This window comes from Paraburkholderia solisilvae, assembly GCF_902859875.1.
GTDB classification, from domain to species: Bacteria; Pseudomonadota; Gammaproteobacteria; order Burkholderiales; family Burkholderiaceae; genus Paraburkholderia; species Paraburkholderia solisilvae.
This window is the reverse complement of sequence record NZ_CADIKF010000017.1, coordinates 1-56407: the sequence shown is the minus strand read 5'-3', so window position 1 is coordinate 56407 and position 56407 is coordinate 1. Positions and strand designations below refer to the sequence as shown.

General features: G+C 64.6%; 55 protein-coding genes (1 of these 55 cut by a window edge). 35 read left to right on the top strand and 20 right to left on the bottom strand.

Annotated features, from left to right (window positions below; genetic code table 11):
- The 10 genes in view from HV675_RS12750 to HV675_RS12705 are tightly spaced (at most 9 nt apart) and all read left to right on the top strand, a layout consistent with a single transcriptional unit that may run on beyond the window.
- A protein-coding gene (locus tag HV675_RS12750; protein ID WP_175111276.1) for a hypothetical protein crosses the window boundary here: on the top strand, window positions 1-267 show its end. Its footprint begins 315 nt before the window's first position; the window shows 267 of its 582 coding nt (coding positions 316-582); the start codon falls outside the window, past its left edge; its stop codon occupies window positions 265-267.
- The gene (locus HV675_RS12745) at window positions 261-1028 is read left to right on the top strand and encodes a FliH/SctL family protein (protein ID WP_175111275.1); all 768 of its coding nucleotides are present in this window, start codon (window positions 261-263) and stop codon (window positions 1026-1028) included. Before HV675_RS12750 ends, HV675_RS12745 begins: the two co-directional genes overlap by 7 nt.
- Window positions 1025-2008: a FliM/FliN family flagellar motor switch protein gene (locus HV675_RS12740; protein ID WP_246270220.1), complete on the top strand. Its 984-nt coding sequence runs from the start codon at window positions 1025-1027 to the stop codon at window positions 2006-2008. The genes HV675_RS12745 and HV675_RS12740 overlap by 4 nt, the downstream gene beginning before the upstream one ends.
- A complete protein-coding gene (gene sctR, locus HV675_RS12735; protein WP_175111274.1) occupies window positions 2005-2652 on the top strand; it encodes a type III secretion system export apparatus subunit SctR in 648 nt (215 codons plus the stop codon). The genes HV675_RS12740 and sctR overlap by 4 nt, the downstream gene beginning before the upstream one ends.
- Complete coding sequence (gene sctS, locus HV675_RS12730; protein ID WP_175111273.1) at window positions 2649-2924, top strand: type III secretion system export apparatus subunit SctS; 276 nt, start codon at window positions 2649-2651, stop codon at window positions 2922-2924. The genes sctR and sctS overlap by 4 nt, the downstream gene beginning before the upstream one ends.
- Before the next feature lie 2 nt (window positions 2925-2926).
- Complete coding sequence (locus HV675_RS12725; RefSeq protein ID WP_175111272.1) at window positions 2927-3649, top strand: EscT/YscT/HrcT family type III secretion system export apparatus protein; 723 nt, start codon at window positions 2927-2929, stop codon at window positions 3647-3649.
- Complete coding sequence (locus HV675_RS12720; protein ID WP_175111271.1) at window positions 3646-4386, top strand: EscU/YscU/HrcU family type III secretion system export apparatus switch protein; 741 nt, start codon at window positions 3646-3648, stop codon at window positions 4384-4386. The genes HV675_RS12725 and HV675_RS12720 overlap by 4 nt, the downstream gene beginning before the upstream one ends.
- Window position 4387: 1 nt before the next feature.
- The gene (locus tag HV675_RS12715; protein WP_246270218.1) at window positions 4388-6478 is read left to right on the top strand and encodes a flagellar biosynthesis protein FlhA; all 2091 of its coding nucleotides are present in this window, start codon (window positions 4388-4390) and stop codon (window positions 6476-6478) included.
- Window positions 6479-6487: 9 nt separating this feature from the next.
- Window positions 6488-7804 (top strand): FliI/YscN family ATPase, encoded by a 1317-nt coding sequence (locus tag HV675_RS12710; RefSeq protein ID WP_175111270.1) that lies wholly within the window; start codon window positions 6488-6490, stop codon window positions 7802-7804.
- Complete coding sequence (locus HV675_RS12705; protein WP_175111269.1) at window positions 7801-8220, top strand: hypothetical protein; 420 nt, start codon at window positions 7801-7803, stop codon at window positions 8218-8220. The genes HV675_RS12710 and HV675_RS12705 overlap by 4 nt, the downstream gene beginning before the upstream one ends.
- A 244-nt stretch (window positions 8221-8464) precedes the next feature.
- On the opposite strand, the gene HV675_RS12700 is transcribed toward HV675_RS12705, so the two are convergent.
- The 6 genes from HV675_RS12700 to argS form a co-directional block, all read right to left on the bottom strand.
- A complete protein-coding gene (locus HV675_RS12700) occupies window positions 8465-9436 on the bottom strand; it encodes a hypothetical protein (RefSeq protein ID WP_175111268.1) in 972 nt (323 codons plus the stop codon).
- 235 nt (window positions 9437-9671) lie between these two features.
- The gene (locus HV675_RS12695; RefSeq protein WP_175111267.1) at window positions 9672-11270 is read right to left on the bottom strand and encodes an ABC transporter substrate-binding protein; all 1599 of its coding nucleotides are present in this window, start codon (window positions 11268-11270) and stop codon (window positions 9672-9674) included.
- A 216-nt stretch (window positions 11271-11486) separates the two neighbouring features.
- Complete coding sequence (locus tag HV675_RS12690) at window positions 11487-12260, bottom strand: SDR family oxidoreductase (protein WP_175111266.1); 774 nt, start codon at window positions 12258-12260, stop codon at window positions 11487-11489.
- Between the two features lie 24 nt (window positions 12261-12284).
- Entirely contained in the window at window positions 12285-12923 is a 639-nt protein-coding gene (locus HV675_RS12685; RefSeq protein ID WP_175111265.1) for a thiol:disulfide interchange protein DsbA/DsbL, read from the bottom strand.
- A 160-nt stretch (window positions 12924-13083) separates the two neighbouring features.
- Complete coding sequence (locus HV675_RS12680; protein WP_246270216.1) at window positions 13084-13836, bottom strand: SPOR domain-containing protein; 753 nt, start codon at window positions 13834-13836, stop codon at window positions 13084-13086.
- A gap of 140 nt (window positions 13837-13976) precedes the next feature.
- Entirely contained in the window at window positions 13977-15761 is a 1785-nt protein-coding gene (gene argS / locus HV675_RS12675) for an arginine--tRNA ligase (protein ID WP_175111263.1), read from the bottom strand.
- A 350-nt stretch (window positions 15762-16111) separates the two neighbouring features.
- Between argS and HV675_RS12670 the strand changes: the two genes are divergently transcribed.
- Window positions 16112-16438 (top strand): DUF1840 domain-containing protein, encoded by a 327-nt coding sequence (locus tag HV675_RS12670; protein WP_175111262.1) that lies wholly within the window; start codon window positions 16112-16114, stop codon window positions 16436-16438.
- Between the two features lie 108 nt (window positions 16439-16546).
- On the opposite strand, the gene HV675_RS12665 is transcribed toward HV675_RS12670, so the two are convergent.
- From HV675_RS12665 to HV675_RS12635, 7 genes are all read right to left on the bottom strand, one after another.
- The gene (locus HV675_RS12665) at window positions 16547-16747 is read right to left on the bottom strand and encodes an acid-shock protein (RefSeq protein ID WP_175111261.1); all 201 of its coding nucleotides are present in this window, start codon (window positions 16745-16747) and stop codon (window positions 16547-16549) included.
- A 215-nt stretch (window positions 16748-16962) separates the two neighbouring features.
- On the bottom strand, window positions 16963-19680 hold the full coding sequence (metH, locus tag HV675_RS12660) for a methionine synthase (protein WP_175111260.1): 2718 nt from the start codon (window positions 19678-19680) through the stop codon (window positions 16963-16965).
- A 98-nt stretch (window positions 19681-19778) separates the two neighbouring features.
- Window positions 19779-20846, bottom strand: a complete 1068-nt coding sequence (locus tag HV675_RS12655) for a homocysteine S-methyltransferase family protein (protein ID WP_175111259.1) — start codon at window positions 20844-20846, stop codon at window positions 19779-19781.
- 248 nt (window positions 20847-21094) lie between these two features.
- Entirely contained in the window at window positions 21095-21352 is a 258-nt protein-coding gene (locus HV675_RS12650; RefSeq protein ID WP_175111258.1) for a BTH_I0359 family protein, read from the bottom strand.
- A gap of 117 nt (window positions 21353-21469) precedes the next feature.
- Window positions 21470-22258 carry an alpha/beta fold hydrolase gene (locus HV675_RS12645; RefSeq protein ID WP_175111257.1) on the bottom strand — a complete coding sequence of 263 codons (789 nt, stop codon included), beginning with the start codon at window positions 22256-22258 and terminating at the stop codon, window positions 21470-21472.
- A gap of 154 nt (window positions 22259-22412) precedes the next feature.
- Window positions 22413-23693, bottom strand: a complete 1281-nt coding sequence (locus HV675_RS12640; protein WP_417629473.1) for a DUF3108 domain-containing protein — start codon at window positions 23691-23693, stop codon at window positions 22413-22415.
- 381 nt (window positions 23694-24074) lie between these two features.
- Window positions 24075-24974 (bottom strand): IclR family transcriptional regulator, encoded by a 900-nt coding sequence (locus HV675_RS12635; RefSeq protein ID WP_175111255.1) that lies wholly within the window; start codon window positions 24972-24974, stop codon window positions 24075-24077.
- Between the two features lie 145 nt (window positions 24975-25119).
- On the opposite strand from HV675_RS12635, the gene HV675_RS12630 reads away from it, so the two are divergent.
- The 5 genes from HV675_RS12630 (at window position 25120) to rfaE2 (ending at window position 30340) form a co-directional block, all read left to right on the top strand.
- Window positions 25120-26136 (top strand): fumarylacetoacetate hydrolase family protein, encoded by a 1017-nt coding sequence (locus HV675_RS12630; protein WP_175111254.1) that lies wholly within the window; start codon window positions 25120-25122, stop codon window positions 26134-26136.
- Between the two features lie 115 nt (window positions 26137-26251).
- On the top strand, window positions 26252-27094 hold the full coding sequence (locus HV675_RS12625; protein ID WP_175111253.1) for an enoyl-CoA hydratase/isomerase family protein: 843 nt from the start codon (window positions 26252-26254) through the stop codon (window positions 27092-27094).
- A 180-nt stretch (window positions 27095-27274) separates the two neighbouring features.
- Window positions 27275-28069 (top strand): PhaM family polyhydroxyalkanoate granule multifunctional regulatory protein, encoded by a 795-nt coding sequence (locus tag HV675_RS12620; RefSeq protein WP_175111252.1) that lies wholly within the window; start codon window positions 27275-27277, stop codon window positions 28067-28069.
- Between the two features lie 671 nt (window positions 28070-28740).
- Window positions 28741-29622 carry a ferritin family protein gene (locus HV675_RS12615; RefSeq protein WP_175111251.1) on the top strand — a complete coding sequence of 294 codons (882 nt, stop codon included), beginning with the start codon at window positions 28741-28743 and terminating at the stop codon, window positions 29620-29622.
- 232 nt (window positions 29623-29854) lie between these two features.
- On the top strand, window positions 29855-30340 hold the full coding sequence (gene rfaE2 / locus HV675_RS12610) for a D-glycero-beta-D-manno-heptose 1-phosphate adenylyltransferase (RefSeq protein ID WP_175111250.1): 486 nt from the start codon (window positions 29855-29857) through the stop codon (window positions 30338-30340).
- 66 nt (window positions 30341-30406) lie between these two features.
- Here the strand turns inward: rfaE2 and HV675_RS12605 are convergent, their stop codons facing one another.
- From HV675_RS12605 to HV675_RS12595, 3 genes are read right to left on the bottom strand one after another with little or no spacing between them, the layout of a single operon-like run.
- Window positions 30407-30646, bottom strand: coding sequence for a hypothetical protein (locus HV675_RS12605; protein WP_175111249.1), 240 nt, complete (start codon window positions 30644-30646; stop codon window positions 30407-30409).
- Between the two features lie 58 nt (window positions 30647-30704).
- Entirely contained in the window at window positions 30705-31571 is an 867-nt protein-coding gene (locus HV675_RS12600; RefSeq protein ID WP_175111248.1) for a type III pantothenate kinase, read from the bottom strand.
- A complete protein-coding gene (locus HV675_RS12595) occupies window positions 31568-32473 on the bottom strand; it encodes a biotin--[acetyl-CoA-carboxylase] ligase (RefSeq protein WP_175111247.1) in 906 nt (301 codons plus the stop codon). Before HV675_RS12595 ends, HV675_RS12600 begins: the two co-directional genes overlap by 4 nt.
- Before the next feature lie 134 nt (window positions 32474-32607).
- Between HV675_RS12595 and HV675_RS12590 the strand changes: the two genes are divergently transcribed.
- The 9 genes from HV675_RS12590 (at window position 32608) to HV675_RS12550 (ending at window position 40949) form a co-directional block, all read left to right on the top strand.
- A complete protein-coding gene (locus HV675_RS12590; RefSeq protein WP_175111246.1) occupies window positions 32608-33744 on the top strand; it encodes an MlaE family ABC transporter permease in 1137 nt (378 codons plus the stop codon).
- Entirely contained in the window at window positions 33741-34631 is an 891-nt protein-coding gene (locus tag HV675_RS12585; protein ID WP_175111245.1) for an ABC transporter ATP-binding protein, read from the top strand. Before HV675_RS12590 ends, HV675_RS12585 begins: the two co-directional genes overlap by 4 nt.
- Window positions 34632-34655: 24 nt before the next feature.
- Window positions 34656-35627: an MlaD family protein gene (locus HV675_RS12580; RefSeq protein WP_175111244.1), complete on the top strand. Its 972-nt coding sequence runs from the start codon at window positions 34656-34658 to the stop codon at window positions 35625-35627.
- Window positions 35628-35644: 17 nt separating this feature from the next.
- A complete protein-coding gene (locus HV675_RS12575; protein WP_175111243.1) occupies window positions 35645-36283 on the top strand; it encodes an ABC-type transport auxiliary lipoprotein family protein in 639 nt (212 codons plus the stop codon).
- Window positions 36284-36314: 31 nt separating this feature from the next.
- A complete protein-coding gene (locus tag HV675_RS12570; protein WP_175111242.1) occupies window positions 36315-37484 on the top strand; it encodes a VanZ family protein in 1170 nt (389 codons plus the stop codon).
- Window positions 37485-37694: 210 nt separating this feature from the next.
- On the top strand, window positions 37695-38018 hold the full coding sequence (locus HV675_RS12565; protein WP_175111241.1) for a (2Fe-2S) ferredoxin domain-containing protein: 324 nt from the start codon (window positions 37695-37697) through the stop codon (window positions 38016-38018).
- A 112-nt stretch (window positions 38019-38130) separates the two neighbouring features.
- A complete protein-coding gene (locus HV675_RS12560) occupies window positions 38131-38757 on the top strand; it encodes an alpha/beta hydrolase (protein WP_175111240.1) in 627 nt (208 codons plus the stop codon).
- Between the two features lie 499 nt (window positions 38758-39256).
- Complete coding sequence (locus tag HV675_RS12555; protein WP_175111239.1) at window positions 39257-40477, top strand: D-alanyl-D-alanine carboxypeptidase family protein; 1221 nt, start codon at window positions 39257-39259, stop codon at window positions 40475-40477.
- Window positions 40478-40679: 202 nt separating this feature from the next.
- Window positions 40680-40949 (top strand): DUF493 family protein, encoded by a 270-nt coding sequence (locus HV675_RS12550; protein ID WP_175111238.1) that lies wholly within the window; start codon window positions 40680-40682, stop codon window positions 40947-40949.
- Here HV675_RS12550 and HV675_RS12545 read toward each other — a convergent pair.
- Entirely contained in the window at window positions 40915-41943 is a 1029-nt protein-coding gene (locus HV675_RS12545) for a transcriptional regulator GcvA (protein ID WP_175111237.1), read from the bottom strand. The genes HV675_RS12550 and HV675_RS12545 overlap by 35 nt on opposite strands.
- A gap of 99 nt (window positions 41944-42042) precedes the next feature.
- On the opposite strand from HV675_RS12545, the gene HV675_RS12540 reads away from it, so the two are divergent.
- The 9 genes from HV675_RS12540 to HV675_RS12500 all read left to right on the top strand — a co-directional run bounded on the left by HV675_RS12540 (window position 42043) and on the right by HV675_RS12500 (window position 51433).
- A complete protein-coding gene (locus HV675_RS12540) occupies window positions 42043-42369 on the top strand; it encodes a DUF2917 domain-containing protein (RefSeq protein ID WP_175111236.1) in 327 nt (108 codons plus the stop codon).
- 117 nt (window positions 42370-42486) lie between these two features.
- A complete protein-coding gene (gene lipB, locus HV675_RS12535; RefSeq protein WP_246270215.1) occupies window positions 42487-43362 on the top strand; it encodes a lipoyl(octanoyl) transferase LipB in 876 nt (291 codons plus the stop codon).
- Window positions 43355-44359 (top strand): lipoyl synthase, encoded by a 1005-nt coding sequence (gene lipA, locus HV675_RS12530; RefSeq protein WP_175111235.1) that lies wholly within the window; start codon window positions 43355-43357, stop codon window positions 44357-44359. Before lipB ends, lipA begins: the two co-directional genes overlap by 8 nt.
- Window positions 44360-44661: 302 nt before the next feature.
- Window positions 44662-44943: a hypothetical protein gene (locus HV675_RS12525; RefSeq protein ID WP_175111327.1), complete on the top strand. Its 282-nt coding sequence runs from the start codon at window positions 44662-44664 to the stop codon at window positions 44941-44943.
- A 2-nt stretch (window positions 44944-44945) separates the two neighbouring features.
- Window positions 44946-45470, top strand: coding sequence for a helix-turn-helix transcriptional regulator (locus HV675_RS12520; protein ID WP_175111234.1), 525 nt, complete (start codon window positions 44946-44948; stop codon window positions 45468-45470).
- A 40-nt stretch (window positions 45471-45510) separates the two neighbouring features.
- A complete protein-coding gene (gene ugpQ, locus HV675_RS12515; RefSeq protein ID WP_175111233.1) occupies window positions 45511-46275 on the top strand; it encodes a glycerophosphodiester phosphodiesterase in 765 nt (254 codons plus the stop codon).
- Between the two features lie 444 nt (window positions 46276-46719).
- Window positions 46720-48000: a dicarboxylate/amino acid:cation symporter gene (locus HV675_RS12510; RefSeq protein ID WP_175111232.1), complete on the top strand. Its 1281-nt coding sequence runs from the start codon at window positions 46720-46722 to the stop codon at window positions 47998-48000.
- A gap of 4 nt (window positions 48001-48004) precedes the next feature.
- The gene (locus HV675_RS12505) at window positions 48005-50065 is read left to right on the top strand and encodes an ATP-binding protein (protein ID WP_175111231.1); all 2061 of its coding nucleotides are present in this window, start codon (window positions 48005-48007) and stop codon (window positions 50063-50065) included.
- A gap of 18 nt (window positions 50066-50083) precedes the next feature.
- Complete coding sequence (locus HV675_RS12500; protein ID WP_175111230.1) at window positions 50084-51433, top strand: sigma-54-dependent transcriptional regulator; 1350 nt, start codon at window positions 50084-50086, stop codon at window positions 51431-51433.
- Window positions 51434-51539: 106 nt separating this feature from the next.
- On the opposite strand, the gene HV675_RS12495 is transcribed toward HV675_RS12500, so the two are convergent.
- Together HV675_RS12495 and HV675_RS12490 are read right to left on the bottom strand one after the other, a co-directional pair.
- Complete coding sequence (locus HV675_RS12495; RefSeq protein WP_175111229.1) at window positions 51540-53147, bottom strand: M35 family metallo-endopeptidase; 1608 nt, start codon at window positions 53145-53147, stop codon at window positions 51540-51542.
- A gap of 546 nt (window positions 53148-53693) precedes the next feature.
- Window positions 53694-54218, bottom strand: coding sequence for a TlpA disulfide reductase family protein (locus tag HV675_RS12490; protein WP_175111228.1), 525 nt, complete (start codon window positions 54216-54218; stop codon window positions 53694-53696).
- A 184-nt stretch (window positions 54219-54402) separates the two neighbouring features.
- Between HV675_RS12490 and HV675_RS12485 the strand changes: the two genes are divergently transcribed.
- On the top strand, window positions 54403-55098 hold the full coding sequence (locus tag HV675_RS12485) for a hypothetical protein (protein ID WP_377700448.1): 696 nt from the start codon (window positions 54403-54405) through the stop codon (window positions 55096-55098).
- Window positions 55099-55433: 335 nt separating this feature from the next.
- Here HV675_RS12485 and HV675_RS12480 read toward each other — a convergent pair.
- Window positions 55434-56407 (bottom strand): YifB family Mg chelatase-like AAA ATPase (locus HV675_RS12480; protein ID WP_175111226.1); only part of this gene is annotated, 974 nt, incomplete at its 5' end.

Sequence of the window (56407 nt, the reverse complement as noted above, 5' to 3'; positions counted from 1 at the left end):
CAACACGCGCGCGGTGATGCGGACGATCTGCCGGTCGGCGCGCCGCTCGATTTCTTCGACCGCCGCGCGATGACCGCCGCGGGGCTCGCGTTGTCGCTTCGCGGGCTGAGCGACGGCGGTGAAGTGCAGCACATGTGGCTGCGTCTGCGCATGCCGCGTGAGGTCGTCGATGCCGCGCAGCGTTTTCGTGCCGTCGATATAACCATCGAGGCTGCGCGCGCGCTCGTCGACGACGCATGGCAACTGATGCGGGGTGAAGCGTGCTGATCTGCAAGAAAGGAAACTGGCGCATCGAATCGGACGGCTACGTGTCGGCGGCCGATCTCGTCGAACTGGAGGATCTGCGCGCGCTCGATGACGCGCGCGCGAACGATGCGGCGCGCGAGACATCGCGCCTCGCCGCGCGTGTACGCGAAATGAAACGCCGCGCGTGGCGGCGAGGCTACGACGCGGGGCGTGCCGCAGCGGTCCGCGACTTTGCGATGCCGCATGCGGCTGCATCGTTTGTCGCGCGCTGCGTGGAGGAACGCCTCGTGCGCGTCGCACTGGATGCGCTCGTGCTGATCATCGGCAAGCTGCCGCCGGCGGCGGCGTTGCCAAACCAGTTGCGCCGCTGCATTGCCGCATCGCGTTCGCAGCAGGTGATGTCGCTGCGCGTATCGAATGTCGACTATCGCGAAGCGAAGCGTCTGATCGCGCGGCTCGAACAGGAACTCGCCGCGCCGCTGTTTACCGTACTGGCAGATGCCGGCTTGCCGCCTCATTCGTGCATCGTCGAAACGGAGCGCGGCGTGATTGACGGCAGCTTGCGCATGCAATTAAGTGCGCTGGAACGCGGTATCCGCGATGCGATCGGTGCGATGCTGGGCGAGTACCGCGGTCTCGACGAGGCCGTCGACAGACAGTTTGCGGTAGTGGAGCGGGGACTGCGCGACGTGATCGATGCGATCGGCCCGCGTGCGCGCAACGCGCGCGATGTTCAGCACGGGCGGACCACGCACGGTGCACACGAGGGAGACGCGCCGTGAATCCGCTCATCGGTATGAGCCGTCTCACGCAAGCCGACGCCGAGCGTCTGAACGTAGCGGCGCTGCATTTCGCCGCGCCCTGGCCGGTGCGTGTCGGCGTGCGCCGCTATCTGTTGCAGTTCGAGACATGCCGGGCGCGCTATCCGCTCAGGCTCGTCGGCACGGCATCCGGACAGCCGTTCACGCTCGATTGCGATGCACGGGCATTGCTGCCCGAATTGCCCGCGCGTCCGTTGCCGCGCGAGGACGCCGACGCGCGCGCACTCGTCGCAGATGCACTGGAGGACTGGCTGTCCGCGCTCGAGGGCGCATTCGGGTTCTCATTCGAGCTTCGGCACATCGCATTCGATGCGATGCCGCCAGCCGGCGTTTATGGAATGTCGGTCACGCAGGTGCAAAGCGGACGCGCCGCGCATTTTTCGTTTCATTGCGAAGCGGTCGATCAATGGTTGCGGCGTCGCCCCGCGCCGGCGGCCGGCGTCGACGGGTTGGGCAGGCGTCTGCGGGTGCCGGTGCCGCTATGCATGGCCGGCCCTTCGCTGTCGCTCACGCGCTTGCGCCGCATCAGACCCGGCGATGCGTTGCTGCTCGAGCGTGCGTCGTATTACTTGCGCGTGCCGTTGCGACATGGCGCGCGCCGCATTCTGCTGCAAATCTCTGGAGAGGAAATCTTGGTAGAGCGTCCCCTGATCGACGATGAAAAGGATCAACCGGAAATGACCAGCGAGTTTATCGCCGTCGACGCGCTGACCTTTGCGTTCGATGCGGTGCTCGGCACCGTCTCGCTGTCGGTGCATGAGTTGACCCATCTGCGTGCGGGTTCGATCCTGTCATTGCGGATACCGGTGCGGGAGCGCGCGGTGACCCTGCTGTGCCAGGGCGTGCCGTTCGCGCGCGGCGAGCTGATCGATATCGACGACGCACTGGGCGTGCGCATCACGGACCTGCCGCACCGCGCGAATCCGGATGCCGACGCATGAACGCGCCGCTGGACCCGATCTCGATCATCGGACTGATGGCGGTGCTGGGTCTGATGCCGTTTATCGTCGTGATGGTCACGTCGTTCACCAAGTTCAGCATCGTACTGACGTTGCTGCGCTCGGCGCTCGGCGTGCAGCAGGCGCCCGGCAACACCGCGATCGCCGGTCTCGCGATCGCGGCGACGCTCGTCGTGATGGCGCCGGTGATGTCGAAGATCGGCGCGGAGCTGTCGCTCGACGAGCGGCTCGAAAGCGGCGCGATGCCCGGCATGGCGGAGACGATCAAGGCGGTGCGCGGTCCGCTCGGCGAGTTTCTGTACGCGCATTCGCGGCCATCCGAGCGTGCCTTTCTGGTGAATGCGGTCAAGCGGATCGACCCCGAGCGCGATGCGCAGGAAACCGATTTCTCGCTGCTGATTCCCGCGTTTCTGATCAGCGAAATCTCGAGCGGTTTCGAGGCGGGGTTTCTGCTGTACATCGCGTTTCTCGTGATCGATCTGGTGGTGGCCAACGTGTTGACCGCGATGGGCATGATGATGCTGTCGCCGAGCACGGTATCGATTCCGCTCAAACTATTCGTGCTGGTCTCCGTGTCCGGCATCTCGCGGCTGATTCACGGGCTGATCATCAGTTACATCAAATGAGTTCGTTTCCGTCGCTCACGTCGCTTTCCAGCGACGCGCTGTTGCTCGTGTTCTGGCTGTCGCTGCCCGCGCTCGCGGTCGCGACCGGTGTGGGTCTGCTGCTCGGCCTCGTCCAGTCCATTCTGCAGATTCAGGACCAGACGCTTCCGTACGGCGCGAAGATCATTTGCGTCGGCATGACGCTGATCGTCACCGCGCCGTGGGCTAGCCGCGAAGTGACGCGTTTTCTCGAACATGTGTTCGAGTTTATTGCCGCGGGCCGCGTGCATTGACCATGAATGTCTTCGGCTATCTCGAGGGACTCGCGTTCTGCTCGATTCGACCCGCGGTGGCGCTCAGCCTCGTACCGTTCGCGTTCGGCGACTCGCTCGGCACGAAGCTGCGCGTGCCGCTCGTGCTGCTATTCGCCGTGCTGCCGTTGCAAGCGGGCGCGCCGGCGCCGTTCATTCTTGCGGCGCTGATGGAAGCGCTGGTGGGTGTCGCACTCGGCCTGCTGCTAGGCGCGGTGTTTCACGTCGCGTCATGCGCGGGCGCGCTGCTCGATCAGCAAGGCGGTTACTCGATCGCGGCGGTCTACGACCCGAACTTCCAGCAGGAATCCGCGCTGTTCGAAACGCTGTTTACGCAGTTTGCCGCGCTTACGTTCTTCACCGGAGCGGGGCTGCGCTTCGTATGCGGCTTCTTCGCCGACGCGTGGGCGATCTGCCCGCCCGGCGCGTCACGCGTGAATCTGGAGCAGCTGTTCCAGCAGATTTCGGCCGCGCGCGTGGCCGCGTCGTTCGCCGAAGGCGTGCGGCTTGCGATGCCGCTCATCGGTCTGATGATGATGGTCGACCTGTCGCTCGGCCTGATGTCGCGGCACGTGAAGCGGCTCAACCCGTTTACGACGGCGCGCACGGTAAAGGCGATGGTGATTTCATTCGCGGCGATGTCCTGCGTGCCGGTGTTTGTCGAACGGCTGGCGATCATCTTCAGACAGAGCCTGATGCTGCGATGAGCGACAAGACCGAAGCACCGACCCCGCAGCGCCTGAGCAAGGCGATCAAGGATGGCGACATCGCGAAGAGCGTGCACGCGAGCGCCGCGGCAAGCGGGCTGATCTGGTGGCTCTTTCTCGTGATCGAGTCGTCGCACCTGTATCAGCTCTTTCAAACGCTGATTCTGGAAGTGACCGGCATCGATGAAGCACGCGGTTTTGTCGAGCGATCCGCGCAAGTGGTGTCGTCGCTTGCCGCGTTGCTGCCCGCGGCGTTGGTCACGCTGGGCGCCGGCATTTTGGCGGCGGTCGTGCCGGAAGTCGCGCAGACGCGCGGCGTCATTGCATGGAAACGCGCGACGCCCGATCTGAAGCGTCTGAACCCGGTGTCGGGCCTGAAGAATATTTTCAGCACGCGGGTGATCGTCGATACCCTGATTGCGCTCGCGCAGTTCACGATTTTGCTGGCCGTGTTCTGGTATGCGTTCGTGAAGTGGTGCGCGCAGCTCGTGCCTTCATTCACGCTGTCGCTGCCGATGCTGCTCGCGGACATCGGCGTATCGAGCGCGTCGCTGCTCGCGATGATGGCCGCGTCGCAGCTGGCGCCCGCCATCGCCGACTTCGTGATGCAGCGTGTGCTGTGGCGGCGCAGGCTGCGCATGGACAAGGAAGAAATCAAACGTGAATACCGCGACAGCGAAGGCGACCCGCACGTGAAGGGCCGCCGCCGCGCGCTACATAGAGAATTGAGCCGCTGATATGTCAAAGCCGATGCAAAACCGTTCGATCTGGACGCGTCTGGATGTGCCCGGACTGCTCGGGCGCCATGCCGACCTCGCGGTCGGCGTCGGCATTCTGTCGGTGCTCGTGCTGCTGATCCTGCCGGTGCCGGCGTTCATGCTCGACTTCTTTATCTGCGTGAGCTTCTGCGCGAGCTTCGTGATGCTGAGCACGACCATCTACGTCACGAAGGCCGCGCAATTGTCGAGCTTTCCGTCGCTGCTGCTCGTGACGACCTTGCTGCGCCTCGCGCTTGCGATCGCATCGACGAAGATGATCCTGCTCTACGCGCATGCGGGCGACATCATCGGCGCGTTCGGCGAGATGGTGGTCGGCGGCAACGTCGCGGTCGGCATTGTCGTGTTCGTCGTGCTGTCCGCAATTCAGTTTATCGTGGTGGCGAAGGGAGCCGATCGCGTCGCTGAAGTGTCCGCGCGCTTTACGCTGGACGGCATTCCCGGCCGGCAGATGAGCATCGATGCCGATCTGCGCAGCGGCCTGATCGCGCCGCACGAGGCCGGGCGGCTGCGCGGCGAACTGGAGCGCGAGACCTATTTCTACGGCTCGCTCGACGGTGCGATGAAGTTCGTCAAGGGCGACGCGGTGGCCGGGCTCGTCGTCGCGCTTGTCAACATTGCGGGCGGTCTGGCGGTGGGCATTGCGCAGCGCGGCATGTCGTTCAGCGACGCGCTGCATACGTACACCATTCTGACCGTCGGCGACGGTCTCGTTTCGCAGGTCCCGTCGCTGATCGTATCGATCGCGGCGGGCCTGCTGGTCACGCGCGTATCGTCGGGCGGCGCGCCGACCAACCTCGGCGGCGACATTTTCCGGCAGCTGTCGCTGCATCCGAAGGCGCTGGCGATGGCGGGCGTCGGCTGTTTTGCGCTAGGCGCGATCCCCGGCTTTCCGCATGTGCAGTTCGCGCTGGCGGGCGGCGCGCTGATCGGACTGTCGATCCTGATGATGCGGCAGGCCGCGGCGCTGGAACGCACGCAGCGGCCGTTCATGCCGGCGATGACGCGCGACGGCGGCAACTATACGCAGCGCATTCTGGACGACGTCGAGCTCGGCACCAGTGCGATTCTGCGCTTGCGCCTGGGGGCCAATGCATATGAAGCGTTGCGTCCGCGGCTCTTCGATGCGCAGCTCGGCAAGGTGCGGCGCGATCTGATGACGCGCCTCGGCCTGCCGTTTCCGGGGCTCGCGTTGCAGCGCGATGCGCGACTCGACGCCGAGCGCTACATCATCGATATCGACGAGGTGCCGTACGCAAGCGGCACGCTGGTCGCTGCTCACGTGCTCGTGAGCGGCGGCGAGTCGCAGATAACGATGGAAGGCATAGCGGGCTATAGCCCGGGCGCGCCGAAGGCCGTATGGATCAAGAGCGCCGAGGCGGCGTCGCTTGACGATCCGCAGATCGGCAAGGCAAGCGTCGAAGAAGCGTTGTGCGCGCATCTGGCCGACGTCTGCGAGCAGACCGCGGCGGAGTGCATGGGCACGCAGGAGGCGCGCTTCCTGATCAATCAGATCGGTATCGAGTTTCGCGAACTCGCGGGGCAGATCGATCAGGCGGTCGGTCCCGTCCTGCTTGCCAGCGTGCTGCGCCGGTTGCTCGAAGAGCGCGTGCCGATCCGCAATCTGCGCGCGATTCTCGAAGCCGTCATCCGTATTCCGGATGGCGAGCGCAGCGTCGACCGGATGGTGCGCGACGCGCGCATCGCGCTCGGTGCGCGTCTCGCACGCCGCTACGCGGATCTCGACGCATGGCGCATCGACGCGGCGGTGTTCGAGCCGTCGTGGGAGGCGGAACTCGAAGACCGGATCCGCAGCGGTCCGGACGGCGAGCCGGTTTGCGTGCTCGGTGTCGATGAACTCGAACACCTGCAGCGCGCGTTCAGCGACGCATACGCGCAAGGGGTGCGTGTGCTGGTTACGACCGCGGTGTTGCGTCCGCATCTGCGCCGGCATCTGAAGACTTTCGGCATTCGCATCGACGCGCTGGCGATCGAAGAGATTCCGCTCGATAACTTCAGTGTGCAGACGATCTGCACGCTTTCTCCAGCCTGAGCGGCGCGCATGAAAACGTTCCAGCATCTCGCGCCGGTGCTCAGCGGTGAGCCGACGCTGTATGGCAGAGTCGCCGAAGCGCGCGGCGTCGTGGTGCGCGCGGTCGGCGTGTCGTTGCGGATCGGCGAGATGGTGCGCCTCGTGCGTCCCGATACGCTCGACACGCAAATGGGCGAAGTGGTCGGTTTTATCGACGACGGCGCGCTCGTGATGCCGCTCGACGGCCTCGCCGGTCTGTCGAATATCACGCAGGTGCACGGCTGCGGCCTCGCGTGGGGGCAGTTCGATGCGCTCGATATGCTCGGGCGCACGGTCGACGGACTCGGGCGTCCGCTCGACGGCGGCCCGGCGCCGCGCGAGGCGAGCGCGCTGCAACGCGGCATGTCGCTTGCCAGCATCAACCCGCTCGAACGGCCGGTGATCGCGCAGCCGTTCGTGACCGGCGTACGCGCGATCGACGGGCTGCTCACGTGCGGCGTCGGGCAGCGGGTCGGCATTTTCGCGCCGGCGGGCGGCGGCAAGAGCACGTTGATGGGCATGATCGCGAACGGCGCGCAGGTCGATGCGATCGTCGTTGCGCTGATCGGCGAGCGCGGCCGCGAGGTGTCCGAGTTTATCCACGATCATTTGTCCGGGCGGCGCGCATCTGCGGTAGTGGTGGCTTCGACCTCCGAGCGGCCGGCAGCCGAGCGGCTGAAGGCGGCTGAACTCGCCTGTGCGGTTGCGAGCGGTTTGCGCGCAAGCGGACGGCGCGTGCTGTTGCTGTTCGATTCGCTGACGCGCTATGCGCGCGCACTGCGCGAAGTCGGACTGGCGGTCGGTGAGCCGCCGGTGCGCCGCGGCTATCCGCCGCGCGTGTTCGCGGAGTTGCCGAAGCTGATCGAATCGGCGGGGCTGACGCGCGAAGGCAGCGTGACCGCATTCTTCACGGTGCTGGCGGAAGATGAAGATCTTTCCGATCCGATTGCCGAGGAAGCGCGCTCGCTGCTCGACGGGCATATTCAGCTGTCGGGCAAACTCGGCGGCGCGGGCCATTATCCGGCGATCGACATCCTGAAGAGCAAGAGCCGTGTGATGACGCGCGTGACGGATGCGGCTCACCGGGCCGAGGCGGACCGGGTGCGTGGATGGATGAGCCGCTATCAGGAGCTCGAACTGCTGCTGCAGATCGGCGAGTACCAGCGCGGCAGCGACGCGGCCAGCGATCTCGCGATCGACCGGTATCCGGAGATCGTGCGGTTTCTGCGCCAGCGCCATGACGAGCATTGTCCGGTGCAGGCGACGCGTTCGATGCTGCACGCATTGTGCGGTGCGCCGGCGCGATGAGCGGCGACGCGAAGCGCAACGCGCAGCTATGGCGGATGCTTGCGCGCGTTCGCGCGTTGCGCGTGGAACGCAAACGGCGCGCGCTCAATCTGGCGCGCGAAACGTTGCAGCGGGCCGACGCGCAGGTTGACCAGCGCCGCGCGGAAATACGCCGGCATGACGCGCAACGCCAGTCGATCTTGCAGTCATGCGGCCATGACAGGCGCGCCGGGCAGCTCTGGCGTGAAGCATTGCGCTGGCACGACGACCGCACGCCAGCGCTGCATCGCGCGCTTGCGCTGGCGATGCGCGAGCGCTCGAATGCGGCCGACGATGTGTCGGGAGCGTCGCTGCAATTGCAGCGCGAAACGATCGGACGCGATGACGCTATCCAGCGCGCGCGCCGGTTCCGGGCGGCGTTGCTCGATCGGGATTAGCGGATGGCGCGCGAGTGTGTCACTTGCCTCGCGCGCGGGTCGATGCGCCGTGAAGTTCGCTGCTGCATGTGCATGTGCATGTGCGTGTGCGTGTGCGTATGCGTGTGCGTATGCGTATGCGTATGCGTGTGCGTGTGCGTATGCGTATGCGTGTGGCCGGACGGCCACGAGGCTGGCGTCCGGCGTGGAGCCCACGACTCCGGTCGAAAAGAGACAGAGCCCTGTACGGGCTCCGATGCGTCGATCAATGTGCGTTGATATCGGCGTTCGTAATCGGCTTATGCGTGGTCGAGTCGATCATCTGCCCGTTGCTGTACGTTGCGGTATGCGCGTTGTTGGCGATCTGCTGGTACTGGCTCTTTTCGCTGCCGTTCGTGACTTCGCGGTACGTCGGTTTCGACGACTTGTCTGCCTGGCTCAGATGGTCCATCACGTACATCGACCCATCTTTCTGTTGAATCACGGCCTTGTCCAGATACGGCGCCGGCCCGTTGTTATTCTTTTTGGCTTCCGGAATCATCGTGATGTTGTTGCCGTCGACCTGCACGCGGAACGGGTCCTTGTAATCGCCCGTCGCGATCTGCTTGCCGTCGACGGACAGGCTTGCGTGCGGATCGCCTTTCGACGAGATCGACACGTCGTGACCGTCTTTCGTCTTCGTATTGATAAAAAGGTCGGAGTCGGACTTCTTCGTTTCGAGCGTCGTGTTGTTGCCCATGCGGACATTCAGGTCGTCACCTTTTGAGGTGACCGACATCGGCAGGTGTGATGTCTGGCCGGATCGATTGTTCCAGCATCGTTCATCGATGTCGCGGCCGTGCCGATCGGAACCGTTGTCGTATCCGTGCCGATCGTGACCGTAGTCACGTTGATTCGCGGGTTGCTGCACGCGGGTGAACGAGGTCTTCGACATCATGCCGCCATCCGGCGTTCGCACGACTTCCCGCGAGAAGTTTGTCATCGACGCCTGTTGCATACGGCCATAATCGCTGCGCTGCGGCGTCGAATACGCGTGGGAGCTGAACGACGCCATCGCGCGCGACGTCTGTGGATAGCCGGACGGCTGACTGAATGCGCGCGACGCGCCATACGGGTTGATCGAGCGGGACGACGCGGCGAAAGAATCGAATGAACGGGACTGGGTAACCGATCGGGCCGAATTCCACGCGTTGTTGTGGAGCGTCTCAAACGAACGGCTATCGAACGTGGCTTGCATGTGCGAATCCTCTAACAGGGCAATGCGTTAATCGAAAGTTATGATTTGCAGCAGCGGCAGCCGTGCGTTCGCGCGACCTGCCGATTCCGCACGCAGAGTCTAGGTTGGGACAGACGCACAAGGGCACTACATACGTAGTGCTACAGGATCGCACACGGTTTTACAGATCGGCGGCGCAAAAAAAGCCCGCGTGCCGAACACGCGGGCCTGTTTTTCCGGAAGGGCGGCGATTGCGCTACTGCACGCTGACCGTCGCGAAGTTCTGCCGTCCGAATGCGCTCACCTGGTATCCGCTGACGTTCTTGGTCGTGATCACGGTCGCGGTCGGATAGCCAAGCGGAATCCACAGCGCTTCATCGTGAATGATCTGCTGGGCCGCCTCGTAGGCCTGCGTGCGCTTCGCCTGATCGGATGTGCGCTTGCCCTGATCGATCAGCTTGTCGAGATTGGGGTCGCAGAAGCGCGAGAAGTTGATGCCCGATGTCACGCCGTTGCAGCTGAAAAGCGGCGTGAGATAGTCGTCCGGATCGCCGTTGTCGCCGGCCCAGCCCATGAACAGCGTGTCATGATGGCCCTGCTTCGCTTCCCTGATCAGATCGCCCCACTCGATCACCTTCACGTCGGCCTTGACGCCGATCTTCGCGAAGTCCGCCTGCAGCAATTCCGCGCCGGCCTTCGGGTTCGGGTTCAGCACGCTGCCCGTCGGGCGCACCCAGATCGTGGTCGAAAAGCCGTTCGGGTAGCCCGCGTCGGCAAGCAGCTTCTTTGCCTTCGCAACATCGTACGGCCATGGCTTCACCGCCTTGTCGTAGCTCCAGGTATTCGGCGGGTACGGGTTCGTCGCGGGCGTCGCGGTGTTGTCGAACACCGCTTTCAGATATGTGGTCCGGTCGAACGCCATATTCAGCGCGGCGCGCACCTTCTGGTTGTCGAGCGGCTTCTTCCCGGTATTGAGCGCGACGAACGCGGTCATGAACGCCGACGTTTGCTCCACCTTCAGCGACGGGTTGTTTCTCGCGTCGGCGATGTCGAGCGGTTTGGGCGACAGCGCGATCTGGCATTCACCGGCCTTCACCTTCTGCGCGCGCACCGTGGCGTCCGGCGTGATCGCGTAGATCAGCCGGTCGATCTTCGGCTTCGGTCCCCAGTAGGCCGGGTTCACGTCGTAGCGAATCACCGCGTCCTTCGTATAGCTCTTCAGCATGAAGGGCCCCGTGCCGATCGGCTGCGCGTTCAGGTCGTTCGTCTTGCCGGCTTTCAGCAACTGGTCTGCGTATTCGGCGGAATAGATCGACGCGAAGCCCATCGTCAGCACCGACAGGAACGGCGCGTTCGGCTCGGTCAGTTCGATCTTGACCGTCTGGTTGTCGACCTTGGTGATCGACTTGACGAGCTTCGCGAGGCCCATCGATTGCGCATGCGGAAAGCCGTTTGCGCCGACCACCTTGTGCCACGGGTTGCTATCGTCGAGCATGCGGCTGAACGTGAAGACGACGTCGTCCGCGTCGAGCGGCCGCGTCGGCTTGAAATAGCCGGTCGTCTGGAACGATACGTTCGGGCGCAGACGGAACGTGTACGTGAGGCCGTCCGCGCTGATCTGCCATTTATCGGCCAGTCCCGGCACGACCTTTTTCGTCGCTTCGTCGAAGTCGACGAGCGTATTGAAGATCACGTCGGCTGACGCGTTGGTCGTGACGAGCGAATTGAACTGAACGATATCGAAGCCATCCGGGCTCGCTTCGGTGCAGACGGTCAGCGGCTTGGCCAGCGCGAGCGCGGGCGCAGCGAACAGGACGGCGGCAAATACGGCAGCGGCGGACGGCGTGAAGCGCATGACATCTCCCGGAACGATCGTGATCTGGCAACGTGGCTTGCGTGCCGCGCCGCTCGCAGACGGCTGCGGCGACGGCGGTGGGCGGCTGATATTGTGCTGAAGATCGCCCGATTGCGCTGCCACGTTCGCAAAAGCTTATTGGACGGTTGCTGCGGCGACCACCCAGTGGACCTTCGTTGACTGCGGTGGCCGCTTTTGGATGCTGCCGGCTGACGTTTAATCGGCGGCCGCGCGCGGCTTGTGCGGCGCCTTTTCCATCGCCGCATCGTAGAGCCAGCGTGGCGTGATGTGCAACATCATCGCGACGAAGCGCATCTGCCACGGCAGCACGACAAAGCGCTTCTTGCGGTCGATCGCATCGATCGCCTGGTGCGCGAAGCGCTCGACATTCATCAGAAACGGCATCCGGTACGGGTTGCGCGCGGTGAGCGGCGTGCGGATGAAGCCCGGCGCGATCGTGACGACCTTGACGCCGCGCGGCCGCATTTCGACGCGCAACGCTTCCAGATAGGTGCGCGCCGCGGCTTTCGATGCACTGTATGCGCCCGAACCCGGCAGCCCGCGCACCCCCGCGACGCTCGATACGCCGACCAGCGTCCCCTTGCGCGCAGCAGCCATCGCGGACGCGAACGGCTCGAAGGTGGCGACCATGCCGAAGTAGTTGATGTCCATCACGTCGCGAAAGGTCTTCAGGTCGCCGAGGCCGGTGACGGCGCCGCGGCTGACGCCGGCATTCGCGATCACGATGTCGGGGCAGCCGTACTGGTCGAAGAAACGCTTCGCGGCGGCCGCAAGCGCGTCGGCGTCGCGGACATCGGCCGGATAGATCGAGATCGGATGATGAGGGTGGGCTTGCCGGAAACGCTCGAGTGCGTCGGCGCGCCGTGCGACGAGGCCGACGATCGCGCCGCGCCGCACATATTCGGCCGCGAGCGCGAGGCCGATGCCGCTCGACGCGCCGGTGATGAAAACCTTTTGCGGTGTGCTCATACCAGCGCGTCGCGATACCGCGCGTTACATCTTCTTCGCGCGAACCTGGCCGACCAGATAGTCGAGCACCTGCAGCGTGCCCGGCAGGCTGTTGGTCTGCGCCGGGCCGGTTTCATACTTGCCCTGAATCGCCAGCGTCGGCACGCCGTCGATCTTGTAGTCGTCGAGCAGCTTCTTGTCGCGTTGCAGCGCGGTTTGCGTCGAGAACGAGTTGTACGCGTCCATGAACTTCTTCGGGTCCACGCCGTTCTTCGACAGGAATGCCGCCTGGGCTTCCGGCGTGAGCAGGTAGTCCTTGTTGACGTGGATCTCGTGGAAGATCTTCGGCGTCAACTCCTGCGCGAGGCCGAGCGCGTCGATCGCGTGATACAGCTTCGAATGCGGGATGAAGTCGTCGCGGAAGGCAACCGGCACGCGCTTGAACACGACGTCCGGCCCCTGCTTTTTGATCCAGTCTTCGAGATACGGGTCGAACTCGTTACAGTGCGGGCAGCCGTACCACATGAACTCGATCACTTCGATCTTGCCGGCCGGTACTTCGACCGGCTGCGGCGACGACAACACGGTGTAGTCCTTGCCGGCAACCGGCGCGGCCGGACTGGCGCTTGCCGTGGCAGCGACGATACCGAGCGAGAGGCAAAGTAGGCTAAGCAGCTTTTTCATGTCTTGTGATCCCAATCGGGAAGTAGCGTTGACGGTTGGACGGCTGGCGTCATGAGCCTGTCACCGTGAGCGCTGCGACGGACGGCAGGCGTTTGCCGTGCATGAGACTGCGGGTGCGCGCCGAAGGTTCAGCGCGTCGCGCACGTATTCGTACAGCGTATTACTGCCTGGTAAAACGGATGACGGCGGTGTCGATACCCGCGTCCGACAGGCGCTGACGCGTGGAATTCATGTCCTCGAACTTCGAGAACGGCCCGATCCGCACGCGATAGTACGTGACACCGCCGGCATCGCGCTGCGTGACCTTCGATTCGAAGCCCTGGAACGCGAGCCGTGCGCGCTGCTGCTCGGCATCGGCGGACGTCTTGTAGGCGCCGACCTGCAGCAGATAGCCGGTGTTTGCGTCGGTGGCGGACGGCGGGGCCGACGCGCCGGGCTTTGCCTGCGGCGCGACGTTGGCAACCGTTGCCCCGCTCGTGCCGCCAGGCGCGCTCGAAGCGGGCTTCTTCGCACCGGCGACGGCGGCCCCTGACGCATTGGGGTTCGGCGCGGCGCCGCTGGCGGCCGGCGGCACTTCGACGATTTGCGGCTCGTCGAGAATGCCCGACGATTGCGTCTGATTGTTCGTCTGCCCCGGCGCGGTATTCGGCGGCGCGGGCTGCGCGGCTTGCGGCACCGGCTGGCCCGGGCTCTTGCCCTGCAGCGGCCGGTTCGGATCGTATTGCGGCTGGCTGGCGCCGGCATCCGACGCGGCGGGCGGCGCGACCTTCGCGACGAATGGCGTCGGCGCACGCGTGATGTACAGCGCGACCACCACCGCGATGGCCAGGCCGACGATCAGGCCCAGCACGATGCCGAGAAACGTTCCCCCGGATTGCTTCGACTGCTTCGTTGTGCGGCGTGGCTTTGCCATTGTCTGAATCACCTGCAAAAGGAAAACTTGAATGACCGTCGATTATAGCGACGGCAACGGCTTATCAAGCCGTTGCCGTCTTCGCCTGGCGGCGGTCGCGCGTTATGGTCGCATAAGCGGGTCGCGCGGGCGAGTCGAATTTACATCTTGGCGGGGGCCGACACGCCGATGATCGCAAGGCCGTTCGCGAGCACCTGGCGCGTGGCGGCAAGCAGTGCGACGCGCGCATTGCGGGCCGCTTCATCGTCGACCAGAACGCGTTCGGCATTGTAGAACGAGTGAAATTCGCCCGCGAGATCGCGCAGGTAGAACGCGACCGTGTGTGGCGCGAGCTCGTCGGCCGCGTGCGTGAGCATGTCGGGGAATTCCGCGAGCTTTTGCAGCAGCGCCATCGCGCGCTCGCTCGACAGCGGCGCGAGGTCGACCGACGGCAGCACCGCTTCGTCCGCATTGAAGCGCGCTTTCCATTCGCCGAGCACCGAGCAGATGCGCGCGTGTGCGTATTGCACGTAGTACACCGGGTTCTCGTCGTTCTGCTTGAGCGCGAGATCGATATCGAACACGAACTCGGTGTCCGCCTTGCGCGAGATCAGGAAGAAGCGCACCGCATCGCGGCCGCGGCGGATCGTCTCTTCGTCGAGCAGGTCCGGCGCGGTTTCCTGGCCGGGCGTGGCGCCGCCCGACCACTCGATCAGATCGCGCACCGTGACATAGCTGCCGGCGCGCTTGGAGATCTTCACCTCCTCGCCGTCGCGCATCACCGTGACCATCTTGTGCAGCACGTAGTCCGGGTAGCCCTGCGGAATGCCGATGCCGAGGCCCTGCAGGCCGGCGCGCACGCGCGCGATCGTGCCGTGGTGGTCCGAGCCCTGGATGTTGATCACCTTCGTGAAGCCGCGCTGCCACTTGGCGACGTGGTACGCGACGTCCGGCACGAAGTACGTGTAGGTGCCGTCCTGCTTGCGCATCACGCGGTCCTTGTCGTCGCCGTCGTCGGTCGTGCGCAGCCACAGCGCGCCGCCTTCTTCAAACGTCTTGCCGGCCGCGACCAGCGCATCGACTGTCTGTTCGACGCGCCCTTCCTTGTACAGCGACGATTCGAGGTAGTACTGGTCGAACTCGACGCCGAACGCCTGCAGGTCCATATCCTGTTCGTGGCGCAGATAGGCGACCGCGAAGCGGCGGATCGCTTCGAGGTCTTCGATGTCGCCCGCGCCCTTGACCGGCTCGCCGTCGCGCGCGGCGACGGTCTCGCCGTGCATGTAGTCGCGTGCGATGTCGGCGATGTATTCGCCGTTGTAGGCGGATTCCGGCCAGCCTGCGTCGCCGGGCTTCAGGCCGCGCGCGCGCGCCTGGGTCGACACGGCGAGCGTATGGATCTGCACGCCGGCGTCGTTGTAGTAGAACTCGCGATGCACGTCCCAGCCCTGCGCATCGAGCACGTTCGACAGCGCGTCACCGAGCGCGGCCTGGCGGCCATGCCCGACGTGCAGCGGGCCGGTCGGGTTCGCCGACACGAATTCGACCAGCACGTGCTTGCCCGCTTCGCGCTGCGAACGGCCGAAGGCCCGCTGCTGGGCGAACACCTCGCGCACGACGGCCTGTTTCGCGGCCGGCGCGATACGCAGATTGATAAACCCGGGGCCTGCCACTTCCGCGCTGTCGACGAGGCCTTGCGCCTGCGGATGCGCGAGCACCGCGTCGACGATCTGCTGCGCAAGCTGCCGTGGATTCGCGCGCAGCGGTTTGGCGAGCTGCATCGCGACGTTGCATGCGATGTCGCCGTGCGCGGCGACCTTCGGACGTTCGAGGGTAATCGCCGGCGCCACGAAGGCGGCTTCGGACGCGCCGGCGTTGGCCGCGGCGATCTGCTTCACCAGGTCGGCGAGCAGGGTTTCGAGAGTGTGTTTATGTGCAGGCAGCATGCTTGTTGCGTGTCCAGTGAGGCAGTCGGGTAAGACAGGATTGTGCCGAATGCGGCAACTTCCAGTGCGGCGTGACGAGCGCCCGGCGCGCACGAGTGCCGAAGGTCTGGCGCGGAAACAGCGGCGGCTCGAATGGATCGCCGCGAGTCACGCGCGCCGCGCGCTGTGCGTGGCGCCACCGCCCGCGCGGGTGCGGCGGGTACGCGCGCAGCGCGGCGGACTTGTTCCGTCAGGTCGGATTTTAGCAGGTGCTAATATGTCCAATAGAAGTGCACGGCGGAGGGCTGCTTCGCTGTGAGCCGCGCCGTCAGCCGGCGAGGGAGATTCAACATAACGAAAAGGGAACGGTCATGCTGATTACTTTCAAGTGTCGTGCCGCGCCGGATGTGATGATGCTGGAGAACCTCGCTCAGTATCTGGTCGGTATTGTCGGCAAGAGGCTCGGTCAACGCGGCGTCATCACGCACGACGAACTGGGCGACGCGATTACGAAGCTCGAGGCGGCAATCGTCACCGACAAGCAGGAGCGCGCGGAGCACGACGGCCATTTCCACGAGGGCGAAGAGGGACACGACCCTCACGAAATCCCGATCGGCCTCGCGCAACGCGCGTATCCGTTCCTCGATATGCTGCGCGCCGCGCAGAAGGAAAACGCGGATATCGTCTGGGGAGTCTGACGGCGGCGCGTAGCCGTGAACTGACCGGCACGCCACGCTATGCGATAGTGAAGAAGCCCGCCTTGCAGCGATGCAACGCGGGCTTCATGCTTTGCGGCGGCGCATTGCTTACTGGCTCGCGCTTGCGCCTTGCGGCGCCGCGGCCGGCGCCGACGCGCCGTTTTTCTGTTTCTTGTGCTTCGGCTTCTTCACGTGCTGCTCGGTCGGCGGCGAGTACGAGCTCACCGAGCTCGATCCGCCTTGCGCGAACGCCGGTGCGGTGCCGGCGGCAAGCGATACGGCCATCAACATCAGCGACAGCTTCTTCATACGATTTTCTCCGGGACAGTTGCAACGCGATACAAAGGCGGTCGCGCCGTGCGTTCCTGCGGACGCATCCGGCGAGATCGAGCCGCTGCAGTTTACAAAGCCGAAAACTGAACCGCCGGAAATATTCGGTCTTTGTGCGTTGATATAGTCGACCGGGAAAAGCACTAGCTGACGCGCGCGCCGGGCATACGGGCCGGCGCGCGCCGCGTGACCGGTTACAGCAGCGGCGCGAGCGCGCGCTGCGCGTCGGCCTTCGACAGCGCCATGCGCTGCGCGTAGTCGTCCAGTTGATCCTCGCCGATCTTGCCGACCGAAAAGTACGTGCTGTCCGGGTGCGCGAGGTAGAAGCCCGACACGCTCGCGGCCGGCAGCATCGCGAGCGACTCGGTCACGCTCATGCCGATTTCGCCCGCTTGCAGCACGTCGAACATATCGCGCTTCACGAGGTGGTCCGGGCAGGCCGGGTAGCCCGGCGCAGGACGGATGCCGCGATACTTCTCGCCGATCAGTTCATCGTTGGCGAGCGACTCGTTAGCCGCATAACCCCACAGATCGCGGCGCACGCGCGCGTGCATCGCTTCGGCGAACGCTTCCGCGAAGCGGTCGGCGAGCGCCTTCAGCATGATCGCGCTGTAGTCGTCGTGATCCTGCTCGAACTGCTTTTCCTTCGCATCGACACCGATGCCCGCGGTGACCGCGAACATGCCGATGTAGTCGGCGACGCCGGAGTCTTTCGGCGCGATGAAATCGGCCAGCGACCGGTTCGACCGCATCACGCCGTCGACCACCGGCCGCTCGCTCTGCTGGCGCAGATTACGCCACGTGAGCGCGACTTTGCTGCGCGATTCGTCGGTGTAGATTTCGATGTCGTCATCGTTGACTGTGTTGGCCGGCAACAGCGCGAGCACGCCGTTCGCGGTGAGCCAGCGGCCTTGGATCAGCCGTGCGAGCATCGACTTCGCATCCGAGAACACGCGCCGTGCCGATTCGCCGACTACGTCGTCGTTGAGGATGGCCGGATACGATCCGGCGAGATCCCAGGTCTGGAAGAACGGGCCCCAATCGATGTAGTTCGCGAGCTCGTTCAGATCGTAGTTTTTGAACACGCGGCGGCCGATAAACTTCGGCTTGACCGGCTGATACGCGCTCCAGTCGAGCTTCGTTTTGTTGGCCCGCGCCTTCGCGAGCGTGACCATCGGTTGCGCTTTCTTATTCGCGTGCTGGTGGCGAATGCGTTCGTAATCGGCTTTCAGGTCTTCGAGATACTTTGCCGCGCCTTCGTCGGACAGCAGGCTCGATGCGACCGACACCGAACGCGACGCATCCGGCACATACACGACCGGCCCTTCGTAGTGCGGCGCGATTTTCACGGCCGTATGCACGCGCGAGGTCGTCGCGCCGCCGATCAGCAGCGGAATCTTTTTCACGCGGAAGTAGTCGTCGCGCTGCATTTCGGAGGCGACATAGGACATTTCTTCGAGGCTCGGTGTGATGAGTCCCGACAGGCCGATGATGTCCGCGCCTTCCACTTTCGCCTTCGCGAGAATGTCGTTGCACGGCACCATCACGCCCATGTTGACCACTTCGAAGTTATTGCACTGAAGCACGACCGACACGATGTTCTTGCCGATATCGTGCACGTCGCCCTTCACGGTCGCGATCACGATCTTGCCTTTCGCGCGCACGTCGCCGCCGACCGCGGCCAGCTGCTTCTTTTCTTCCTCGATGAACGGAATCAGGTGGGCGACCGCCTGTTTCATTACGCGCGCCGATTTCACGACCTGCGGCAGGAACATCTTGCCCTGCCCGAACAGGTCGCCGACGATATTCATGCCGTCCATCAACGGCCCTTCGATCACATTGATCGGGCGGCCGCCGTTCGCGGCGATCTGCGCGCGCGCTTCCTCGGTGTCGTCGACGATGAAATTCGTGATGCCGTGCACCAGTGCATGCGCGAGACGCTTTTCGACCGGCTGATTGCGCCACTCGAGGTTTTCTTCCTTCTTCGCGGCGCCGGTCTTGAACTTGTCGGCGATTTCGAGCAGCCGGTCGGTCGCATCGTCACGGCGATTCAGCACGACGTCTTCGACGCGCTCGCGCAACTCGGGGTCGAGCTCCGCATACACGCCGAGCTGCCCCGCGTTGACGATGCCCATGTCCATCCCCGCCTGGATCGCGTGATAGAGGAACACGGTGTGGATCGCCTCGCGCACCGGGTCGTTGCCGCGGAACGAGAACGACACGTTCGATACGCCGCCGCTGATCTTCGCGTGCGGCAGGTTCTGCTTGATCCAGCGGGTCGCGTTGATGAAGTCGACCGCGTAGTTGTTGTGCTCTTCGATGCCGGTCGCGACCGCGAAGATGTTCGGGTCGAAGATGATGTCTTCGGGCGGAAAGCCCGCTTCGTTGACGAGCACGTCGTACGAACGCTTGCAGATCTCGGTTTTGCGCTGGAATGTATCGGCCTGGCCCTTTTCGTCGAACGCCATCACGACGGCTGCCGCGCCGTAGCGGCGAATCAGCTTCGCATGGTGCACGAACGCGTCCTTGCCTTCCTTCAGCGAGATCGAGTTGACGATCGCCTTGCCCTGCACGCACTTGAGGCCGGCTTCGATCACCTCCCACTTCGACGAGTCGATCATGAGCGGCACGCGCGCGATGTCCGGTTCCGATGCGATCAGATTCATGAAGCGCACCATCGCCGCTTTCGAATCGAGCATCGCTTCGTCCATGTTGACGTCGATTACCTGCGCGCCGTTTTCGACCTGCTGGCGCGCAACGGCCAGCGCTTCATCGAACTGGCCGTTGAGAATCATGCGGGCGAACGCCTTCGAGCCCGTCACATTGGTGCGCTCGCCGACGTTGATGAAAAGCGTCCCGGACGTGACGTTGAACGGTTCGAGGCCTGAAAGGCGCAGCGTATGGTCGGTCATGGCTTGCAGGGTTGCGTGGGTTGGCGTCGCAGATGAATGCGAAGGTGTCGGTCGCGAATCAGCGGCGGATCAATGGCACATCAGTCGCAACGACGGGCTCAGGCCGCGTCGCGGTATTGGGTCGGCCACTTGCGCGGCTTGACCTCGGCGAGCGCTTTCGCGATCGCGGCGATATGTTCCGGCGTCGTGCCGCAGCAGCCGCCCGCGATATTCACGAGCCCTGCTTCGGCAAATTCCTTCAGGAGACCGGATGTATCGGCGGGCAACTCGTCGAAACCGGTGTCGCTCATCGGGTTCGGCAGGCCCGCGTTCGGGTAGCACGAGACATACGTGTCGCATAGCTTCGCGAGCTCGGCGATATACGGGCGCATCAGCGCCGCGCCGAGCGCGCAGTTCAGGCCGAAGGTGAGCGGCTTCGCGTGACGCAGCGAATTCCAGAATGCCTCGACGGTCTGGCCGGACAGAATGCGGCCCGATGCGTCGGTGACGGTGCCTGAGATCATGATCGGCAGACGCTCGCCGGTGTCCTCGAACAGCTGGTCGAGCGCGAACAGCGCCGCCTTCGCATTCAGCGTATCGAAGATCGTTTCGACGAGGAACAGATCGGCGCCGCCGTCGAGTAAGGCTTTCGCCTGCTGGTAGTACGCCGCGCGCAATTCGTCGAACGACGTGTTGCGCGCGCCCGGATCGTTGACGTCCGGTGAAATGCTCGCGGTCTTCGGCGTCGGCCCGATGGCGCCGGCGACGAAGCGCGGCTTGTCGAGCGTCGAATACTTGTCGCAGGCGGCGCGCGCAAGCTTCGCCGACGCAAGATTCATCTCGACGACGAGGTCTTCCATGCCGTAGTCGGCCTGCGCAACGGTGGTGGCGCCGAACGTATTCGTTTCGATGATATCGGCGCCCGCGGCGAGATACTGCTCGTGAATTTCACCGATGATCTGCGGTTGCGTGATCGACAGCAATTCATTGTTGCCTTTGATGTCGCGCGCGTAGTCCTTGAAACGCTCGCCGCGATATTGCGCCTCGTCCAGCTTGTAGCGCTGGATCATCGTTCCCATCGCGCCGTCGAGTATCAGGATGCGCGACGGCAGCAGCAGGGGCAGGAGCGCGCCGCGCGTATAGCCGGCGGCGCTGTTCGAGGCGGCGGTGGAAGCAGGCTGGTTCATGGCAGAAGGGTATGGGCCGGCATTCCGGCCGGTTCCTTTCATAAATCGCAACATTGTAGCCCGCCATTGCGCACGCCGCGCGCCGTTATGCCGAAGCGGCCAAAGTGTGGCCAAGGCGGGACGGAGGCGGCACGCGGCGACTGGCGAAGGGGAATCGCGCGCTTTGCGGCAACCATAATGAAAAACCCCGTCCGGCGTGCCGGACGGGGTCGTAAAACGTTGCCTGGCGTGTCGCTGCAGCGGGCTCGTTAGTGGAGCACGACTGGCTGGTTCATCAGGCTGTCGAACTGGCCGAGGAACTCGTCGACTTCATCGAGCGAGGGTTCTTCTTCGATCAGCTTTTGTACATGCTCACGAAAGCTCGCCGCCATTGCACCGTCGATGTAAATTTCACGTTGCGTGTTCTTGTCGACAATCTCATAACCGCCTGACTTCATCGCGAGGTGCCCGTCCTGAGGCGGGAACTCGACAACACAGTAGTTGGGGCTGTTGTAGATCATTTGCATGGCGACACTCCTTATTTCCGTTGGCTCCGGGCCAGTCCTGCGCCGTACGTGGAGCGTTTGGCGTGGAATTCAAGGGGTGGATCCGGCGTGATGCTTTTAATTCTCCGGACCTATTGGTTAGACCCGCGGTTGCAGAAACGTTTCGAGCAGCCCGGCGAAACGTTGCGACTGCTCGATCGGCGCCAGATGGGCGGCGTCCAGCAACTCGAACCGCGCCCCCCGGACCGCATCGGATATCGCCTGTGTAGCAGCAGGAGGCGTGCCTGTGTCGTGACGTCCCGCGACCGCGAGGGTCGGTGCCCGGATAGCTGACAGTCTATCGCGCACATCGAAATCGCGCAGCGCCGCGCATACGAGCGCAAAACCCTCGACTGAAGTATGGACGTACACATCGCGAATCTGTTCGACGACTTCCGGATGCGCGCGCCGAAAGTCGGGTGTAAGCCAACGTTCGAGCGACGCCGGCATCAGCGACGCGACGCCGTCGCGCCGTGCCGCGTCGGCGCGCTGATCCCAGATGCTGCGCGCTTCGGGTGCGGTAAAGGCGAAGGTATCGGCGAGTGTCAGCGTGTCGACCCGCGATGCATGATCGAGCGCGAACTGTTGCGCAATCGCGCCGCCCAGCGACATGCCGACCACATGTGTGTGCGCCGCGCCGAGTGCGTCGAGCAGCGCGGCAAGGTCGTTCGACAGATCGGCGACGGTGCAGGGCGCGGCGGGCGCGGCGCTCTGGCCGTGCCCGCGCACGTCATAGCGCAATACCGTGTAGTTGTTGCGAAAGTAGCCGGCCAGCTGGTCCCAGATCGACAGGTCGCCGCCCAACTGATGGATGAACGTGAGCCATGGGCCACCGCTTTCGTTGCTCAGCACATAGCGGGTATCGATGCCGTTGACGTTCACTTGCATGCGTGCTCCTTGTTCAAGAGTGGTGCGGTGAGCGGTGCGTGCGCAGCGCTTGCACCGTCCGGTTCGTGATGCCGGATATCGTGCGAGCGACGCATCGGGCAGAAGTTCTGCCGTCGTCGAAGCGCCGGCGTGGCCACTCGTGGCCGACTGGATCTCAGGGCTTTTCGTTGCCCGTGTCCGGGCCGGTCGCTGGCGCAGCGCTGGGCGGCGCATCCGGTTGCATATCGGCCGAACCTGCCGGGTTTGCGCCCGGTGTGCCCGCACTGGCTGCGCCTGATGCTGACGCGTCGAGTTGTCCGCGCCATAGCAGTTCGACCTGCGTGCCGTTCGGCTCGGTTTGCACGAAACGTACCGGCAGCCATCCAAGCGACGGTGCGAGCCACACGTCGATGCGGCGCCGGTCGCCTTCATGGCGCGGCAAGCGCATGAAGTGTCGTGCATCGACGAAGCCCTGCTCGGTGCGCACGGTTTCGTTGCCGATCGTTTCGATCGGCCACACTTCGCCGCTGTCGTTGTCGGTGACGTAGAACTCGCGCGTGACGCCCGGCTGGTACGCCGCGGGCGCGCCGCGCACGAGACTCGCAAGCTGCATGATCATGCTGAAGCGATCTTGCGCGCCATCCGGCAACGCGAGCGTTGCGGGCGTGCGTGTGAACACGATCTGCTTCGTTTCACGATTGAAGACTGTCACGTCTTCGCCACGATGTCCGCGCTTTTCGACGTATTGATCCGGCGCGAGACCGAATGCGTCGATCCGGCCATGGCTTTCGTAGCTATAGGTGCCGACGAACGGCAGCGGCACCGATACGACGAGACGATAGGTGTGTCCGTCGCTGTCCCAGTGAATCGTGCCGGGCTGGTTGCGCACACCGTTGTAAAACGTGTCGTATGCGAGGTCGCCGGACGGCGGAACGGAAAACTTTGCGCCGGGTGTGGCGTGCGCCGCGTTGCCATTGGCGCTGTTCGTGCCGTTGCCTGTGCCTGTGCCTGTGCCTGTGCCTGTGCCTGTGCCTGCGCCTGTGCCTGTGCCCGTGCCTGTGCCCGTGCCCGTGCCTGTGCCTGTGCCTGCGCCGCTTGCCGCGGTCGGCGCAGATGCCGATGCGCCCGCTGCGGCGCTGGCCGCGACCGCGCTGGCCGCGTCGCTCGCGGCTTCGGCACCTTGCGGCGCGGCGGTCGCGGTTTGCGCGGCCGGCGGCAGCGCGCGTGGCGGCGGCTTGTGCGGTTTGGGCTCGGGCGTGATCGCAGTCAACGCATGTTCACCCGCACTGCGGGCGCGCGATTGCGGCTGCCGTTCCGGCGTCACGTGAGCAGGTGCCGCGCCGGCCGGCTGTTGTTCGATGCGTTCGGGTTTCAGCAACGCAACTTGCACCGGCGCATGCTGCGTATCGGCCGGCTTGAACGTGTCGCGATGCCGCTCGAACCATTGCGCGGCCATCCAGTGCGTGCTCGCGACGATCACCAGCACGGCGATCCAGCGCCAGCGCAATGAGCGGCGCGGCGCGGCGGCTGGCGGCGGACGATCGGGGCGGCGTGCGGCGGATGGAGACGACATCGAGGCGGCGAGACCCTGCTGGCGAAGAAGTGAATAAGCGAGCGATGTTAGTGTGATGTCACGCATCAACGTGCGTGGCGTAGGTGAGCATTGTGACGCAAGGCGTGCGAGGAACGTTGGAGCGTGCCGCTGCGGCCGGCGTCCCACGCGCGTAATGGCAAGCAGGCGAGCGACACGCAGCAACCAGCAACCAGCAACCAGCAACCAGCAACCAGCAACCAGCAACCAGCAACCAGCAACCAGCAACAAACCCGGCTTGCATCGCTAGCGCGGCATCGAACTGTACCCAAGTTCATACGACAACTTTCCCGCGCATTCGCGTAACGCGGTATCCACTTCGCCGTCCCAGCGAATGTCGAATGTGCCTTCGTGACCCAGTGCGATCAGCCCGAGCGCAAGCTCGCCGGTCGAATCGAATACCGGCACGCAGAACGCGTGAATCGTCGGCAGCAGCGTGCCCTCGACGCGCGCCGCGCCGTGTGCGCGCACCTCTGCGAGAAGGCGTTCGACATCCTCCGCATCGCGCGGCGCGCCGGCTTGCGATGAACGGCGCGTATCCGCGAGTTCGCGATCGATCATCGCGGCCGTCTTGCCGCGCGGCAGATAGGCCGCGAACAACAGACCGGTTGCCGAACGAAGCAGCGGCATCACGTCGCCCAGCTTTAACGACGCCTTGACGGGAGAACTCGATTCCATCCAGTGCACGACCGTCGGCCCCTGATTGCCCCATACTGCGATGCCGACCGTCACGTCGAGCCGGTCCCGCAACTCCGCGAGCGCGCTGCGCGCGAGTTTCACGCCGTCGACCCGCGCAAGGCGAGCGAGGCCCAATTGCAACGCGAAGCCGCCCAGTTCGTAGCGGCCGGACAGCGGATCTTGCGCAACGACGCCTAGCCTCAGAAAACTCACGAGATAGCGATGCGCCTTCGCAGGACTCATACCCGCGCGCTGCGCGAGGTCGCGCAGCATCATCGGGCGCGGCTCGCAAGTCAGCACGTCGAGCAGGCGAAAGCCGACTTCGATCGACTGAATGCCCGAGCGCGGTTTTTCTTCGCTGCCGTCATGCGTCTCGCCGGTCGGCGCAGTGACGGCGGAATCGGGCGTATCGGATGGGCTGACTGCGCGGATAACCGGGCGAACGCCCGGGCGGGCTGTGGGCGACATGAGCGATAGTGTGAAATTCGCAACGTGGAACGCACGCGGCAACCGGAGCCGCCGATTGCGACGCGCCGCATGCAACGCTTGGGCTGCGCGGATTCACCATCGTAGAATACATTCCTCCTATCGTCACCCAGATGCTTCATTGCCTATGAAACTTGCCACGCTGAAGGACGGCACGCGCGACGGTCAACTGATCGTCGTGTCCCGCGATCTGCAAACCGCCGCGCTTGCCGATGCGATCGTCGGGACGCTGCAACGCGCGCTCGACGACTGGACCTTTTACGCGCCGCAACTGCGCGACCTGTACGACGCGCTGAACCAGGCGCGCGCGCGCAACACGTTCGCGTTCGATGCGAAAGCGTGCATGGCGCCGCTGCCGCGCGCGTTTCAGTGGGCGGATGCCTCCTCCTACGTGAACCACGTCGAACTGGTGCGCCGCGCGCGCGGCGCCGAGATGCCGCCCGAGTTCCGGACCGACCCGCTGATGTACCAGGGCGGCAGCGACGATTTCATCGGCGCAAAGGACGACATCGTCTGCGCATCCGAGGAATACGGCATCGACTTCGAGGCGGAGGTCGCGGTCATCACCGGCGACGTGCCGATGGGCGCGAGGCCCGACCAGGCATTGAAAAGCATCCGCCTTGTCACGCTCGTCAACGACGTGTCGCTGCGCGAACTGATTCCCGCGGAACTCGCGAAGGGCTTCGGTTTTTTCCACAGCAAACCGGCCACCTCGTTCGCGCCGATCGCGGCCACCCCCGACGAGCTCGGCGGCGACTGGCGCGAAGGCCGCGTGCATCGTCCGATGATCGTGCACTGGAACGGCAAGAAAGTCGGCCAGCCGGATGCGGGCGTCGACATGGTGTTTCATTTCGGGCAGCTGATCGCTCACGCGGCGAAGACGCGCAACCTGCGCGCCGGGACGATCGTCGGCTCGGGCACGGTGTCGAACAAGGACGCGAAACGTGGCTATTGTTGTATTGCGGAGAAGCGCTGTCTCGAGATGATCGAGCACGGCGCGCCGCAAACCGCGTACATGAAATACGGCGACACGGTGAAGATCGACATGTTCGATGAAGCGGGCAAGTCGATCTTCGGTTCGATCGAGCAGGCCGTGGCGCCGCTGGAAGCGGGCGCGCATCGCGCGAGCAGCAGCCAGCTGTAGAGCGCCGCGTTCAGCGTCAGCGCGAGGCGCGGCGAGTGGCAAGCGGCAAGCGGCAAGCGGCAACAGAGCGTATTCGGAGCGGCACCTGAGCGGTATCACTGCGGGGAGCATCGCCATGACAGATCAATCGCATGTCAGCAATCCGTCGTTCTACGCGCACTATCAGTCGCTACGGGTGCGGCGGCATTCGCCGGGGATCGTCGAGATCGTGATGAGCGGCGAGGGCGTGAATCGCAGCAGCCTCGCGACGGCGGATGCCCAGACGCATCGTGAACTTGCCGAGATCTGGCGCGACGTCGACCGCGATCCGGATGCGCGCGTCGCGCTGATTCGCGGCGAAGGCAAGGGCTTTTCCGCTGGCGGCGATCTGAACCTGGTCGAGCAGATGGCAGACGATTTCGCCGTGCGCACGCGTGTGTGGCGCGAGGCGCGCGATCTCGTCTACAACGTGATCAACTGCGGCAAGCCGATCGTCTCGGCGATGCACGGGCCGGCGGTCGGCGCGGGGCTGGTGGCCGGGCTGCTCGCCGATATTTCAATCGCCGCGAAAACGGCGCGCATCATCGACGGCCATACGCGCCTCGGCGTCGCGGCGGGCGACCACGCGGCAATCGTCTGGCCGCTGCTGTGCGGGATGGCGAAGGCGAAGTACTACCTGCTGTTGTGCGAGCCGGTGAGCGGCGCGGAGGCGGAACGGATCGGGCTCGTGTCGCTCGCGGTCGATGAACAGGATTTGCTCGCGAAGGCATTCGAGGTCGCGCGCAAGCTGGCGAACGGCTCGCAAACCGCGATCCGCTGGACCAAATACGCGTTGAACAACTGGCTGCGCTCGGCGGGGCCGGCGTTCGATACGTCGCTCGCGCTCGAATTCATGGGTTTCGCCGGACCGGATGTGCACGAAGGCGTGGCATCGCTGCGCGAACGCCGCACACCGGATTTTCCCGCTAGCGAGAAGTGAGCCGACGCCCACAGCGTATCGTTACGATACTTCCGGGGCCGGTGTGGGCGGTATGATCCGACGGACGCCGGCGAACGAAGCCCTGCTGGGCCTCGGCCCCGAACACGGTGAGTTTCAATTTTCCGCGCTTCGTTTTCACGGCGCTCGATAACGTAACGTCACGCAGCGAGGAGATCAACGATGACCGACACGCCCGGCTCCACGCCGCCCTTCCCCGGATTTCCCGGTTTCCCGCCCGCCGAAATGCTCGACCGGATGTGGGGGATGATGCGTCTCACACCGTTCGGCGCCGCGTTTCCCGGCACGCAGCCGGGTGCTGCGCAAGGCTTCGTGCCCTCGCTGTCGATGATGTCCGACATGATGGCGCCGCTCACCAATGTCGAAGAGCTCGACAAGCGGATCACCGACATGCGCGCGGTCGAGCAGTGGCTGAAGCTGAACCTGAATATGCTGCAGTCGGCGATTCAGGCGCTCGAGGTGCAACGCGCGACGCTCGCGACGTTGCGCGCATTCGGTGCGTTCGCCCAGTCGTCGATGACGCAGCCGGCCGCCGACACAGCGTCGCCGCGCGCGGCGTATACGCCCTCGGAGTCGCGCCCGGACGATACGACGGCATCCTCCGCCGAACCAGCCGGCGCGACGCAGGAAGCAGGCGAAGGCGCGCCGCCGCCGGGGTTCGACGCGTCGGGCTGGTGGAATCTGCTGCAATCGCAGTTCAACCAGATCGCGCAGTTTGCGATGTCGCAACCGGGCATGGCGGCGGGTGGCGAGGGGGACGCGGCGCGAAGCGAAGCCGTGAGCGGTGCTGGTGAAACGCGCGCCGATCATGGCGACCGGACCGCCCACAGCCACAGCGGGGGCGGAGCGGCGGACGCGCGGCAGCCGGCAGCGAAACGCGCCGCCGCGAAGCGCGCGCCGGCAGCGAGGCGCAGCGCCAAGGCCGCATCGGGAAAGACGCCGGATCAGCAGGAGTAACCCTGTCGGACCGGCGCTGCAGCGCGACGGCCGGGGCGAGCGCGGTGTCGACCGCCCGTGCCCGCGGGCCTGCACGGCGACTTGCTGCGGGCTTGCTGCGGCGGTGCTGCGCCGCGCCGGTGACCGCTGCAGCAGGATGTGCATCCACGTTGAATTTTTTACCGGCTAGTTGGCGGGAGCACCGTTTTCGCGAACACCGCCCGTCACATCGCGCCGCCCGTGGCCCCGGCGTTGTTCTGCATCAACCATTCGCGTTTCGGCCGCTTTCCAGCGCCTGTCCGAAACGGTCAGGCTGGGTGGGCGTGTTATTATTCGATCCAGTTTTCAGCCCGCGAGCCTGCGTCGAAAACTACCATGCCAGCAGGTCGCAATGCGTCGGGTGTCCCGGCGCAAGGGTTCACCGCGGCGTTGCGCCGCGAGCTGGCTTGACCTCAGGCACAGGGTCTCCCTCACCCACGGTTGGCCGCGCATTGTGAACGAAACATTTCACAAGCGCTTAAAACGCCGCTGGTACTTCTTTGCCACAGATTTCTCTGGGCGACCGATTACCGCGTAAAATTGAATGCTGCGCTGGCGAAAGCGCGGCTTTCGTGCGTCAGCAGCAAAAAGTGGCAATAAGTAGTTAGACAGACACAAACAGACGTCGCCTTGCGCAGAACAGGGGTGGGACTATGAACACCATGCTTTATCCGGAATTGTATAAATCGCTCGAGTCGGTCCGATGGGACATGGAAAAAGACATTCCGTGGGACACGTTCGACGCGTCGCTGCTCACCGATGAGCAGGCCGCAACGATCAAGATGAACGCGATTACCGAATGGTCCGCGCTGCCCGCCACGGAAATGTTCCTGCGCGACAATCATCACGACAGCGATTTCTCCGCGTTCATGAGCGTATGGTTCTTTGAAGAGCAAAAACACTCGCTGGTATTGATGGAATATCTGCGGCGCTTTAAACCGGAGCTGGTTCCCACCGAAGAAGAACTGCATGCGGTGCGCTTCGAATTCGATCCCGCTCCGCCGCTCGAAACGCTGATGCTGCATTTCTGCGGCGAAATCCGTCTGAATCACTGGTATCGCCGGGCTGCCGAGTGGCATACCGAGCCGGTCATCAAGCACATATACGAAATCATTTCGCGCGACGAGGCCCGCCACGGCGGCGCCTACCTGCGCTACATGAAAAAGGCGATGGGCAATTTCGGCGACGTCGCGCGCGCTGCATTCGCGAAGATCGGCGTGCTGATGGCGTCGGCTCGCCGCACCGAAAAGCCGTTGCACCCGACCAACCTGCATGTGAATCAGGCGCTGTTCCCGCGCGACACGATCCAGTCGCGTCTGCCGGATCCCGAATGGCTCGAACGCTGGCTCGACGAGCAGATCCGTTTCGACGACGGCTGGGAAAAGAAGGTCGTCGAGCGGATCCTGCACAACCTGTCGCTGCTGTTCGAGCGCACGTTCAATACGGCGCAGGAACTGAACCGCTACCGCAAGGAAGTGGTCGCGCGCATGCAGACGCCGGCTGCCGAACAAGGCCCGGCGCAGCAACCGGCCTGATGATCGCCGGCCGGCAGCGTCGATAGCGCGGCCAGTCTGAACCACAGCCGAACAGACGCAAATCGGATGTCGTCGCTGCGTCATTGCTGATTGTCGCGGCCCGGCGGGCGCAAGCCAGCCGGGCCGTTTTGCATCCGACGCGGCGACAAAGCGGAAAAGACAGCATGCATTCGTCAATGGCCGTCGACACGTGTATCGTTTCGGCAATTTCCGTCACCCACTTCCCTTCGCCATGACCGCTTCTTTCGAACGCAAGCTCACGACACGCGACGCGCTCGCGCAGCGTCGCCCATCGTTGCGCGGACCTGTGGTGTTCACGAATGGCGTATTCGACATACTGCATCGCGGTCACGTCACCTATCTCGCGGATGCGAAGGCGCTGGGCGCGTGTCTGATTGTCGGCGTGAACAGCGATGCGTCAGTGCGCATGCTGGGCAAAGGCGACGACCGCCCGATCAATCACGAGGACGACCGGATGGCGCTGCTGGCTGCGCTGGAAAGCGTCGATTGGGTGGTGCGTTTCGACGAGCGCACGCCGGTTGAGCTGATCGAAGCGCTGCATCCCGACGTGCTCGTGAAAGGCGGCGACTACGACATGGACGTGTTGCCGGAATCGGCACGGGTGCGCAGCTGGGGCGGGCGCGCGCTCGCGATTCCGTTCGAGCACGATCGCTCCACCACCGCGTTGCTGAAGAAGGTCCGCGCGCAGCAGAAATAACCCGTCGCACGGTTCGGTTCGGCAGGAAAACTCGGCTCGGTCCGACGGGCCCTCCGCCCGGCACCGCTACTGCGCGAGCGCCGATGCGGCGATCGGCGCGACCGGCGCGGGACCGCCCACCACCGCTTGATCCGCGGCATCGGCGGCCGACATCGGCTGCAGCCGCAGCCATTCCGGATGAATCTGCCGGTTCAGATGAAACGGCTCGCGCGTGCCCGCGGCCGGCTCGGGTCCGAACAGGCCGCGCACCGCGGCGAAGGCCAACACATTGGCAATGACGAGCAGCGTGATCAGCCAGCGCAGCATGGTGGGAATCTCCGTCGTGTGGTGTCAGTCGGCATCGGCGACTACAGGTTTCTGTTTCTTATGCGGGGCGCGCGGCGGTACTGTCTACGGCGATCAGCGCGAGCCCCGCGAGCACGAGCGCGTCATGCCGCGTATGCGGCGCCTGCAGCGAGCCGGCCACTTCACCGGCCGCACCGCCGCCGACCACCAGCCGCACCGGCGCACCCCATTCGTCCTGCAGGCGGCGCCACATCCGCTCGATGAATGCGGCCTGCGCGAGTCCGCAGCCGGACACGATCGCATCGAGCGTATTGGTCGCGAAGGATAACGCGTGTGGCGCGCGCGGGGCGGCCGGCGCGACGCCGGGCGGAAGGTCGTCGGTGAGCGCGACCGGTGTGCCGTTACCGATCGCCACCGGCAATTGCGCGGTGTGCTCGCCGAGCGCGCGCATCATCAGCGACCAGCCCGGGGCGATCAGCCCGCCTGCGAACGTCCCGTCCTTGCGTAACGCTTCCAGAGTCGTGGCGGTGCCGAAGGTCGCGATCAGCAGGTTTTCGTCCGGAAAGCTGGCGCGTGCGCCGATCATGCCAGCCCAGCGATCGCTGCCGAGCGACGCCGGCGTCGTGTAGCCGTTGCGTACGCCGCATTGCTGCACCGCTGCGCGAATCGTGGTGCGCGGCAGCGCGGGCCAGTGCAGGTCGAGCAGCGTGTCGATACGCCGCGCGACCGCTTCGCCCGCGACGTTCGAGATCCACGCGCCGCCGGGCGCCGGCAGCGTGCCCCAGTCGGGTTCATGCTCGGCGACGAGCGGATCGCCGATACCCTTTACCAGCAAGCCGCTATGTGTGAAGGCGCCGTTTTGTTTCTGCGCGCCGTATTCATCCGCGAGCGCCCATTTGATGCGGCTGTTGCCCGCATCGATCAGCAGAAAAGGCGCGCCGCTCATGCGTCGCCTCGCCCGGCGAGCCGCAACGACACATCGCCGGTCGAGATCGCGGTGCGGCCTGCGGGCGTGTCGAGCAGCAGTTGTCCGCGCTCGTCGACGCCCGCCGCAGTCCCGCCGCCGACTTCGACGCCTTGCTCGAACAGCAGCACCTCGCGGCCGGCGTACGCGTGATACGCGTTCCAGCGCGGCTGGAACGGTGCGAAGCCTTCAGCGGCAAAGCGCTGCAGCGCGGGTTCGAGCGCATTGAGCTCGGCGGCGAGCGTATCGGTGAGATTCGCGTTCGGCAGCGCGCGCGACAGCGCAGTCGGCGCGGCGCCGCGCGCTTCGGGCGGCACGCCGCTATTCATCGCATCGACCTTGGCGGCCAGTTCGTCGGCGCCTTTCACGTTGGTGCCGATGCCGATCACGACCGCGCTCGCGTCGTCCGTGCTCCATGCGGTTTCGATCAGGATGCCCGCCAGCTTGTCGCCTTCGAGCAGCACGTCGTTCGGCCATTTCAGCGCGATCTGGCCGGGGCCCGCGACCGGCAGCGAACGCAGACCGTCGACCAGTGCGACACCGACCGCGAGACTCAGGCCCGCAAGTCCTTCAAGCGGACACGGCAGCACGCAGGCCACCGAGAACAGCAACGCGTTGCCCGGTTCCGCATACCACGGCCGGCCGCGCCGGCCGCGGCCGGCCGTCTGCAGATACGCGACCCGCACGATCGGCCGCTCGAGTGCGTCGGCCTTGCGCGGCAGCGCTTTCATGCGGGCCATCAGATCGGCGTTGGTGGAGCCGGTTTCCTCGACGATCTCGATCGGCCAGTCGTGGGCGGCCGGACCGAATAGCGTGATCGCGCGGGCGCGATCGATACGCCAGTCGTCGTCCGGGCGGGGACCGGATGCAGTGGATGTAGTCATGCCGCGTATTGTAGCCATTCAGACCGGTCGCAAGCACCGGCGGTGCGCCAGCGCCGGGCCGGGCAACGCTGCAAGGCCGCCGGGCGGCGCGTTCGTTACAATGCCCGTTAATCCGACAACGACTATCCAGCGCCTTGAACTACGACACTCCGCCCGGCCTCGAAGTCGCGGCAGGCAGACAGGGCAAGATTGTCCGGCTGTCCGGCCAGTGGACCGCGCTCGCGCTCGCGCGCGACCGTTCGCAGGGCCGCGCGCTGCCGCGCCTGCGCGAGCTGATCGGCGTCGACACCGTGGCGCAATGGGATCTGTCGCGCATCGACCGGCTGGACCATGTCGGCGGCCAGGCGCTGTGGCGCATGTGGGGCTACCGGCTGCCCGCGAATCTGGTCGCGTTGAATGCCACGCAGCGCGACATCTTCGACCGCATCGCGCTGCTCGACCGCGAACGCGAGAATCCGGAGACGGTGTCGCGCCCCGACCCGTTCACGCGGCTCGGTTTGAGTCTCTTTTCGTTCTTCGAGCATCTGCACGGCGGCATCGCGATGTTCGGCCGCGTCGTGCTCGATCTGCTCGCGGTTGCGCGCAACCCGAAGATCACACCGTGGAAAGAAATTTCCGCGAATGTCTACTATGCGGGGGCGAGAGCGCTGCCCATCATCGCGCTCGTCGCGTTTCTGATCGGCATCGTGCTCAGCTACCTGTCCGCGCAGCAGTTGCGTCTGTTCGGCGCGAATCAGTTTATCGTCAACATACTCGGGCTGTCGGTGATCCGCGAACTCGGGCCGGTGCTGTCGGCTATTCTGGTCGCGGGGCGCTCGGGTTCGTCGATCACCGCGCAGATCGGCGTGATGCGGGTCACCGAGGAACTCGACGCGATGCGTGTGATGGGCATTCCGCACGGTTTGCGGCTCATCCTGCCACGCGTCATCGCGCTTGCCATCGCGATGCCGCTGCTCGTGATGTGGACCAATATCGTCGCGCTTGCCGGCGGTGCGCTCGCCGCCAAGATCGTGCTGCAGATCGACATGTCGTACTTCGCCCGCTCGCTGCCGGGCGTCGTGCCGGTCGCGAATCTGTGGATCGGCCTCGGCAAGGGCGCGACGTTCGGCATGCTGATCGCGCTGGTCGGCTGCCATTTCGGCTTTCGCATCAAGGCGAATTCGCAAAGCCTCGGCGAAGGCACGACGAGTTCGGTGGTCACGTCGATCACGGTCGTGATTCTCGCGGACGCGGTGTTCGCGATTCTCTTCCAGAACGTGGGGCTCTCATGATTGCGCCGCTTACACATGCCGTACGGGACCAGCCGCTGCCGGAGATCGCCGAAACCGTGATCGAAGTGCGCGACCTGACGAAGCGCTACGGGCGCAACGTCGTGCATCAGCATCTGAATTTCGACGTGAGGCGCGGCGAGATCGTGTCGATCGTCGGCGGGTCCGGCTCCGGCAAGACCACGCTGATGCGGCAGATCCTCGGACTCGAGCGGCCGACGTCGGGCACCATCAAGGTGTTCGGCGAAGATACGTCCGAGATCGACCCCGAAGAAGCGCGCCTGATGCGCAGCCGGATGGGCATGCTGTTCCAGCAGGGCGCGCTCTTTTCGTCGCTGTCGGTGTTCGACAATATCGCGCAGCCGTTGCGCGAGCTCGGCAAGGTGCCGGAAGAACTGCTGCGCGACATCGTGATGCTGAAGCTCGAAATGGTCGGGCTGCCGTGCAAGAACGCATCGAAGATGCCGGCCGCGCTGTCCGGCGGGATGGTGAAGCGGGTTGGCATCGCGCGCGCGATCGCACTCGAACCGGAGCTGCTGTTTCTCGACGAGCCGACCGCGGGGCTCGATCCGCAGGCGTCCGACGAGTTCGTCGAGCTGATCGGCGCGCTGCATCGCGCGCTCGGGCTGACCGTGGTGATGGTCACGCACGATCTCGACACGATGGTCGCGTTGTCGTCGCGTGTCGCGGTGCTGGCCGATCGCAAGGTGCTGGTCGCGGCGCCGGTCGAAGAAGTGGCGGGCGTCGATCATCCGTTCATCCGCGAGTATTTTCTGGGCCTGCGCGGTCGTCTCGCGCTGCAAGGACTGTCGCCGGAGCGCCGCGCGAAGCTGCCGCGCGAGGCGCTCGAGCCGGCGTGCGATGCCATTGCGCTGCGCACCGCGATGTAGGCGGAGAACCTGAGGAACCTGACGATGGAAAACAAATCCCACGCCTTCTGGGCCGGGCTCTTCACCGTGGCGCTCGCACTCGCGGTCGCGGCAGCGGCGTTCCTGTTCAACGTCGACCGGTCGGTGCGCGTGCCGTACGACCTGATTTCCCGCACCAACGTGACGGGCCTGTATGCGGACGCGGCGGTGCGCTTTCGCGGGCTCGATGTCGGCAAGGTGCAGTCGCTGAAGTTCGATCCGAGCCACCCCGGGCAGATCATCATCCGCATCATGGTCGACAAGCGCGCGCCGATCACGCATTCGACGTTCGGCACGCTTGCGCTGCAGGGCGTCACCGGCATCGCGTTCGTGCAGCTCGACGATACGGGCAAGGACCAGACGCCGCTTGCGTCGTCGGCCAGGCAGGTTGCGCAGTTGCCGTTGCATCCGGGTCTCTTCGATCAGCTGCAAAAGCGCGGCGACGTTCTGCTGCGCGAACTCGAGAAAGTCGCGGCGGATGTCGACGACCTGCTGTCCCCGGAAATGCGCGACCAGCTGATCGCCACCGCGGCGAGCCTGCAGAAGGCGGCTGACGGCGTCACGTCGCTCAGCCACCAGATGGCGCCGGCCGCCGGCAAACTGCCTCACACCGTCGATCAGCTGAATGCGACGCTCGCCTCGACCAACCAGCTCATCACCAGCCTGAACCGCACCAACGGTCCGCTCGAAACGAATCTGAACAAGGTCGGCACGGCCGCGCAACAGGCGGGCGATGCGTTGACCGAGATGAACGCGACGTTGCAGGAGTTGTCGGCGCGGGTCGGCTACGACACGCTGCCGAAGGTCAACTCGCTGGCCGACGATGTGCGCACGGCGGTGCGCTCGGTTGACAAGGCGGCGGATACGTTCAGCGAGAGCCCGCGCAGCATCCTGTTCGGTGCGCCGAGTCCGGCCCCGGGTCCCGGCGAACCGGGTTTCTCATGGCCCGATGCGCAGGCTGCGGCTACGCAAAAATGATCTGAGAGGAATACGCCATGTCACGCATGATGAACCGCCTTCTCCCGTCCGGCGTTGCGCTTGCCGCGGCGCTTGCGTGGGCGCTTGCCGCCGGCGCGCTGCTCGGCGGATGCGCGAGCAATTCGTCGGCGCTGTCGGACACCCGCTACGATCTCGGGCCGCCCGCGCAGCTCGCGAACGCCGCGCCGCTGCCGGTGGTGAAGGTGCTCGATGTCACCGCGCCCGAGACGCTCGGCTCCGACAGGCTGATCTACCGGCTGAGCTATGCGGATGCGCAGCGCATGGCGGCGTACGCGACCAGCCACTGGACCATGCCGCCCGCCCAGTTGCTCACGCAACGATTGCGCGGCGCGCTGTCCTCGCGCGGCACGGTGCTGACGGGCGGCGACGGCGTGCACGCGCCGGTGCTGAGGGTCGACCTCGAAACGTTCGAGCAGGACTTCGACGCTCAGACGCAAAGCCACGGCACGGTGTCCGCGCGCGCGACGCTGTCCTTCCAGGGCAAGGTGATCGGCCAGCGCACCTTTGTCGCCCGCGCGCCGGCGAGCACACCGGATGCGGCCGGCGGCGCGCGTGCGCTGGCGGCGGCGAGCGACGATCTGGTCGCGCAGATCAGCGCATGGCTCGGCACGCAGGCGCTCGCCGCCGCGCAATGAGCGGCGTGCCGCGCGCGCCCCGGAGCGCTGCATGACCGACAAGCTGTGGCAGCGGCACCCGTCGACGTTTGCAAGGCAGGCGCTCGTACTCTACGCGGCGCTTATCGTGTACGGCTCGTGGTATCCGTTTTACGGCTGGCGTTCGCTGGGCCTTGCGCCGTTCGCTTATCTTGCCGATCCGCTGCCGCAATACCTGACGCTTTTCGACGTCGTCACCAATGTGTTCGGCTATATGCCGTTCGGCGCGCTGGTCGTGCTGGCCGTCTATCCGCGCCTGCGCGGCGCGCCGGCGGTGGCGCTCGCGTTTGCAGCGGGCGCGCTGCTGTCGGCGCTGATGGAAGCGGGTCAGACCTATTTGCCGACGCGCATCGCATCGAATCTCGATCTGGCCGCGAACGGGCTTGGCGCGTTGCTCGGCGCGACGCTGATGTCGCCTGCCACCGGCGCGCTGCTCGATCGCGGCCTGTTGCGCCGCCTGCGCTTCCTGTGGTTCGAGCGCGATCGCACCGCGATCATCGGCATCGCGGCGCTCTGGCCGGTTGCCACGATGTTTCCGGCGCCGCGCCTGTTCGGCCTCGGTGACTGGCCGCGCGCGTTGTGGCAGCACTTCGACGCCGGCATGCAGGACACGCTGCTCGCGTGGACGCCCGCCGCATGGCACGTGCCTTCATGGCCGGCTCACGCCGCCGCATGGCTGCCCGACGACGGCTGGGAGGCCGTGATTACCGCGCTGAGCCTGCTGTCGGCCGGCGCGCTCGCGTCGCTGCCGATGCGTACGCGTGCGCCGCGCAGGCGGCTGCTCGTCGCGTTTATCGTGTTGACGCTCGTCGTGAAGGCGGGCGTGACCTTCCTGCAGTCGCAAAGCGGCCTGCTGTTCGATTGGGCGACGCCGGGTGCGCTGATCGGACTCGCGTGCGGCAGCGCCGCGGTTTTGCTCGCGCTGGCGTTGCCGCCCGCGTGGCGCGCGACGCTCGCCGCCGTCGCGCTGATCGCCGCGCTGGTGTTCGTCAATCTGCTGCCGGTGAATCCTTATTTCGATGTCGTGCTGGCGGACTGGCGCCAGGGGCGTTATCTGCACTTCAACGGGCTCGCGCGCTGGCTTGCGTGGACGTGGCCCTATGCGGCGCTTGTGTGGCTCGCGTTTTCCGCCGAGCGCGCATGGCTCACGCGGCGGCGCGCACGCGGCACGAAGCGCGACTGACGGGCGCGAGTCCTGAACCGCCGGTGAGCGGCGCGTGGAAGCGGTGGTGAGAAGCCGGGATGAGAAGCGGTCGTTATAATCGGTTGCATCGAAGGAGATCGACGCCTGCTGAAGTTTCGGGTCATTGCCGTGCTTCGACGCCGGACTTCGCGCTTCTCGCGTTTCTCGCGTTCCGCACTTTCAACAACATTTCGCCTGCCGATTACGCCGATGGATTCATTTTTCAAATATCACGTGTTCTTTTGCCTGAACCAGCGGGAACCGGGTGCGGCGCGCCCATGCTGCGCGAACTGCAATGCGCAGGAAATGCAGGAATACGCAAAAAAACGGGTGAAGCAGCTGGGTCTCGCCGGGCCCGGCAAGGTGCGCATCAACAAGTCCGGGTGCCTCGACCGCTGCGAAGAAGGACCGACGATCGTCATCTATCCCGAAGGCACGTGGTACACGTACGTCGACGCAAGCGACATCGACGAAATCGTCGAGTCGCACCTTGTGAACGGCAAGATCGTCGAGCGGCTGAAAATCGATCAGTGAACCCGGCTCATCAATCGGCTGTAGCCGATTCGTAACCGGTCCGCGGTTCGCTCCCGGCTCACCCTCAGTTCACCCTTAGTTCATCCCTGCAATTGACCCAGAAGCGGCGCCAATGAATGCTCATACGCAGAAATTTTTGATCGACGGTCCGATCGGCAAGATCGAAGTCGCGCTCGATCTGCCCGATGGCGAGCCGCGCGGTATCGCGCTCGTCGCGCATCCGCATCCGCTCTTTGGCGGTTCGATGGATAACAAGGTTGCGCAGACGCTTGCGCGCACGCTGGTGCAATTGAATTACGTGACGTACCGCGCGAATTTCCGCGGCGTCGGTGCGACCGAGGGCGAGCACGACAACGGCATCGGCGAGCGCGACGACCTGCGCGCGGTGCTCGACTACATGCGCGCGCAGCCCGGGCAGGCCGATCTGCCGCTCGTGCTCGCGGGTTTTTCGTTCGGCACGTTCGTGCTGTCGCACGTGGCCGCGCGGCTGCGCGAGGAGGGCGGTGCGATCGAGCGCATCGTGTTCGTCGGCACCGCGGCGAGCAACTGGGACGTCGCGCCGGTGCCGGAAAACACGCTCGTGATTCACGGCGAGATCGACGACACGGTGCCCATCAAGTCGGTCTTCGACTGGGCGACGCCGCAGGAACTGCCGGTGGTCGTGATTCCGGGCGCCGAGCATTTCCTGCATCGCAAGCTCCACATTCTGAAGCGCATCGTCGTCGACGCGTGGCGTTGAGTGCCGTGCGCGTCGTGTGCGTCGTGTCCGTAGCGCGGTAACGGCTGCGCGCGTCGCGCGACTGCCCCGGTGTCGCCGCATTTCGCCGCAAGGCGGGCACGATGCGCGCCGCGATGTGCGCGTGACGCGCGCCGCGCGCGGTGCATGAACACAACACATCTGCAAAAGACACCGTAAAAAGCGTGGCCCGGCTGGAAAAATGTGGTCTTGCGGCGCGTATAATGAGCGCTCTTTTTTGGGCGCAGCGCCCCTATTTCGCCGCAGGCATCGCGCAATGATCCGCTTCGATCATCTTCGCGCCGCGACGGACGCGAGGCGCGCTGCGCGAACCGATCGCGTAGCCGGTGGTCCAAGAAGCGCCGCGTTGCCTTCAATCCTTGCCGCTCACCTCGTTGTTGGGGCATCGGTGAGGCACGATGCGGCGCGACGTACGCTAGCCGGCTTGCTCACACCGCGCGCCGCTCACGCGTGATTGCCCATTTCTGCCTGAACCGATCCTATGCGCTTTTCCAATCCCGGCTTCCCGACACTGGCGTCCTTCGTTCCCCCATCCATCAGCCGCGCCGCGATGCTCGGCGTGGTGCTGCCCGCGGCACTCGTCGCGAGTTCCTCGTTTGCGCAGGTGCCGCCGCCGGCCGTGAACGCACGGTCGTGGGTGCTCGTCGATGCGACCAGCAACCAGGTGCTCGCGTCGGGCAATCCGGATGAGCGCGTCGAACCCGCTTCGCTGACGAAGCTGATGACCGCGTACCTCGTGTTTCAGGCGCTGCAGTCGAAGAAAATCTCGATGGAGCAGACCGTGACGCCGAGCGAAGCGGTCCGCCGCGTGAAGAACGACGAATCGCGGATGTTCATCGAAGCGAACAAGCCGGTGACGGTGCACGATCTCGTGTACGGCATGATCGTGCAGTCGGGTAACGACGCGGCCATCGCGCTCGCCGAACTGGTCGGCGGCAGCGAGTCGCAGTTCGTCACGATGATGAACGCCGAAGCGCAGAAGCTCGGCATGAAGAACACCCACTTCGCCGATGTGAACGGCATGCCCGACGCGCAGCACTACACGACCGCGGGCGACCTCGCGGTGCTGTCGACGCGCCTGATTCGCGATTATCCGGACTACTACAGCATCTTCTCGGTCAAGGAATTCACGTACAACAAGATCAAGCAGCCGAACCGCAACCGCTTGCTGTGGATCGACCCGACCGTCGACGGCCTGAAGACCGGGCACACGCAGGCCGCGGGCTACTGCCTGATCGCAACGGCGAAGCGTCCGCTGGCGGGCGTGCCCGACGCGTCGCGCCGCCTCGTCACGGTGATGATGGGCGAGCAGAAGGAGCACGACCGCGTACAGGACAGCCTGAAGATGCTGAACTACGGCTACAGCGCGTATGACGTGGTGCGTCTGTACAAGGCGGGGCAGGTCATCGAAACGCCGCGCGTGTACAAGGGCACGCAGGACACCGTCAAGCTCGGCGTGACGATGGACCAGTACATTACGCTGCCGAAGGGCCTCGGCGACAAGCTGAAGCCGCAGGTCGAGCACGCGGATCCGCTGATCGCGCCGATCGCGGCAGGTCAGCAGGTCGGTACCGCGAAGCTCGTGTCGGACGGCAAGACGCTCGCGCAATTCCCGATCGTCGCGCTGCAGGCGGTGCCGCAAGCGGGCATCGTGGGCCGCGTGTGGGATTCGTTGATGCTGATGTTCAACAAGAAGAAGTGAGCGTGCGGCCGCAGCGGCGGCCGTCCGGTTTGATGGTCGCGCGCGTGCTGGCGGGGGCGCGCGGTTTGGCCGCGGGTTGCTCGCAGTTTGCACGTAGTTTGCACGCGAGTTCGCGCTGCAAGTGTGCCTGTGTGGTCTGCGCGCCGTTTTTCCCGTCGTTTGCCCGCCGTTTGCCCGCAGTTTGCCGTAAGGAGGCGATAGCATGAGCGCCGAAAGAGATTCACTGATTGATTTCCCCTGCGATTTCCCGATCAAGGTGATGGGAAAATCGCACCCGGAATTCGTCGCAACCATCACGGGCGTGATCCTGCAATTCGATAGCGGGTTCGACGCCGCATCCATCGAGACGCGCCCGTCGAGCGGCGGCAACTACACGGGGTTGACCGTAACCGTACGTGCGCAGAATCGCGAGCATCTCGACGATATCTACCGGGCGCTCACCGGGCATCCGATGGTGAAGGTTGTTCTGTAGTTTTCTTCGCGGGTTTGCGCGGGCTCGCATCGCCTCCAGACCGGCTCTTCGGATGCCCCTGCGCACGGCGCTTCGGGCCGGTTGAGCCAACCCGTTGCAACTCGTTCCTGAAGCGCTCGGCTTCAGTGAAAATCCAGTCGTGGAAGGCTTCGACGCGCGGCGTATGCCGCAACTGCGGCGGGCAGACAAAAAAGTATTGCCACGGGCTCGGACCGTCGACATCGAATAGCCGTACCAGCCGCCCTGCCTCGATTTCATGCGTCGCCAATGCGCGCCGCGTAAGCGCGACACCCTGCCCGTCGATCGTCGCCTGCAGCAGGTTAGACGAATCCTGATACAGCACGCCACGGCGCGGTTCCGGCCAGTCCGGCAGACCGGCCGCGTCGAACCAGCGCTTCCACAACTGATCGTCCGATCGCAATAACGGCACATTGGCCAGGTCGGCAGGTGTTTTCGGCAGATCGCCGCCGTTGAAGTCCGGCGTGCAGGCCGGAAAGAACACTTCCTCGAGCAATAGTTCGACGTGCAGGCCCGGGTACCGGCCGTAGCCGAACCGGACGGCGACATCGACGTCATCGCGTGCGAAGTCGACCAGCACGTTGCTGGTCTGCAGCTCGAGGTCCCACTGCGGATTCGCTTCGATAAAGCTGCCGACGCGAGGCGTCATCCAGCGCGCGGCGAACGACGGCAGGATTGAGACGACGAGCCGCTTTTCCCGATCGCTTGAGCGAATTTCACGGGTGGCTTCGGCGAGTCCGACAAGCGCGGTGCGCACGCGTACCGCATAGCGCCGGCCAACGTCGGTCAGACGCAGACGCTTGCCTTCGCGGGTGAAGAGCGTGACGCCGAGTTCGGCTTCCAGCGCGCGAATCTGATGGCTCACCGCGCCGTGCGTGACAAACAGCTCGTCGGCGGCGCGCGAGAAGCTTTCGTGCCGCGCGGCGGCTTCGAACGCCTTGACCGCGTTCAGTGCAGGCAGATCGCGAAGGTCCATTGTTAGTTTTTCTCACATAACCGTGAAAAATGATCGTTTGGTGCAAACCCTTGTCCCGTCTACGATTGTAGGCATGAAACGTTCATTTGCGAGGGTGTCATGCAAGAAATTTCCTCTAGCATCCGCTTCGAACTCCTGGCTGGCGAGACGGTGCCGCTGCGCGTCACCAGCAGCACGCGGCTGTCGGTGCATGGCGGCGCGGTATGGGTGACCCGCAGCGACGACGTCGACGATTACTGGCTCGAACCGGGTAGAGCGTTGCGGCTGCGTCGCGGCGAACGGTTGTGGCTGAGCGTTGAGCGCGGCACGCACGCGTATGTCGTGTTCTATGTGCCGAAGCGGGCCAACGAGCGTGCGCTCAACTGGCTTGCGCGGGTCGTCGAGCGGCTCGGCGCGCGCGTGCGCGGAGACTGGCGGACGGTGTGACGGGGCGGCTGCCAAGGCCCGCAGCGAGCATTGGTATGGCCCCGTATCGATCCGGGCCTCTCGTGGATCGAGCTGCCGTCGGCGTGACACGCAAGTTTTCGGTAAACTCGCGCAATCATGTGTGCCACGCCGGTTATCCCGCCTGTCGCGCCGTCCGGTTCTACCCGTGCCGGAGCGGCGCTACCTGAAACCACCCCGGTTGGCGCTGCCGCGGCAGCGCCCGTTTCGACGTCCATCGTGCTGCGTTGGCGCGCCATTGAACCCTACGCGGCCAGTTTCGACGCGATGCGCGCGTTCACCGAAGCGCGCACCGCCGAAACCGCGGACGAAATCTGGCTCGTCGAGCATCCCCCCGTTTTTACGTTAGGCCAGGCGGGCGACCCTGCGCATCTGCTGGCGGCGGACAGCGGCATTCCGCTCGTCAAGGTCGACCGGGGCGGGCAAATCACCTATCACGGCCCTGGTCAGGTGGTGGCCTATCTGCTGCTCGATTTGCGGCGGCGCAAACTGATGGTGCGCGAGCTCGTGACACGCATCGAGCAGGCCGTGATCGAAACGCTCGCGGCGTATAATCTCGCCGGAGAACGCAAGGCGGGCGCGCCGGGCATCTATGTCGCGCCGGGCCCGGCCGCAGGGCCGCACGTCGGCGCGAAAATCGCCGCGCTGGGGCTGAAAATCCGCAATGGCTGCAGTTACCACGGCGTAAGCCTGAACGTGGATATGGACTTGCAGCCGTTTCTCGCGATCAATCCATGCGGTTACGCGGGGCTCGAAACGGTCGATATGGCGACGCTGGGTGTAAGCGCCGGCTGGGCCGAAGTCGCCCGTACGCTGGCAGCGTGCCTCACCGCAAACATCGACGGTGTTTTCCCCGCCGCGACTCAGCCGCAGACCCAATTGCAGCCAAAATCGCAGGTACAACCGCAGACAAAACCGCAGGCAGAACCGCAGGCCTGTTCTGCTACCGCCTCACTGGAACGAACGAATGACTGACGTTACCGCGAACCTCGCAGGCCAACCCACTCCCGATGCCGCTGCGGCGCCTGCTGCATACGATGCGACGGCCAAGCAGAAAGCGCAGGCGAAGACTGCGCGTATCCCGATCAAGATCGTTCCAATCGAAAAGCTGAAGAAGCCGGACTGGATCCGCGTGAAAGCCGCGACCGGCAATTCGCGCTTCTACGAAATCAAGCAGATTCTGCGCGAGCACAACCTTCATACGGTGTGCGAGGAAGCGAGTTGCCCGAACATCGGCGAGTGCTTCGGCAAGGGCACCGCGACGTTCATGATCATGGGCGACAAATGCACGCGCCGCTGCCCGTTTTGCGATGTCGGCCACGGCCGTCCTGATCCGCTCGATGCCGACGAGCCGCTCAACCTGGCGCGCACGATCGCGGCGCTGAAACTAAAATACGTGGTGATCACGAGCGTGGACCGCGACGACCTGCGCGATGGCGGGGCGGCGCACTTTGTCGAGTGCATCAGCAAGACGCGTGAGCTGTCTCCGGAAACGCGTATCGAGATTCTGACGCCTGATTTTCGCGGGCGCCTCGATCGCGCGCTCGGCATCCTGAATGCCGCGCCGCCCGATGTGATGAACCACAACCTCGAGACGGTGCCGCGTCTGTACAAGGAGGCGCGCCCGGGTTCGGACTACGCGCACTCGTTGAAGTTGCTGAAAGACTTCAAGGCGCTGCATCCCGATGTCGCAACGAAGTCCGGTCTGATGGTGGGGCTTGGCGAAACGGAAGAGGAAATTTTGCAGGTGATGCGCGACCTGCGCGCACATGACGTCGACATGCTGACGATCGGTCAGTACCTGCAACCGTCGGAACACCACCTGCCGGTGCGCGCGTACGTGCATCCGGACACGTTCAGGATGTACGAGGAAGAGGCCTACAAGATGGGGTTCACGCACGCGGCGGTCGGCGCGATGGTGCGCTCGAGCTATCACGCCGACGTGCAGGCTCACGGAGCCGGCGTGGTCTGAAGACGCCACGCTTCGAGTCACAGGTTTGCTGCAAGCCCGCTTTCCATGCGGGCTTTTTTGTTTCATGCGGTCCATGCGATGGCGCCGCCGCCGAATGCTCCGGACTACATCGTTCGGCATATTGATGTGTGACGGCTTGCCCGGCACGATGCTCTCTCTCGAACACGTTGCGAGGGCATCCATGAACGAATACTTTTCAACTGGGGCATGTTTCGTACTACGACGGTACGGTGAAAGTCGCGCCATCTCAAAAAAGTTGTCAATTGACAACGACGAATTACATCTCTATTCTTGAGGTCAGCATGACGCGTTCAGTTCATCCCAAGAAGGAGATAGAAGCAGCGCTCAAGCATGCCGAAGCACACGGTTGGCGTGTCGAGGTTGGCGGAAGTCACGCTTGGGGCAAGCTTTATTGCCCTTACAACGACGACGAATGTCGCTGCGGAGAGTTTTGTATCGCCTGTGTGTGGCGCACGCCGCGTAGCGCGGGCAATCACGCCAACGCGTTGAAGCGGGTTGTCGACAACTGTGCGACGCACATGAAACATCGGCCGGCCATACGGCTCGTATCGAACAAGGAGTAGCTATGGACTACGTTTTCACGTTGAAGTATCAGCTGTCGGAACGCGACGTCGATATGGACGATCTTCTCGAGCGGCTCGGTGCGGCGGGTTGCGATGACGCGCTGGTCGGTCTCGGGCAACCGGGGCGCATCGCACTCGAATTCACGCGCAAGGCGAGGTCGGCGGAAGAAGCGCTCGTCAGCGCGCTCGCAAGCGTCAAGACGGCCGTGCCGTCGGCGAGGCTGATCGAGGCTGCGCCCGATTTCGTCGGGCTCACCGATGCTGCGCAAGCGGTCGGCGTCACGCGGCAAAACATGCGCAAGCTCATGATCACGCATGCAACAAGCTTTCCGACACCGGTTCACGAAGGAACCACGACGGTGTGGCATCTGGCCGACATCCTCGGGTGGTTGCGGTCCAAGGGCAACTACAATTTCGAGCAGTCGCTGGTCGACGTCGCGTCAACCGCGATGCAGATCAACCTCGCCAAGGAGGTGCGCCAAATGACACCACGCATGCAGCGGGAAGTTCGCATGCTGGTTGCGTAGTGAGTGTGGGTACATCGAACCAGTCTTACGCAGGTCCATGATGAGAAACAAAACCGATGACGGGCTATCCGCGCTCTGGCCATACCCGCAGTGGGTGGCACATCGCTGCGGCGGCAAGCTTGCGCCGGAAAATACGCTGGCCGGGTTCGACGCGTGCGTGCGGCACGGCTACCGGATGGTCGAGTTTGACGCGAAGCTCTCGTCGGATAACCAGACGTTTCTGCTGCACGACGACACGCTCGACCGCACGACAAACGGGCGTGGCGACGCGGCGAAGCAGACGTGGGCGCACCTCGCCGTACTGGATGCGGGTTCGTGGTTCGATCGCCGCTTTGCGGGCGAACACCTGCCTACGCTGGCGGATGCCGCCGCTCGTTGCGAGCGGGACGGCCTCGCCGCCAATATCGAAATCAAGCCCTGTCCTGGTCGCGACGCATTGACTGGAGAACTCGTCGCGGCGGTGGCACTTTCGCTGTGGCGCTCGCAAACGCCGTTGCTGTCATCGTTCTCCTTCGACGCGTTGGCTGCGGCACGCGCCGCCGCCCCCCATCTGCCGCGCGGCATGCTGTTCGACGAGGTTCCCGGTGACTGGCGGCGCATCGTGGGTGAGTTGCAGTGCGTATCGCTGCATGCGGATCACCGGCATCTGACGCAACCGCTGATCGACGAGATTCACGCCGCCGGGCTGCGGGTCCTCGCCTATACGGTGAACGATCCGGTTCGCGCGCGGCAACTCGTGCAATGGGGCGTCGACATGATTTGCACGGACCGGCTCGACCTCATTGGCGCTAACGCGTTGTCCTGAATCCGGTCGAGCGCACCGTTGCGTCGCGATGCTCCTGGGTCCAGGCTTGCGTCCGCAGATACCCGAAAGAGACAGCGCGAACAGTCCCGACAGCCCGCGCGCGCTTAGGGTTTCACCCTGCACCCACATTCTGGAATCTCCGACATCCCGATTCCGGATTTCCGGAAACCCGGACAGCCCATCCCGTCTGGGCGAAAAATAGCTTTGAAAATCAACGCGCAGTCGAACTGCTTGCGTTGGCATCGACTTTGCAAAGTATCGGCGCGGCACGCTACGTTGCCGCTCACAAATAAAGCAAGGAGACAACGATGCCTGAATTCCTGTCCTGGACCTTCTGAAATCGTCGTCTTGTAGCGGCTTGTCAGTCGCGCGCAGGCGTACGACCTTCGTTCGCAGCATGCGCGGCCCGGCGAGCCAGTGGCTCACTCCCTCGCAGGAACCATCGTGAAGAAACCCTTCTATAAAATCCTTTACGTCCAGGTGATCGCCGCGATTGTCATCGGCATCATCCTCGGACATTTCTCGCCGGCCTTCGCCGTCGACATGAAGCCGCTTGGCGACGGCTTCATCAAGCTGATCAAGATGGTGATCGGCCCGATCATCTTCTGCACGGTCGTCACCGGCATCGCCGGCATGCAGGACATGAAGAAAGTCGGCCGCGTCGGCGGCAAGGCGCTGCTGTACTTTGAAATCGTGTCGACGTTCGCACTGGTGCTCGGCCTGATCGCGACGCACGTGTTGAAGCCGGGCGTCGGCTTCAACATCGATCCGGCGACGCTCGATGGCAAGGCAGTCGCGTCCTATGCCGCGAAGGCGCATGGCCAGACGACCGTCGACTTCCTGATGCACATCATTCCGGACACGATCTCGTCGGCGTTCGCGCAGGGCGAAATCCTGCAGATCCTGCTGGTCGCGCTGCTGTTCGGCAGCGTGCTCGCGACGATCGGCGAGCGCGGCAAGGTCGTCACCGACTTTATCGAAGGCATCTCGGGCGTGCTGTTCGGCATCGTCAAGATCATCACGAAGCTCGCGCCGATCGGCGCATTCGGCGCGATGGCCTTCACCATCGGCAAGTACGGTATCGGCTCGCTGCTGCCGCTGCTGAAACTGATCGGCACGTTCTATCTGACCTCGATCGTGTTCGTGGTGGTCGTGCTTGGCATCATCGCGCGCGCGGTCGGCTTCAACATCCTGCGCTTCGTGGCGTATATCAAGGAAGAGATGCTGATCGTGCTCGGCACGAGCTCGTCGGAAGCAGCGCTGCCGCAACTGATGCTGAAGCTCGAGAAGCTGGGCTGCTCGCGCTCGGTGGTGGGTCTCGTGGTGCCGACCGGTTACTCGTTCAATCTCGACGGCACCAACATCTATATGACGATGGCGGTGCTCTTTATCGCGCAGGCCACCAATACCGACCTCACGCTGACGCAGCAACTGACGCTGCTGGCGGTGACGATGCTGACGTCGAAGGGCGCAAGCGGAGTGACCGGCGCAGGCTTCATCACGCTCGCCGCGACGCTGGCGGTGGTGCCGACCATTCCGCTGTCGGGCATGGTGCTGATCCTCGGTATCGACCGCTTCATGAGCGAATGCCGTGCGCTGACGAACATTGTCGGCAATGGCGTTGCGACGGTGGTGGTGTCGGCGTGGGAGCGCGAACTCGATCGCTCGAAGCTGCGCGCGGTCATGCGGCGCGACGTGTCGGTCAGCGAAACCGCTGAAGTCTAGGCAAATGGAAACAACGGCGCCGCAACGCACGGCGGCGCCGCCTGCGACCGAGTGGCAAACACATGCTGCGCGGGGGCGGGGAGACCACCTATATCACGCGGCGCGGCACGCAGCCGACGCCGCGCAATGTGACACAATAGGCGAATCCGACCAACCCGACTCCGGATCGGACTTCGCCATCGTGACTCGCCGCCTGCTCGTTTTCTTCGCGCTCGTCGCCGGGCTTGCGGCGGCGTGTGGGCTCACGTGGTCGATCAGCTGGCAGCGCGGCATCGAAACGCTGCGGCTGAACGCGGCGGTGCGTGCCGACCGTACGACGAGCGCGCTCAGAAGCACGCTCGAACGCTACGAGTCGCTGCCGTATCTGCTGGCCGAACACCCGATCGTGCAAGACGTCGTGGTAGCGCCGAATCCGGCCAACGTCGAACGTGCGAACCGCTATCTCGAAGACCTGAACCGCCAGGCGCGCGCGAACGTCACCTACATCATCAAGGCGGACGGCATCTGCGTCGCGGCCAGCAACTGGCTCGATTCGGACAGCTTTGTCGGCGTCGAGTACCTGTTCCGGCCGTACTTTATCGACGCGGTGCGTGGCCACGTCGGGCGTTTCTTCGGCATCGGCACGACCTCGCACGATCCCGGCTATTTCATCTCGCAACCGGTGTTGCGCGACGGCAAGATCGTCGGCGTGGCGGTCGTCAAACTCAATCTCGAGTGGTTGCAGGGCGCGGATGCGTCCGAGCCGCTCATCGTCACCGACGATCACGGCGTGATCTTTCTGTCGTCGGTGCCGGCGTGGAAGTACCACACGGTGCGGCCGCTTTCCAATGACGTGATCGAGTCGATCCGGCAAACGCGCCAGTACGCGCAGCAATCGATCGCGCCGCTGCCGATGACCATTGAACGCACGCTGAGCGGCCACGCGCAGATCGTGCGCATCGGCGGCGGGCGCTACGCGCCGCGTTATCTCGCGTCGAACCGCGCGCTCGGCGAACCGGACTGGCATCTGATCACGATGTCGCCGGTCGATCCGGTGAATGCGAACGCGCGTTATGCGACGATCGTGACCGGCTTCGGCTATGTGTCGGTATGCCTGCTGCTGTTTTACTGGCGCATGCGCCGCGCGCGCGTACGCGAAGTGATGCGCAGCCGGGCGCTGCTGCAAAAGGCGTATGCGGAGCTGAACCAGCGCGTTGCCGAGCGCACCGCGGACCTGTCGCAAGCCAATGAGCAGTTGAAAAACGAAGTGCGCGAACGCGCGCGCGCCGAACAGGAGTTGCGCGCCGCACACGATGAACTGATCCAGGCGAGCAAGCTTGCCGCGCTCGGACAGATGGCGGCGGGCATCACGCACGAGCTCAACCAGCCGCTCGCCGCCTTGCGCAGCTTCTCGGACAACACGCGCGTATTGCTCGAGCGCGGCGACCAGGCGGCCGCGCATGAGAACCTCGAGGCGATTGCCGCGCTGACTGAGCGCATGGGCAAGATCACCAATCAGCTAAAGCTTTTTGTCGGCCGCGCGCGGCCGCGTAATGTGCGCTCGCCGGTCGCGCGCGCGTTGCATAACGTGCTCGCGCTGCTGCAAAAGCGCTTGCAAGGTGTGACGGTCGAGGTGTCGCTGATCGATGCGAGCGCCGCGCAACCGGTCCGCGAGCGCTTCGACGTCGAGGCCGAGCATCGGGAACTGATGGTGGCGTGCGACGATCTGCGTCTCGAGCAGGTGTTGATCAATCTGCTCGGCAATGCGCTCGATGCGGTGGCCGACGTGCCCGCGTCGCGGATCGCAATCGATATGGAAGCCTCCGACGCGACGCTGACCATCGCCGTGTGCGACAACGGGCCGGGCATTCCAGCCGATGTATTGCCGCGGCTGTTCGAACCGTTCTTCACGACGAAAGAGATGGGACAGGGGCTCGGCCTCGGCCTTGCGATTTCGTCGTCGATCGCGCGCGACTGCGGCGGCTCGCTCGCCGCGCGCAATGCGCCGGACGGCGGCGCGGTGTTTGCGCTGACGCTGCGTCGCGCGCGCGTGCCGATCGGCGACCCGCTCGCGGCGGGAACCTGAATTCATGTGACGACGATCATGGTGAACAAAAGCATCCAGGTGCTGTACGTCGAAGACGACGAACTCGTGCGGCGCGCGAGCGTGCAGAGCCTGCAGCTCGCGGGCTTCGAAGTGATGGGGCATGCGGCTGCGGAGTCCGCGCTGAAACTGATCGGCGCCGATTTTGCGGGCGTCGTGGTCAGCGACATACGGCTGCCCGGCGCGAGCGGGCTGGAACTGCTCGCGCAATGCCGCGAGCGCGCGCCGGATGTCCCGGTGATTCTCGTCACCGGGCACGGCGACATTTCGATGGCCGTGCAGGCGATGCGCGACGGCGCGTACGACTTTATCGAGAAGCCGTTCGCTTCCGAGCGGCTTGTCGAGACCGTGCGGCGCGCGCTGGAGCGCCGCACGCTGGTGCTGGAGAATCTCGCGCTGCGTCGTGAGCTGGCGGGGCAAAGTTCGGTCGCGCCGCGCATCATCGGCCGCAGTCCGGCGATCGAGCAGGTGCGCCGCCTGATCGCGAACGTCGCGCCGACCGACGCGGCCGTGTTGATCAACGGCGACACCGGCGCGGGTAAGGAACTGATCGCGCGCAGTCTTCACGAATTGTCGCCAAGGTGCGACAAGCCGTTTATCGCGGTCAATTGCGGCGCACTGCCCGAGCAGATGTTCGAGTCCGAGATGTTCGGCTACGAACCGGGCGCGTTCACCGGCGCCGCGAAGCGGCGCATCGGCAAGCTCGAGCACGCGTCGGGCGGCACGCTCTTTCTCGATGAAATCGAGAGCATGCCGCTTGCGCTGCAGGTGAAACTGCTGCGTGTGCTGCAGGACGGCGTGCTCGAGCGGCTCGGTTCGAACCAGCTCATTCGTGTCGATTGCCGCATCGTGGCCGCGGCGAAAGGCGATATGACGGAGCACGTCGCGGCCGGCACATTCCGGCGCGATCTGCTGTACCGGCTGAACGTCGTCACGATCGCACTGCCGCCGTTGTCGGAGCGTCGCGAGGATATCGTGCCGCTCTTCGAGCATTTCCTGCTCGACGCGGCGGTGCGATATCAGCGGCCCGCGCCGATGCTGACCGACCGGCAGCGCACGAGTCTGATGCAGCGCGAGTGGCCGGGCAACGTGCGCGAGCTGCGCAACGCGGCCGACCGCTTCGTGCTGGGTATCGTCGACGATACGGTTGCGACGTCGGCCGACGACGCGGCGACGCTGTCGCTGAAGGAGCGCGTCGAGCAGTTCGAGCGCGCGGTGATTGCCGAGGCGCTGGAGCAGGCGGGCGGCGCGGTCGCGGTGGCCGCCGACCGGTTGCAGCTGGGCAAGGCGACGCTTTATGAAAAGATCAAACGCTATGGATTGGCGGCGGGCGCGGAAGGCGAACGCTAGCGTTGGCAAGGGCCGGCCATTGGCCTTCGGCCGGTCCATGAATGACGTGGCGATCCTGCGTCCAGCACCGCTCGCTTGCGGCGAAGCGCCTGCCACGCAGGTCTCGTTATGCCGACGTCACTTGCCGGATAAACATGCCGTAGTTTTCGGCGTTGTTCATGGCGGTCGCGCTGTTGGTTCGGGCGAGCGTCAGCGCGTTCCGGTCGCCGTAAATGTGATCGCGAGTACCGCCGATGTCGTCGAAATGGCTCAGCTCATGGGCCAGCGTGATCTCCGGCGTGTTCTTGCCGAATACCGGATCCAGCATGTGCGGCCGTACGTGGATCGTGTGTGACCGGTCGTTGGGGAACACGTGCGCCATTTCCCAGTTACCGGGAGCCGGCGGATCGAGGGCGAACTTATAGTCCCCGGAGGCAAGTGTTTGCCGCATCTTCATCAGGGTCTGCCTGATCTGGTCAGGGTTTGCGTTCGCGCCGAACCACTGCTTGAGCTCAGGGTCGTTCGCGCCGTATTTGTCGAGCCTGTCAAGTGCGCGATCCAGGATGTGTATCAGGTTGTGGCTCGCGCTATTCAGGCGGTTTAACTGCGCTTGCGAAAACTGGGACGCGGCGCCGCGCATTTCCGGATCGGGAGCGGCCGTGTTCCCGGAGGGGCCTGTGTTTCGCCTGGGGCGTGCATTGCCTGCGCCGCCCGTCGGGCCTGCTGAGCCGCCGTCGCCGCCGCCATCGCCGCCTGTTGGATCTGCTGAGCCGCCATCACCGCCGCCTGTTGGGCCTGCCGAGCCGCCGCCGTCGCCGCCTGTTGGGCCTGCTGAGCCGCCGCCATCGTCGCCTGTCGGCCCTGCCGCGCCGTCGCCGTCACCGCCCGTCGGGCCCGCCGCATCGTCGTCACCATCACCGTCATCGCCGCGACCGGCCACGCGGCCTGCCGGGCCCGCGCCGCGGCCATATCGACCATCGCCGACCGGGCGCCAGTCGGAGGTTGTCGTGTCCGCGGGGGGCGCGTGTCGATCACCTGCGCCGGGCTGGCGCGAGTCTGCGTCGCCCTGCCCCGTACCAGGCTGGGTCTGAACATCGATGGGTGAACCGGGCGCGGGATCGCCCGGCTTGTTCCGATTGCTTGCCGGGTTGTCCTCGCCGTCGTGTTTGCGCTTGAGCATGTCCTGCACACGTGCCGTCAGCTCGTTCCATGCGTTGCGCAGGTATTGGCCTTGTGCGCTCCATACCTCCTGCAGATGGTTGCCCTGCTCATCCCACCCGTCGCGCACGTGCGCTCCGTTCGATGCCCACGTATCGCGGGCGTGCTGTCCGGTCTTTTCGTTCCATGCATCACGTACGTGCGTGCCATCCGTGTCCCACATCTCGTGGGCGCGCATGCCGTTCCGGTCGTTCCACGAATCCCGGATGTGCGCGCCGCTGTCGTCCCAGCGATCGCGAACGTGGTTGCCGTTCGCGTCGTCGATCGAATTTCCGGGACGGCTGGCCGCGCCGGGTTCTTCCGGCCGCGGCGGCTGGGTGGCGTTCCACGTCGGTATACGGTCGGCGTCGTTACCGTTGTTGCTTCGCGTGAGAGGCGTGTTGCCGATACCGTACGGCGTCGCATTGACGTTCGATGCGGGCCGCCCTGTCTGAATATCCGGATCCGCCTGTTGAGCCGGTGGATACAGACCTGTCTGCGGTTGCGACGCAGGCGCAAGCGCAAGCAGTGGCGGCATCTGGTCCGGCGCTCCTTCGCGCGCATACGTGTTGCTATAGTCACTGATTCTCATGAGGCTCCCGTCTCTGATGTAGCGATTCGCGGTGCGAGCTGATAGATCGATGCATGCACAACGAACTGCCGTTGTGCAGACCGGCGCTCGACTGAAGTGCACGCGCCGAACGATTTAAGCATCGGGTTGCGGGCGGCGTGACATACCGGGATCGCACATCAAACGGCGTCAGGAGCGGTCAGATATCGGCGCGTGCGCCGCCGGGATGGAGGACGTGGAAAGACGGGAGGTGAATGCGACGCTGTGTTTGCAGTGCGCAACCTGCGGACGGGCGCACACGAGGGCACAACAAAGCGCACAACAAAGCGCACAACAAGGCGCACAACAAGGCGCACAACAAGGCGCACAACAAGGCGCACAACAAAGCGCACAACAAAGCGCACAACAAAGCGCACAACAAAGCGCACAACAAAGCGCACAACAAAGCGCACAACAAAAAGGCCCGCGCTCGATGCGCGGGCCTATTGCAAAAACTTGCTGCGTAATGACGGCTCAGACTGAGCCGAGTTCCTTATCGAGCAACGCGTCGAGTTCCTGGAAGCTCGGTTCACCGACGTAGCGCTTCAGAATCTTGCCATCGCGACCGATGACGAACGTGGTCGGCGTGAGCTCCACATTGCCGAACTGCTTCGCGGCGGACCCGTCGTCCATCGCGACCTTGAACGGCAGGCGGCGCGTTTCGGTGTAGTTGCTCACGTACATCGGCGCGTCGTAAGGCATCGCGACGGCGATGAATTCGAGTCCTTTGCCCTTGAAGCGGTTATACGTGTCGACCATCTGCGGCATTTCCTTCATGCAGGTGTCGCAGCTCGTCGCCCAGAAGTTCACCAGATAGACCTTGCCTTTGAGATCGGCAGTCGAGATCTTCTGACCGGAAAGGAGCGTGAAGGTGGCGTCGGGCGCGTGCTGCTGGCTGCCGAAAGCGAAATAGCCCGCGAAGGCGATTGCGCCGGCGACCACCGCCATCGCGATATAGCGAATCGGGCTCGCGCGCCGGGAAACTGTATCTTGACTCATGGATCGGACCTCTGGGGCGCACCGTGTGCGCGAAAGCGGCAGGCTCGCGTTGCTCGCGTGGGCGGGCTCACTTGCTCGCGTGTGCTGCGGCAGCCATTGTAGCCTCAATCGGAACCGGCCGGCAGCGGCGTGCGTGCTGGCGGATAATGGCGTTTTCAGCGCAATTCCGACTGTCCTGTCATTCATGTTTCGTGTCGATTTCCGTTCGCTTTCGCTTTGCGGCTCACTCCGCAGCTTCCTTCGCAGCTTCTTTCGCCGTACTCCCGATATCGAAGCCCCAGCGGCGCTTGCCGGCTGCGCCGCGCCGGCAAGCGCGATCAGCCGGTCAAGCCGGTTTGCGCCGTATCGTGCGCGAGGCGTATGGGCATGGCTATGGGTGTGCGCCGCGTCGCTCGCCGCGTGTTCGCCGACTTACGACTGGCGCACGATCATGAACAACGACAACGGCTACACCGTCGACCTGCCGGCGAAGCCGAGCCTCGATGAGCGGCAGATCGACATCGACGGCAAGCCGATGCGGATGGCGATGCAGATCGCCGAAGCCGGCGATACGGTATTCGCGGTCGGCACGGTGATGCTGCCGAACGACGATCCGCAGACGCAGCGCGAGGCGCTCGACTTCCTGCGTAACGGCCTTGCACGCAATCTCGGCGCCGCACCTGACGCCCACGCGACGCCGGTGCCGCTTGCCGCGGGCGGGGACGTCGAAGGCCTCGAAGTGACGTTCAGCGGCGCCGCGGGCCCGAAAAAGGAGCCGCGGATCATGCACGCACGCCTTGTCGCGAAGGGACGGCACGTCTATCAGGCGGCGGTAATCGGCAAGCAGGAGCTACCGCCGGAGCAGCTAGATCAATTCTTCCAGTCGTTCAAACTGTATTAAGACCGGTAAAACGTCCGCCTTCGACGAACCGTGTAGTGCGATTCGAAGTGAAAGTTCCTTCGTAGCTAAAGGCGCTAGTGGGCGGATTTCTCAGAGATTTTTCGGTTACCCACAGGACCTGTGGATATCTTTGTTGAAAACTCCCTGTGGTGGCCCGCAAAAGCCCGTCCAGCGGGCCTGAGGTTATTTTGCCCTGATTCTTGGCACAGCGAAAATCTCAACAAAATCAAAGGACTTTAACGCAGGCCTCACAAGTACCTTTCAGTTGTATCAAAATCTGTCGAGGCCTGCTTTGTGTGTATAAGTCAAGTCTTGACACGCTTATTTTGCTGAGATCAAGCGTTTGCGAACACCCGCCGGTACTGCACCGCTTCCGCTATCTGGGTTGTATTTGGCGTGTCGACGCCGGCAAGATCCGCGATCGTTCGCGCAACTTTCAGCACCCGGTAATAGGCCCGCGCCGACCAGCCGAAGCGTTCGCCCGCCTCGCGCAACAGGCCTTCGCCTGCGTTATCCGGCCGGCACACCTCGTCGACCTCGCGTCCGTCCAGCTCCCGGTTCGTCTTGCCTTGCCGCGCGAATTGACGCTCGCGCGCCCGCTGGACGCGCGCGGCGATAGTCGTGCTCGGTTCGCCGCTTTCCGCCGCGCGTGCCGAAAGCTCAGCGGGCGAAAGCGCGGGAATCTCGATCTGGATATCGATGCGGTCGAGCAACGGTCCGGATAGTTTGCGCAGATACCTCCCCGCGATTTCCGGCGTGCACCGGCAGCGGCCGTTCGGATCGCCTCGCCAGCCGCACGGACACGGGTTCATCGCGGCGATCAACTGGCAGGCAGCCGGAAAGTCGGCTTGCCACGCGGCGCGGGAAATGGTGATCCGCCCGGCCTCGAGCGGTTCGCGCAGCGTCTCGAGCACGTGCCGGTCGAACTCGGGCAATTCGTCGAGAAACAGCACGCCAAGGTGCGCCAGCGTGATTTCGCCGGGGCGCGGCGGATTGTGGCCGCCCACCAGCGCGGCCGCGCTCGACGAGTGGTGCGGCGCGCGAAACGGCCTTTGGCGCCACTGAGCCGGCGAGAAACCGCACATGCTCGCCGAGAGCAGCGCGGCCGAGGTCAACGCCTCGTCGTCGGTCATTGGTGGCAGCAGGCCGGGCAGGCGGGTCGCCAGCATCGATTTGCCGGCGCCGGGCGGCCCGACCATCAGCACATGATGGCCGCCGGCCGCGGCGACTTCGAGCGCACGGCGCGCGCCGCGCTGCCCGATCACGTCGGCCATGTCCGGCGCCGCCGGCGCGGTCGCCGCGTCGAGCG

Bases quoted from the DNA above. Each gene is read 5' to 3' on its own strand.
- sctR (WP_175111274.1), top strand. From the start codon at position 2,005: ATGAACGCGCCGCTGGACCCGATCTCGATCATCGGACTGATGGCGGTG.
- sctS (WP_175111273.1), top strand. From the start codon at position 2,649: ATGAGTTCGTTTCCGTCGCTCACGTCGCTTTCCAGCGACGCGCTGTTG.
- HV675_RS12725 (WP_175111272.1), top strand. From the start codon at position 2,927: ATGAATGTCTTCGGCTATCTCGAGGGACTCGCGTTCTGCTCGATTCGA.
- HV675_RS12720 (WP_175111271.1), top strand. From the start codon at position 3,646: ATGAGCGACAAGACCGAAGCACCGACCCCGCAGCGCCTGAGCAAGGCG.
- HV675_RS12715 (WP_246270218.1), top strand. From the start codon at position 4,388: ATGTCAAAGCCGATGCAAAACCGTTCGATCTGGACGCGTCTGGATGTG.
- HV675_RS12710 (WP_175111270.1), top strand. From the start codon at position 6,488: ATGAAAACGTTCCAGCATCTCGCGCCGGTGCTCAGCGGTGAGCCGACG.
- HV675_RS12705 (WP_175111269.1), top strand. From the start codon at position 7,801: ATGAGCGGCGACGCGAAGCGCAACGCGCAGCTATGGCGGATGCTTGCG.
- HV675_RS12700 (WP_175111268.1), bottom strand. From the start codon at position 9,436: ATGCAAGCCACGTTCGATAGCCGTTCGTTTGAGACGCTCCACAACAAC.
- HV675_RS12695 (WP_175111267.1), bottom strand. From the start codon at position 11,270: ATGCGCTTCACGCCGTCCGCCGCTGCCGTATTTGCCGCCGTCCTGTTC.
- HV675_RS12690 (WP_175111266.1), bottom strand. From the start codon at position 12,260: ATGAGCACACCGCAAAAGGTTTTCATCACCGGCGCGTCGAGCGGCATC.
- HV675_RS12685 (WP_175111265.1), bottom strand. From the start codon at position 12,923: ATGAAAAAGCTGCTTAGCCTACTTTGCCTCTCGCTCGGTATCGTCGCT.
- HV675_RS12680 (WP_246270216.1), bottom strand. From the start codon at position 13,836: ATGGCAAAGCCACGCCGCACAACGAAGCAGTCGAAGCAATCCGGGGGA.
- argS (WP_175111263.1), bottom strand. From the start codon at position 15,761: ATGCTGCCTGCACATAAACACACTCTCGAAACCCTGCTCGCCGACCTG.
- HV675_RS12670 (WP_175111262.1), top strand. From the start codon at position 16,112: ATGCTGATTACTTTCAAGTGTCGTGCCGCGCCGGATGTGATGATGCTG.
- HV675_RS12665 (WP_175111261.1), bottom strand. From the start codon at position 16,747: ATGAAGAAGCTGTCGCTGATGTTGATGGCCGTATCGCTTGCCGCCGGC.
- metH (WP_175111260.1), bottom strand. From the start codon at position 19,680: ATGACCGACCATACGCTGCGCCTTTCAGGCCTCGAACCGTTCAACGTC.
- HV675_RS12655 (WP_175111259.1), bottom strand. From the start codon at position 20,846: ATGAACCAGCCTGCTTCCACCGCCGCCTCGAACAGCGCCGCCGGCTAT.
- HV675_RS12650 (WP_175111258.1), bottom strand. From the start codon at position 21,352: ATGCAAATGATCTACAACAGCCCCAACTACTGTGTTGTCGAGTTCCCG.
- HV675_RS12645 (WP_175111257.1), bottom strand. From the start codon at position 22,258: ATGCAAGTGAACGTCAACGGCATCGATACCCGCTATGTGCTGAGCAAC.
- HV675_RS12640 (WP_417629473.1), bottom strand. From the start codon at position 23,693: ATGGCCGCGCAATGGTTCGAGCGGCATCGCGACACGTTCAAGCCGGCC.
- HV675_RS12635 (WP_175111255.1), bottom strand. From the start codon at position 24,974: ATGTCGCCCACAGCCCGCCCGGGCGTTCGCCCGGTTATCCGCGCAGTC.
- HV675_RS12630 (WP_175111254.1), top strand. From the start codon at position 25,120: ATGAAACTTGCCACGCTGAAGGACGGCACGCGCGACGGTCAACTGATC.
- HV675_RS12625 (WP_175111253.1), top strand. From the start codon at position 26,252: ATGACAGATCAATCGCATGTCAGCAATCCGTCGTTCTACGCGCACTAT.
- HV675_RS12620 (WP_175111252.1), top strand. From the start codon at position 27,275: ATGACCGACACGCCCGGCTCCACGCCGCCCTTCCCCGGATTTCCCGGT.
- HV675_RS12615 (WP_175111251.1), top strand. From the start codon at position 28,741: ATGAACACCATGCTTTATCCGGAATTGTATAAATCGCTCGAGTCGGTC.
- rfaE2 (WP_175111250.1), top strand. From the start codon at position 29,855: ATGACCGCTTCTTTCGAACGCAAGCTCACGACACGCGACGCGCTCGCG.
- HV675_RS12605 (WP_175111249.1), bottom strand. From the start codon at position 30,646: ATGCTGCGCTGGCTGATCACGCTGCTCGTCATTGCCAATGTGTTGGCC.
- HV675_RS12600 (WP_175111248.1), bottom strand. From the start codon at position 31,571: ATGAGCGGCGCGCCTTTTCTGCTGATCGATGCGGGCAACAGCCGCATC.
- HV675_RS12595 (WP_175111247.1), bottom strand. From the start codon at position 32,473: ATGACTACATCCACTGCATCCGGTCCCCGCCCGGACGACGACTGGCGT.
- HV675_RS12585 (WP_175111245.1), top strand. From the start codon at position 33,741: ATGATTGCGCCGCTTACACATGCCGTACGGGACCAGCCGCTGCCGGAG.
- HV675_RS12580 (WP_175111244.1), top strand. From the start codon at position 34,656: ATGGAAAACAAATCCCACGCCTTCTGGGCCGGGCTCTTCACCGTGGCG.
- HV675_RS12575 (WP_175111243.1), top strand. From the start codon at position 35,645: ATGTCACGCATGATGAACCGCCTTCTCCCGTCCGGCGTTGCGCTTGCC.
- HV675_RS12570 (WP_175111242.1), top strand. From the start codon at position 36,315: ATGACCGACAAGCTGTGGCAGCGGCACCCGTCGACGTTTGCAAGGCAG.
- HV675_RS12565 (WP_175111241.1), top strand. From the start codon at position 37,695: ATGGATTCATTTTTCAAATATCACGTGTTCTTTTGCCTGAACCAGCGG.
- HV675_RS12560 (WP_175111240.1), top strand. From the start codon at position 38,131: ATGAATGCTCATACGCAGAAATTTTTGATCGACGGTCCGATCGGCAAG.
- HV675_RS12555 (WP_175111239.1), top strand. From the start codon at position 39,257: ATGCGCTTTTCCAATCCCGGCTTCCCGACACTGGCGTCCTTCGTTCCC.
- HV675_RS12550 (WP_175111238.1), top strand. From the start codon at position 40,680: ATGAGCGCCGAAAGAGATTCACTGATTGATTTCCCCTGCGATTTCCCG.
- HV675_RS12545 (WP_175111237.1), bottom strand. From the start codon at position 41,943: ATGGACCTTCGCGATCTGCCTGCACTGAACGCGGTCAAGGCGTTCGAA.
- HV675_RS12540 (WP_175111236.1), top strand. From the start codon at position 42,043: ATGCAAGAAATTTCCTCTAGCATCCGCTTCGAACTCCTGGCTGGCGAG.
- lipB (WP_246270215.1), top strand. From the start codon at position 42,487: ATGTGTGCCACGCCGGTTATCCCGCCTGTCGCGCCGTCCGGTTCTACC.
- lipA (WP_175111235.1), top strand. From the start codon at position 43,355: ATGACTGACGTTACCGCGAACCTCGCAGGCCAACCCACTCCCGATGCC.
- HV675_RS12525 (WP_175111327.1), top strand. From the start codon at position 44,662: ATGACGCGTTCAGTTCATCCCAAGAAGGAGATAGAAGCAGCGCTCAAG.
- HV675_RS12520 (WP_175111234.1), top strand. From the start codon at position 44,946: ATGGACTACGTTTTCACGTTGAAGTATCAGCTGTCGGAACGCGACGTC.
- ugpQ (WP_175111233.1), top strand. From the start codon at position 45,511: ATGAGAAACAAAACCGATGACGGGCTATCCGCGCTCTGGCCATACCCG.
- HV675_RS12505 (WP_175111231.1), top strand. From the start codon at position 48,005: ATGGAAACAACGGCGCCGCAACGCACGGCGGCGCCGCCTGCGACCGAG.
- HV675_RS12500 (WP_175111230.1), top strand. From the start codon at position 50,084: ATGGTGAACAAAAGCATCCAGGTGCTGTACGTCGAAGACGACGAACTC.
- HV675_RS12495 (WP_175111229.1), bottom strand. From the start codon at position 53,147: ATGCCGCCACTGCTTGCGCTTGCGCCTGCGTCGCAACCGCAGACAGGT.
- HV675_RS12490 (WP_175111228.1), bottom strand. From the start codon at position 54,218: ATGAGTCAAGATACAGTTTCCCGGCGCGCGAGCCCGATTCGCTATATC.
- HV675_RS12485 (WP_377700448.1), top strand. From the start codon at position 54,403: ATGTTTCGTGTCGATTTCCGTTCGCTTTCGCTTTGCGGCTCACTCCGC.